The 57,671-nt window shown below is 60.8% G+C and carries 51 protein-coding genes and 1 other RNA gene (1 of these 52 running past the window's edge); 14 read left to right on the top strand and 38 right to left on the bottom strand.

Annotated elements, in window-relative coordinates; translation table 11 throughout:
* Window positions 1-1,423, top strand: partial view of a membrane-bound lytic murein transglycosylase MltF gene (gene mltF / locus G4923_RS17490; protein WP_163137815.1) — the 3' portion only. 71 nt of this gene lie to the left of the window's left edge; only the last 1,423 of its 1,494 coding nucleotides appear in the window; its start codon lies off the left edge, out of view; its stop codon occupies window positions 1,421-1,423.
* Between the two features lie 344 nt (window positions 1,424-1,767).
* Here the strand turns inward: mltF and G4923_RS17485 are convergent, their stop codons facing one another.
* The 20 genes from G4923_RS17485 to trmJ all read right to left on the bottom strand — a co-directional run bounded on the left by G4923_RS17485 (window position 1,768) and on the right by trmJ (window position 20,692).
* A complete protein-coding gene (locus tag G4923_RS17485; protein WP_163137814.1) occupies window positions 1,768-2,001 on the bottom strand; it encodes a zinc ribbon domain-containing protein in 234 nt (77 codons plus the stop codon).
* A gap of 88 nt (window positions 2,002-2,089) precedes the next feature.
* Window positions 2,090-3,589, bottom strand: coding sequence for a ribosome biogenesis GTPase Der (der, locus tag G4923_RS17480; protein WP_106886585.1), 1,500 nt, complete (start codon window positions 3,587-3,589; stop codon window positions 2,090-2,092).
* A 74-nt stretch (window positions 3,590-3,663) separates the two neighbouring features.
* Window positions 3,664-4,848, bottom strand: a complete 1,185-nt coding sequence (bamB, locus tag G4923_RS17475) for an outer membrane protein assembly factor BamB (protein WP_163137813.1) — start codon at window positions 4,846-4,848, stop codon at window positions 3,664-3,666.
* Window positions 4,841-5,491 (bottom strand): YfgM family protein, encoded by a 651-nt coding sequence (locus G4923_RS17470; protein ID WP_041205942.1) that lies wholly within the window; start codon window positions 5,489-5,491, stop codon window positions 4,841-4,843. The genes bamB and G4923_RS17470 overlap by 8 nt, the downstream gene beginning before the upstream one ends.
* Window positions 5,492-5,494: 3 nt before the next feature.
* Complete coding sequence (gene hisS / locus G4923_RS17465; RefSeq protein WP_163137812.1) at window positions 5,495-6,772, bottom strand: histidine--tRNA ligase; 1,278 nt, start codon at window positions 6,770-6,772, stop codon at window positions 5,495-5,497.
* Window positions 6,773-6,911: 139 nt separating this feature from the next.
* Window positions 6,912-8,027 (bottom strand): flavodoxin-dependent (E)-4-hydroxy-3-methylbut-2-enyl-diphosphate synthase, encoded by a 1,116-nt coding sequence (gene ispG / locus G4923_RS17460; RefSeq protein ID WP_163137811.1) that lies wholly within the window; start codon window positions 8,025-8,027, stop codon window positions 6,912-6,914.
* Window positions 8,028-8,037: 10 nt separating this feature from the next.
* The gene (locus G4923_RS17455) at window positions 8,038-8,967 is read right to left on the bottom strand and encodes a RodZ domain-containing protein (RefSeq protein WP_163137810.1); all 930 of its coding nucleotides are present in this window, start codon (window positions 8,965-8,967) and stop codon (window positions 8,038-8,040) included.
* On the bottom strand, window positions 8,957-9,748 hold the full coding sequence (tapF, locus tag G4923_RS17450) for a type IV pilus biogenesis/stability protein PilW (RefSeq protein ID WP_205597210.1): 792 nt from the start codon (window positions 9,746-9,748) through the stop codon (window positions 8,957-8,959). The genes G4923_RS17455 and tapF overlap by 11 nt, the downstream gene beginning before the upstream one ends.
* A gap of 12 nt (window positions 9,749-9,760) precedes the next feature.
* On the bottom strand, window positions 9,761-10,864 hold the full coding sequence (gene rlmN / locus G4923_RS17445; RefSeq protein WP_111912199.1) for a dual-specificity RNA methyltransferase RlmN: 1,104 nt from the start codon (window positions 10,862-10,864) through the stop codon (window positions 9,761-9,763).
* A gap of 168 nt (window positions 10,865-11,032) precedes the next feature.
* Entirely contained in the window at window positions 11,033-11,461 is a 429-nt protein-coding gene (gene ndk, locus G4923_RS17440; RefSeq protein ID WP_005324280.1) for a nucleoside-diphosphate kinase, read from the bottom strand.
* Window positions 11,462-11,731: 270 nt separating this feature from the next.
* On the bottom strand, window positions 11,732-13,024 hold the full coding sequence (gene pepB, locus G4923_RS17435) for an aminopeptidase PepB (RefSeq protein WP_139745040.1): 1,293 nt from the start codon (window positions 13,022-13,024) through the stop codon (window positions 11,732-11,734).
* Window positions 13,021-14,325, bottom strand: coding sequence for an aminopeptidase PepB (gene pepB, locus G4923_RS17430; RefSeq protein ID WP_163137808.1), 1,305 nt, complete (start codon window positions 14,323-14,325; stop codon window positions 13,021-13,023). Before pepB (G4923_RS17430) ends, pepB (G4923_RS17435) begins: the two co-directional genes overlap by 4 nt.
* Window positions 14,326-14,483: 158 nt before the next feature.
* Entirely contained in the window at window positions 14,484-14,822 is a 339-nt protein-coding gene (gene fdx / locus G4923_RS17425; protein WP_005324284.1) for an ISC system 2Fe-2S type ferredoxin, read from the bottom strand.
* A gap of 1 nt (window position 14,823) precedes the next feature.
* Window positions 14,824-16,686, bottom strand: a complete 1,863-nt coding sequence (gene hscA / locus G4923_RS17420; protein ID WP_163137807.1) for a Fe-S protein assembly chaperone HscA — start codon at window positions 16,684-16,686, stop codon at window positions 14,824-14,826.
* Between the two features lie 28 nt (window positions 16,687-16,714).
* Entirely contained in the window at window positions 16,715-17,233 is a 519-nt protein-coding gene (hscB, locus tag G4923_RS17415) for a co-chaperone HscB (RefSeq protein ID WP_025327239.1), read from the bottom strand.
* 86 nt (window positions 17,234-17,319) lie between these two features.
* Entirely contained in the window at window positions 17,320-17,643 is a 324-nt protein-coding gene (gene iscA, locus G4923_RS17410; RefSeq protein WP_163137806.1) for an iron-sulfur cluster assembly protein IscA, read from the bottom strand.
* 15 nt (window positions 17,644-17,658) lie between these two features.
* Complete coding sequence (gene iscU / locus G4923_RS17405) at window positions 17,659-18,042, bottom strand: Fe-S cluster assembly scaffold IscU (protein ID WP_005299770.1); 384 nt, start codon at window positions 18,040-18,042, stop codon at window positions 17,659-17,661.
* Window positions 18,043-18,096: 54 nt separating this feature from the next.
* Window positions 18,097-19,311, bottom strand: coding sequence for an IscS subfamily cysteine desulfurase (locus G4923_RS17400; RefSeq protein ID WP_139745037.1), 1,215 nt, complete (start codon window positions 19,309-19,311; stop codon window positions 18,097-18,099).
* 52 nt (window positions 19,312-19,363) lie between these two features.
* Window positions 19,364-19,867, bottom strand: coding sequence for a Fe-S cluster assembly transcriptional regulator IscR (iscR, locus tag G4923_RS17395; RefSeq protein ID WP_025327241.1), 504 nt, complete (start codon window positions 19,865-19,867; stop codon window positions 19,364-19,366).
* A gap of 93 nt (window positions 19,868-19,960) precedes the next feature.
* Window positions 19,961-20,692, bottom strand: coding sequence for a tRNA (cytosine(32)/uridine(32)-2'-O)-methyltransferase TrmJ (gene trmJ, locus G4923_RS17390; protein ID WP_106886575.1), 732 nt, complete (start codon window positions 20,690-20,692; stop codon window positions 19,961-19,963).
* A 184-nt stretch (window positions 20,693-20,876) separates the two neighbouring features.
* Here trmJ and G4923_RS17385 point away from each other — a divergent pair, with 184 nt between their 5' ends.
* Window positions 20,877-21,293 (top strand): hypothetical protein, encoded by a 417-nt coding sequence (locus G4923_RS17385; RefSeq protein ID WP_163137805.1) that lies wholly within the window; start codon window positions 20,877-20,879, stop codon window positions 21,291-21,293.
* Here the strand turns inward: G4923_RS17385 and ubiT are convergent.
* Window positions 21,258-21,773: a ubiquinone anaerobic biosynthesis accessory factor UbiT gene (gene ubiT, locus G4923_RS17380; RefSeq protein ID WP_111912229.1), complete on the bottom strand. Its 516-nt coding sequence runs from the start codon at window positions 21,771-21,773 to the stop codon at window positions 21,258-21,260. The two genes, G4923_RS17385 and ubiT, sit on opposite strands and share 36 nt — an antisense overlap.
* Window positions 21,774-21,963: 190 nt before the next feature.
* On the opposite strand from ubiT, the gene ubiU reads away from it, so the two are divergent.
* Both ubiU and G4923_RS17370 read left to right on the top strand, forming a co-directional pair.
* Complete coding sequence (gene ubiU / locus G4923_RS17375; protein WP_106886573.1) at window positions 21,964-22,959, top strand: ubiquinone anaerobic biosynthesis protein UbiU; 996 nt, start codon at window positions 21,964-21,966, stop codon at window positions 22,957-22,959.
* Between the two features lie 12 nt (window positions 22,960-22,971).
* Window positions 22,972-23,844, top strand: coding sequence for a U32 family peptidase (locus tag G4923_RS17370; RefSeq protein ID WP_163137804.1), 873 nt, complete (start codon window positions 22,972-22,974; stop codon window positions 23,842-23,844).
* Between the two features lie 87 nt (window positions 23,845-23,931).
* Here G4923_RS17370 and nlpI read toward each other — a convergent pair whose 3' ends face one another.
* The 7 genes from nlpI to queA form a co-directional block, all read right to left on the bottom strand.
* On the bottom strand, window positions 23,932-24,864 hold the full coding sequence (gene nlpI, locus G4923_RS17365; RefSeq protein ID WP_307764782.1) for a lipoprotein NlpI: 933 nt from the start codon (window positions 24,862-24,864) through the stop codon (window positions 23,932-23,934).
* Window positions 24,865-24,954: 90 nt separating this feature from the next.
* Window positions 24,955-25,323: a rhodanese-like domain-containing protein gene (locus tag G4923_RS17360; RefSeq protein WP_163137803.1), complete on the bottom strand. Its 369-nt coding sequence runs from the start codon at window positions 25,321-25,323 to the stop codon at window positions 24,955-24,957.
* A 106-nt stretch (window positions 25,324-25,429) separates the two neighbouring features.
* Window positions 25,430-26,377: a protein translocase subunit SecF gene (secF, locus tag G4923_RS17355; RefSeq protein ID WP_106886570.1), complete on the bottom strand. Its 948-nt coding sequence runs from the start codon at window positions 26,375-26,377 to the stop codon at window positions 25,430-25,432.
* Between the two features lie 9 nt (window positions 26,378-26,386).
* Window positions 26,387-28,240, bottom strand: a complete 1,854-nt coding sequence (gene secD, locus G4923_RS17350; protein WP_025327250.1) for a protein translocase subunit SecD — start codon at window positions 28,238-28,240, stop codon at window positions 26,387-26,389.
* 18 nt (window positions 28,241-28,258) lie between these two features.
* Entirely contained in the window at window positions 28,259-28,594 is a 336-nt protein-coding gene (yajC, locus tag G4923_RS17345) for a preprotein translocase subunit YajC (RefSeq protein WP_025327251.1), read from the bottom strand.
* A 50-nt stretch (window positions 28,595-28,644) separates the two neighbouring features.
* Complete coding sequence (gene tgt, locus G4923_RS17340; protein ID WP_025327252.1) at window positions 28,645-29,781, bottom strand: tRNA guanosine(34) transglycosylase Tgt; 1,137 nt, start codon at window positions 29,779-29,781, stop codon at window positions 28,645-28,647.
* Window positions 29,782-29,898: 117 nt separating this feature from the next.
* Window positions 29,899-30,966 carry a tRNA preQ1(34) S-adenosylmethionine ribosyltransferase-isomerase QueA gene (gene queA / locus G4923_RS17335; protein ID WP_163137802.1) on the bottom strand — a complete coding sequence of 356 codons (1,068 nt, stop codon included), beginning with the start codon at window positions 30,964-30,966 and terminating at the stop codon, window positions 29,899-29,901.
* 275 nt (window positions 30,967-31,241) lie between these two features.
* Here queA and G4923_RS17330 point away from each other — a divergent pair, with 275 nt between their 5' ends.
* From G4923_RS17330 to ahpF, 3 genes are all read left to right on the top strand, one after another.
* Complete coding sequence (locus tag G4923_RS17330; RefSeq protein ID WP_106886567.1) at window positions 31,242-31,688, top strand: CBS domain-containing protein; 447 nt, start codon at window positions 31,242-31,244, stop codon at window positions 31,686-31,688.
* 642 nt (window positions 31,689-32,330) lie between these two features.
* Entirely contained in the window at window positions 32,331-32,897 is a 567-nt protein-coding gene (gene ahpC, locus G4923_RS17325) for an alkyl hydroperoxide reductase subunit C (RefSeq protein WP_005324327.1), read from the top strand.
* Window positions 32,898-33,038: 141 nt separating this feature from the next.
* The gene (ahpF, locus tag G4923_RS17320; protein ID WP_163137801.1) at window positions 33,039-34,625 is read left to right on the top strand and encodes an alkyl hydroperoxide reductase subunit F; all 1,587 of its coding nucleotides are present in this window, start codon (window positions 33,039-33,041) and stop codon (window positions 34,623-34,625) included.
* A gap of 75 nt (window positions 34,626-34,700) precedes the next feature.
* On the opposite strand, the gene G4923_RS17315 is transcribed toward ahpF, so the two are convergent.
* Entirely contained in the window at window positions 34,701-36,011 is a 1,311-nt protein-coding gene (locus tag G4923_RS17315) for an MFS transporter (protein ID WP_163137800.1), read from the bottom strand.
* 116 nt (window positions 36,012-36,127) lie between these two features.
* On the opposite strand from G4923_RS17315, the gene G4923_RS17310 reads away from it, so the two are divergent.
* Window positions 36,128-36,373: a hypothetical protein gene (locus tag G4923_RS17310; protein ID WP_025327258.1), complete on the top strand. Its 246-nt coding sequence runs from the start codon at window positions 36,128-36,130 to the stop codon at window positions 36,371-36,373.
* Between the two features lie 128 nt (window positions 36,374-36,501).
* Here the strand turns inward: G4923_RS17310 and G4923_RS17305 are convergent, their stop codons facing one another.
* Both G4923_RS17305 and G4923_RS17300 read right to left on the bottom strand, forming a co-directional pair.
* A complete protein-coding gene (locus G4923_RS17305) occupies window positions 36,502-38,058 on the bottom strand; it encodes a sensor domain-containing diguanylate cyclase (protein WP_163137799.1) in 1,557 nt (518 codons plus the stop codon).
* 344 nt (window positions 38,059-38,402) lie between these two features.
* Window positions 38,403-39,152: a class I SAM-dependent methyltransferase gene (locus G4923_RS17300; RefSeq protein WP_163137798.1), complete on the bottom strand. Its 750-nt coding sequence runs from the start codon at window positions 39,150-39,152 to the stop codon at window positions 38,403-38,405.
* Between the two features lie 218 nt (window positions 39,153-39,370).
* On the opposite strand from G4923_RS17300, the gene G4923_RS17295 reads away from it, so the two are divergent.
* Complete coding sequence (locus G4923_RS17295; protein ID WP_163137797.1) at window positions 39,371-39,856, top strand: VOC family protein; 486 nt, start codon at window positions 39,371-39,373, stop codon at window positions 39,854-39,856.
* A 145-nt stretch (window positions 39,857-40,001) separates the two neighbouring features.
* Here the strand turns inward: G4923_RS17295 and G4923_RS17290 are convergent, their stop codons facing one another.
* The 7 genes from G4923_RS17290 to G4923_RS17260 all read right to left on the bottom strand — a co-directional run bounded on the left by G4923_RS17290 (window position 40,002) and on the right by G4923_RS17260 (window position 53,050).
* Window positions 40,002-44,354, bottom strand: coding sequence for an NACHT domain-containing protein (locus G4923_RS17290; RefSeq protein WP_163137796.1), 4,353 nt, complete (start codon window positions 44,352-44,354; stop codon window positions 40,002-40,004).
* Window positions 44,355-44,600: 246 nt separating this feature from the next.
* Window positions 44,601-47,477, bottom strand: a complete 2,877-nt coding sequence (gene gcvP / locus G4923_RS17285) for an aminomethyl-transferring glycine dehydrogenase (protein WP_163137795.1) — start codon at window positions 47,475-47,477, stop codon at window positions 44,601-44,603.
* 299 nt (window positions 47,478-47,776) lie between these two features.
* Entirely contained in the window at window positions 47,777-48,166 is a 390-nt protein-coding gene (gene gcvH / locus G4923_RS17280) for a glycine cleavage system protein GcvH (protein WP_025327266.1), read from the bottom strand.
* Between the two features lie 77 nt (window positions 48,167-48,243).
* Window positions 48,244-49,341 carry a glycine cleavage system aminomethyltransferase GcvT gene (gcvT, locus tag G4923_RS17275; RefSeq protein ID WP_163137794.1) on the bottom strand — a complete coding sequence of 366 codons (1,098 nt, stop codon included), beginning with the start codon at window positions 49,339-49,341 and terminating at the stop codon, window positions 48,244-48,246.
* A gap of 387 nt (window positions 49,342-49,728) precedes the next feature.
* Window positions 49,729-50,949: an FAD-dependent 2-octaprenylphenol hydroxylase gene (locus G4923_RS17270; protein ID WP_163137793.1), complete on the bottom strand. Its 1,221-nt coding sequence runs from the start codon at window positions 50,947-50,949 to the stop codon at window positions 49,729-49,731.
* Between the two features lie 99 nt (window positions 50,950-51,048).
* Window positions 51,049-52,272, bottom strand: coding sequence for a 2-octaprenyl-6-methoxyphenyl hydroxylase (ubiH, locus tag G4923_RS17265; RefSeq protein ID WP_163137792.1), 1,224 nt, complete (start codon window positions 52,270-52,272; stop codon window positions 51,049-51,051).
* Window positions 52,273-52,480: 208 nt separating this feature from the next.
* On the bottom strand, window positions 52,481-53,050 hold the full coding sequence (locus G4923_RS17260) for a UPF0149 family protein (RefSeq protein ID WP_106886558.1): 570 nt from the start codon (window positions 53,048-53,050) through the stop codon (window positions 52,481-52,483).
* Window positions 53,051-53,223: 173 nt separating this feature from the next.
* Here G4923_RS17260 and zapA point away from each other — a divergent pair, with 173 nt between their 5' ends.
* The 5 genes from zapA (at window position 53,224) to G4923_RS17235 (ending at window position 57,483) form a co-directional block, all read left to right on the top strand.
* Window positions 53,224-53,556 carry a cell division protein ZapA gene (zapA, locus tag G4923_RS17255; RefSeq protein ID WP_025327271.1) on the top strand — a complete coding sequence of 111 codons (333 nt, stop codon included), beginning with the start codon at window positions 53,224-53,226 and terminating at the stop codon, window positions 53,554-53,556.
* A 16-nt stretch (window positions 53,557-53,572) separates the two neighbouring features.
* Window positions 53,573-53,755, top strand: a non-coding RNA gene (gene ssrS / locus G4923_RS17250) — 6S RNA.
* A 202-nt stretch (window positions 53,756-53,957) separates the two neighbouring features.
* Complete coding sequence (locus tag G4923_RS17245; RefSeq protein WP_163137791.1) at window positions 53,958-54,974, top strand: LacI family DNA-binding transcriptional regulator; 1,017 nt, start codon at window positions 53,958-53,960, stop codon at window positions 54,972-54,974.
* A gap of 48 nt (window positions 54,975-55,022) precedes the next feature.
* Window positions 55,023-56,510: a sugar ABC transporter ATP-binding protein gene (locus G4923_RS17240; RefSeq protein ID WP_163137790.1), complete on the top strand. Its 1,488-nt coding sequence runs from the start codon at window positions 55,023-55,025 to the stop codon at window positions 56,508-56,510.
* The gene (locus G4923_RS17235; RefSeq protein WP_111913207.1) at window positions 56,491-57,483 is read left to right on the top strand and encodes an ABC transporter permease; all 993 of its coding nucleotides are present in this window, start codon (window positions 56,491-56,493) and stop codon (window positions 57,481-57,483) included. Before G4923_RS17240 ends, G4923_RS17235 begins: the two co-directional genes overlap by 20 nt.
* The last annotated feature ends 188 nt before the right edge of the window (window positions 57,484-57,671 follow it).

The raw sequence follows: 57,671 nt of genomic DNA, 5'->3' as shown, positions 1-57,671 counted from the left end.
GACACTGGCCCTGGCCGGCTGTGACTTCTATTCCCCCTCCAGCCAGCTGGAGCAGATCCGCCAACGGGGCGAGATCCGTGTTGGCACCCTCTATGGTCCCACTTCCTATTACCAGCGTGACGACACCGCCCAGGGGTTCGATTACGAGCTGGCGCAGCACTATGCCGACTGGCTGGGGGTCAAGCTGACCATAGTTCCGGCCTACTCCACCGCCGAGCTGGTCGAACAGCTGCAGAAGGGGAGCCTGGATCTCGCCGCCGCCGCCATCGTGGTGACCCCGGAGCGGCGCAAGCTGTTTCGCTTCGGCCCCGGCTTCTACCAGGTCTCCCCCAAGCTGGTCTATCGCAACGGCTCCCCCAGGCCCAAGGATCTCGGCGACATCAAGGGCACCATAGTGGTGCCTGCGGGCTCCACCGGTGAGGATCTGATGAAGGAGCTGGCCAGCCAGTACCCCAATCTGAGCTGGCGCATCAACCGGGACGCCGACGTGGAGGAGCTGCTCAAGCAGGTCGCCGACGGCGAGGTGGACTACACGGTGGTGCAGGACACTGTGCTGGCCCGCACCCAGCGCTACTACCCCGAGCTCACCGAGGGGCTGACCCTGGCCAGCAAGCAGACAGTGGCCTGGGCCATGACCAAGCTGCCCGATGACAGCCTCTACGCCAGCATCATCGACTTCTTCGGCCAGCGCTTCATGGATGGCTCCATCGCCAAGCTCGACGAGAAGTACTTCGGCCACGTGCAGAACTTCGATTTCGTCGACACCCGCACCTTCCTCAAGCGGGCCAAGAGCCTGCTGCCCAAGTATCAGGCGCTGTTCCAGACCCATGCCAAGGACATAGACTGGCGCCTGCTGGCCGCCATCAGCTATCAGGAGTCCCACTGGGACCCCCAGGCCCGCTCCTACACAGGGGTGCGCGGCATGATGATGCTGACCGAGCCCACCGCCAAGGCGATGGGGGTAAACGATCGAACCCACCCGGAAGAGAGCATCAAGGGGGGCGCCCGCTACCTGCAGGAGATGATGGAGAAGGTGCCGGACTCGGTGCCGGCGGACGAGAAGGTGTGGTTTGCCCTCACCGCCTACAACATCGGCTATGGCCACATGATGGATGCCCGCCGCCTGACCAAGCAGCTCGGCAAGAATCCCGATGCCTGGAGCGACGTGAAAGAGGTGTTGCCCCTGCTGCAGCAGTCACGCTGGCATCGCAAGGTGCGCTATGGCTATGCCCGGGGTGGCGAGGCGCGCAACTACGTCAACAACGTGCGCCAGTACTACCAGAGCCTGCTCTGGCTCGACAACGAGCAGCAGAAGGCCCATCGCCGCGAGGCCCTGGACGAAGACGACGGCAGCGAGCCAGCAGCCCCGGCACAGCGCCCCGCCATCATCGCCGAGGTGGTCAGCCAGATCATCACCCCCTGAGCCCTGCGGGGTGTGTCGCCTTGGGGAATTCTCTGTTACCATTGCCCCAGGCCCGAGCCTGTCTGAGAGAGGCTTATTGCAATATATTCATCAACTTGCGATACCGATGGCCGCCCATCTCAGGGGCCGTCAGCGTCGCCGGGATGACCAGGGAGGAAAACCAGATGCGAACACGTAGAAGAGCCACGTTGACCAGAAAGACCAGGTGCGCCTGGAGCCCCAGACGCAAGCTGAAACTGGCCGACATGAAACGCAAGATATGGCACCGAAACCGCTCCTATACCTTGCTGATTGCGGAGCACACAACAGCATAAACCCGGCCAAGGCCGGGTTTTTTTATTCCATCAGCTCGCCTCGGCCGGGATCGCCTCGAACCGCACGGCACGCTTGGAGACCAGGCTGTTGCAGTGGTTGCAGAAGTAATCCACGGCGCCGCAGGCCCGAAGCCGCTCCAGGCTCTGCTGACAGGTCGGACACAGGGCCCGGATCCGATAGCGGGCATGGCACTGGTCGCAGCTCACCTCGAGGCTGCGGTTGTCCAGCTCGGCCTGGCAGGCCGGGCATGTCAAGAGACTCATGGTCATCTCCTCTCAAGGGCAGGCGCGCTGGGCTCGCCCCTCTTCTTGCAGATAAAAAAACGGCTGCCACCAGGGCAGCCGTCAGGGCTTATTTCTTGCTCTTGTTCTTCGCCTTGAGCAGGCGATCCCGTTGCCGCTCCTGGCTCAGGGTCAGGGTGTTCTTCTTGCCCTCGAAGGGGTTGACCGACTCCTGGAACTCGACCCGGATCGGGGTACCCATGATCTTCAGGGACTTGCGGAAGTAGTTGATGAGATACCGCTTGTAGGAGTCAGGCAGATCGTTCAACTGGTTGCCGTGGATAACGATGCGCGGCGGGTTGTAGCCACCGGCGTGGGCATACTTGAGCTTGACGCGGCGACCGTTGACCATGGGCGGCTGGTGATCTTCCTGCGCCATCTGCATGATGCGGGTCAGCATCGCGGTGCTGGTACGACGGGTGGCGGACTGGTAAGCCTCGTTGATGGACTCAAACAGATGGCCGACGCCGCTGCCGTGCAGGGCGGAGATGAAGTGGACGCGGGCGAAATCGATGAAGCCCAGGCGTCTGTCCAGCTCGTTCTTGATGTCTTCCTTCACCTTCTGATCCAGACCGTCCCACTTGTTCACCACCAGCACCACGGAGCGGCCGCTGCTCAGCACGAAGCCGAGGATGCTCAAGTCCTGATCCGTGATGGTCTCGCGAGCGTCTATCACCAGCAGGCAGACGTTGGCGTCCTCAATGGCTTTCAAGGTCTTGATGACGGAGAACTTCTCCACCGTCTCGTGCACCTTGCCACGGCGACGCACGCCAGCGGTGTCGATGACCACGTACTTCTGCTCGTCACGCTCCATGGGGATGTAGACGGAGTCGCGGGTGGTGCCCGGCATGTCATAGACGATGACGCGGTCTTCACCCAGCATGCGGTTGGTCAGGGTGGACTTGCCGACGTTGGGGCGACCGACGATGGCGAACTTGATGGGCAAGTCGGCGAACGGGGTCTCCTTGGTGTCTTCCCGAGTGTCGAGATCACCGGCGGCCACCATGCGCAGCAGGGCTTCTTCGTCGAAGTCCTCCTCTTCCTGCGCCTCTTCTTCGGCGGCGGCCTCGACCAGGGTCTCAAGGTGGGGGGCCAGCGCCAGCTCCAGCAGGCTCAGCACCCCACGACCGTGGGCGGCGGCGATCTGGTAGACCTCCCCCAGCGCCAGACCGTAGAACTCGGAGACCGCGGAGTCACCGTCGATGCCGTCGGTCTTGTTGGCGACCAGGAACACCTTCTTGTGGGTCTTGCGCAGGTGCTCGGCGATGGCCTGATCCGCGGCGGTCAAACCGGCACGGGCATCCACCATGAAGAGCACCACATCCGCTTCCTCGATGGCCAGCAGGGACTGCTCGGCCATCTTCAGCTCGATCCCCTCCTCGGTGCCATCGATACCGCCGGTATCGACCACGATAAATTCCAGCTCGCCCAACTTCGCCTGGCCGTATTTGCGGTCCCGGGTCAGGCCGGGGAAATCGGCAACCAGGGCATCCCGGGTACGGGTCAGGCGGTTAAACAGGGTGGATTTCCCCACGTTGGGGCGGCCCACCAGGGCTACTACAGGAGTCATAAAAGCCTCATTCTCAAGACGACAAAGGCTCCGGGTCCGAAGACCAGGAGCCGGATATTCAGATTGACGGGCGATCAGGGACGCTTGATAGCGTACAACTTGCCGCCACGGCTCTGCACATACAGGGTGTCACCGTCCACCAGGGGCGCGGCATAGAGACCACTGCTGTCGAGCTGCTGCATGGCCTTAATGGACCCGTCGGTCCGATCCAGCCAATACAGGTAACCTTCCACATCGCCGACCACCACGTAGTCACCCAGGACGACGGGAGCGGTCACGGTGCGGTTTTCCAGCTGGGTGTTGGACCACAGCTCAAGACCATTGCGACGATCCACCGCAAACAGATGACTGCGGCTGTCGGTCAGCACTATGGCATTGCCGGTAACCGCCATGTCGCGGTAGCCGGAATACTTGCGCTTCCACACCTCGTCACCTGTCATCAGCTTGCGGGCCATCAGCTGGCCATTGTAGGCGATGGCATAGAGCTCATCACCGGCAATCAGCGGACGGGCGTCCACATCGACCATGCGATCCAGCTCGGTGGCACCGCGCGGGTCGGCCACCTTGGACTGGCGCACCGGCTGGCCGTTGCTCAGCAGGGCTATGCCCACCTTGCCATCGGCACGGCCATAGAGCACGGCGCCGTTGGTGATGACAGGGGTGCTGGCGCTGCGCAGGGTCAGGGGCGGCTGCTCTTCGGACAGGGTCCACTGCAGCTTGCCCTCATCGGTATCGAGCGCCATCAGACGGCCCGAGGTGGTCAGCACCACCACGCGACCATCCTCGACGGCGGGGCTCGCCACCACTTCACCGGGCACAGTGGTCTGCCACAGCACTTCCCCGTTCGCTTCGTTCAGGGCGTAGACCACCCCGTTCTCGGAGCCGAGGAACAGCTTGCCGTAACGGGAGACCAGACCGCCGGAGAGGCGGGCGCTGCGCTTGTCGGCGTTGATGGGCAGGTCTGCCAGATCCACGCTCCACAGGGTCTCGCCACTGTTGCGATCGAAGGCGGTCACATCCCCATCACGGGCGGCGGCATAGATGTGATCCTCTTCCACCACGGGTTGCAGCTGGGAGTAGAAATCACCTATGCCATCCCCGACGGAGGAGGACCACAGGGTATCGGCACTGAAGGCGGACTCCACCACGGGCAGAGGCGCCATCGGGGTCAGGTCTTCCTCTGAGCTGAACAGGGAGCAACCCTGCAGGGCCAGGGAGACTGCCACCCCCAGCGCCATTTTCTTGTACAGATTACGCATCCGGAGCCTCACCCGCAGTGACCGCTGGCAGCGCCAGATCGTCCATCTTCAGCTTGAGTTCGGCGCTGCTCTGCAGGCCGCCGGCATCGGCCGCCACCTGATAGGCATCGCGCGCCTCTTCGGGCTTGCCCTGCCCCAGCAGCACGTCACCACGCACTTCCGCCACCTGGGCCTTGAAGGCGTCGTTGTTGATCTTGCCAAGCTGGGCCAGGGCCTCGTCGGCCTTGCCCTGATCCTTGAGCACCCGTGCCAGGCGCAGGGCGGCGATGGGCTTGATGCTCTCGTCGCCGTTCGCGGCCACCTGGGTCAGCTGCTCGGCGGCCAGATCCAGCTTGCCCGCCTTGACCGCAGCCGCGGCAAGTTGCAGGGCAGCCAACTCCGCATAGGCGTCGCCCTGATGGGCGCTGATGAAGCTCTTGGCCTGCTCAAGGGCGGCATCGTCACCCTTGGCGAGCTGGGCTGTCATGGCGTTATAAGCCTGGGAGGCGGCTTCCTGATTGGTCTGCTGCAGCTCGTTGTAGTAACGCCAGCCAAAGAGGCCGACCAGACCGATCACAGTCCCGGCGAGTACCGAGGTGCCGTTCTCTTTCCACCAGCTCTTGATGACCTCAACCTGTTGTTCTTCAGTGGTATACACTTCCACAGCTTACTCTCCTTTAGCTGCCAGCAGGGCGATGGCGGCATCGACCGAGACGGTCTGTTGCTCGGCCTGGCCACGCAGATATTTGATGGTGATCTCCCCGCTTTGCACCTCGGTCTCGCCGAGCATCAGGGCAATGGCCGCGCCGCTCTTGTCGGCACGCTTGAGTTGTTTCTTGAAGTTGCCGCCACCGCAGTGGCTCATCAGACGCAAGTCCGGCAGGGCGTCGCGCAGCCGCTCGGCAAGCTGGAAGCCTGCCTGCTCGGTGCCCTCGCCCACCATGGCCAGATAGACATCCACCGCCGGGCGGATGTCGGCGTTGAGCTCGAGGGTTTCGAGCATCAGCACCAGACGCTCCATGCCCATGGCAAAGCCCACGGCCGGGGTCGCCTGACCGCCGAGCTGCTCCACCAGGCCGTCGTAACGGCCACCGGCCAGGACTGTGCCCTGGGCGCCCAGGCTGCTCGTCACCCACTCGAACACGGTGAGGTTGTAGTAGTCGAGGCCGCGCACCAGACGCTCGTTCACCTCGTATTGAATGCCGGCAGACTCGAGCAGGCGCTTGAGCCCCTCGAAGTGGGCCAGGCTCTCTTCACCCAGGTGATCGAACAGACGGGGGGCACCCACCAGAATGGCCTGTACCTTCTCGTCCTTGGAGTCGAGCACCCGCAGCGGGTTGCTGTACATGCGGCGCTGGCTCTCTTCGTCCAGCTCGCTCTTGTACTGCTCCAGGTAGGCCACCAGCGCATCGCGGTAAGCGGCGCGCTCGTCGCTCTGACCGAGCGTGTTGAGCTGCAGGGTGACGTGATCGCTGATGCCGAACAGACGCCACAGGCGGTGGGTCAGCATGATGAGCTCGGCGTCGATGTCAGGCCCGTTGATGCCAAACAGCTCGACCCCGAACTGGTGGAACTGGCGATAACGGCCCTTCTGGGGACGCTCGTGACGGAACATGGGGCCCATGTACCACATCCGGCGTTCCTGGTTGTAGAGCAGGCCGTGCTCGATACCGGCACGGACGCAGCTGGCGGTCCCTTCCGGACGCAGGCTCAGGCTGTCGCCGTTGCGGTCTTCAAAGGTGTACATCTCTTTTTCGACCACGTCGGTCACTTCACCGATGGCGCGCTTGAACAGATGGGTCTGTTCGACGATGGGCATGCGCACTTCGCTGTAGCCGTAGCTGGCGACGACCTGGCGCAGGATCTGTTCCACTTTCTGCCATACCGGGCTCTGCTCCGGCAGGCAATCATTCATACCGCGAATAGCTTGGATCTGTTTTGCCACGTTGATACTCGAGAAAAAGAGGTAAAATTTGGCCGCATTATAGGGATTTTCGGCCCCGAGGTAAAATCAGGGTGCCCGGATGCGGGATTTAAAATCAACAACCTAAAGCCGGGGCCACCCCAGGTGGCCCCTCAATGGTTCAACCTTTGTCCACCTGGATCTGGTTGGCCGGATCCAGCATGGCCGCCCGGGCGCGGATACGGCGCTCCAGGGTCGGGATGAGATCCTTGTTGTCGAGCCGGTCGACCCGCTGGCCCCCTTCATAGAAGGCACTCTTGTTGGCGGCGCCCGCCAGCCCCAGATCCGAGACCAGGGCCTCGCCCGGGCCGTTCACCACGCAGCCGATGATGGAGACGTCCATCGGGGTGATGATGTCCTCGAGCCGCTCTTCCAGGGCGTTCACCGTCCCTATCACATCGAACTCCTGACGGGAGCAGGAGGGACAGGCGATGAAGTTGATGCCGCGAGAGCGAATGCGCAGGGACTTGAGAATATCGAAGCCGACCTTCACCTCTTCCACCGGATCGGCGGCCAGGGAGATGCGGATGGTGTCGCCGATGCCATCGGCCAGCAGCATGCCGAGCCCGATGGCGGATTTCACCGCGCCGGCACGGAAGCCGCCCGCCTCGGTGATCCCCAGGTGCAGCGGCTGATCGATCTGCTTGGCCAGCAGCCGATAGGCACCGACCGCCAGGAAGACGTCGGAGGCCTTGACGCTCACCTTAAAGTTATCGAAGTTGAGGCGATCCAGGTAATCCACGTGGCGCATGGCCGACTCGAGCAGGGCTTCCGGGGTCGGCTCGCCATACTTTTCCTGGATGTCACGCTCCAGGGAGCCGCCGTTGACGCCGATGCGGATCGGAATGTTGTAATGACGGGCACAGTCGACCACGGCGCGCACCCGCTCTTCGTTGCCTATGTTGCCCGGGTTGATGCGCAGGCAGTCGGCACCGTATTCGGCCACTTTCAGGGCGATGCGGTAGTCGAAGTGGATGTCGGCGACGATGGGAATGCGGGTCTGCTGTTTGATGAGCTTGAAGGCTTCCGCCGCTTCCATGGTGGGTACCGAGACCCGGACTATGTCAGCACCGACCCGCTCGATCCGCTGGATCTGCTCGACGGTGGCGGCGACATCCGTGGTCTTGGTGTTGGTCATGGTTTGCACCGTGATGGGGGCATTGCCCCCAACCGGCACATTGCCGACCATGATCTGCCTGGATTGACGACGAATAATGGGGGATTCGTGAGCGGACATGGCGGACAGATTACTCCTGCGGCAGTGAGAAGCGAGCAGTCCGGCCGTTGTTGTAACGGCTCATGTCGAAGGACTTGCCCTGGTATTCGAGATTGACCGCCATGGGCGCGCCAACGATGAATCTGAGTGGCTCGGGTCCTTCCAGAACAAGCTCGTCGTTCGCCTTCTTCAGACCGCTGAACAGGGTCTTGCCGTTGGCATCCTTGACATCCAGCCAGCAGTCGGCGGTGAAGCTCATCTTGAGCTGGGGCGCCTTGCCAGGTTCGGTGGCGGCCGGCTCTGCCGGTGCCAGGGTTGCCTCAGCAGCCGAGGTCTCGGTAGACAGGGCGGCACTGGTCGCGGCAACGACGGCCGGCACTGTGGCGGCGGCGTCACTTACCACAACTTCCGTCGCCACGGCGTCGGAGGCCACGGGCAATACGGGGTCGGCGACATCCACGGCAGGCGTCACGCTGGCGACAGACATCGTCTGCTCCGTGCCCATTTCGCTCGCAGCCAGGGCTTCATCCCCGGCGGAACGACGTGCCGTGCTCTGCCACCACCATGCGATGGAGAGCGCGATCAGCACCAGGATCACCAGCCAGGTCACCACCTTGAGCCGACTATCGTTGGCTTGCTGGCGGGAGCGACGGGAGAAGCTCTGCATGTCGATGTTATCGGGCGGCGTCAGTCCCAGCTTGTCGTAGGCCGCGAGTATGGTCTCCTCGGGAATGCCGACCAGCTTGGCATAGGCGCGCAGATAGCCGCGGATAAAGGTGTGGGACGTATGCTTGTCGTAGGTATCCGCCTCGATGGCGGCGATCAGAGTCAGACGAAGGTGAATGCGGGACGCAACCTGCTCTCGTGTCCAGCCAAGCTGTTCACGGGCGTTGCGCAGCAGCTGGCCTGGGCCCACTGCCTGGGAGTCGTCTTGAAAATCGTGTGGCTGTTCAGTAGTCATTGGCTAAGTAACGCTTGGCTTGTTGCGAAGTGGGATATTGCCTTACCAGCTCAGTCCCGAATTGGTGAAGTAATGCCGGTTTGTCCATGGCCTGGGCCAGCCGCAGCCGGAGCCAGAGGCTATCCTCGTTTTCGTCTGCCACTTCGGCAAAACGCACGAGGTAAGACTGCACATCAGGCAGCTTGCCATCTTTCATGGAAAGCTCGGCCATGTCCAGCAATAACCTTGGATTGCGGGGATTATACCCCAAGGCCAGACGATAGTACTCGTTGGCCTTGTCATTTCTGTTATTTTGCACCGAGCAGAGCGCCGCATTCTCGTAGGTATCGGCGATCTTGACGTAATCTGGCTGGCTGACCGCCTGCAGGAATGCCTTCTCCGCCTCCTCGAAACGGCCACGGTTGCACAGGAAGGCACCGTAGTTGTTCATCGCGTCAGCATTGGTCGGATCCATGGCCAGTGCCTTCTTGTAGTTCTCCTCGGCCGCCTTGAAATCGGATACCTGCTGGTAGAAATAGGCGAAGCCGATATAGACCTGAGGGTTGCTGGGATCGTACTGGAGGGCTCGGTCAAGGTTGAATTTGGCCTGTTCGGCATTGCCCTGACGCAGATATTGAATACCCAGATCGAGACGGGTCTGGGCAGCCGCCTTGAAGTCGGGACCCACTTCACGCTGGGTCGAATTCTGGCCAGCGTAAGTGGTCTCGGTGACACAGCCAGGCAGCGCGCAGAGCGCTGCCACTACGATCAATGTACGGATATCCATTTCCTGTCTATACAATGGCTTAGCGAGTTAAACCATTTTGACGGAAATCCCATCCTGTTGCATCCGATTTTTCATGGTGCGCTTGGTACGATCGATCACCTCCCCCACCAGCTGGCCACAGGCGGCGTCTATGTCATCCCCCCGGGTCTTGCGCACTATGACGGTCATGCCGTACTCCATCAGCACCTTGGAGAAACGGTCGATGCGGCTGTTGCTCGGCTTGCCAAACGGATTGCCCGGGAAGGGGTTGAAGGGGATCAGGTTGATCTTGCAAGGGGTCTCTTTGAGGACCTGCGCCAGCTCATGGGCATGCTGCATGTCGTCATTGATATGATCGAGCAGCACATACTCCACCGTCACCCGGCCGCCATTGGCGTTGGATTTGGCCAGATAACGGCGCACCCCCGCCAGGAAGGCCTCGATGTTGTACTTGTCGTTGATCGGCATGATCTCGGAGCGCAGCTTGTCGTTCGGCGCATGCAGGGAGATGGCCAGGGCCACGTCGATCTGGTCCCCCAGCATGTCCAGTGCCGGCACCACACCGGAGGTGGAGAGGGTGACCCGGCGCTTGGAGATGCCAAAACCAAAGTCATCCATCATCAGGCTCATGGCCGGCACCACGTTGGCGAGGTTGAGCAACGGCTCGCCCATGCCCATCATCACCACGTTGGTGATGGGGCGCTTGCCACCGACTATCTTGGCGGCGCGCCAGACCTGGCCGATGATCTCGGAGACCTTCAGGTTGCGGTTGAAACCTTGCTGGGCGGTGGAGCAGAAGGTGCACGCCAGGGCGCAGCCGACCTGGGAGGAGACGCACAGGGTCGCACGATCCGCCTCCGGGATGTAGACGGTCTCGACTTCCTGATCCCCGACCTGCAGGGCCCACTTGATGGTGCCATCCGCAGAGCGTTGCTCGCGGCTCACCTCGGGGGCGCGGATCTCGGCAATGGCCTTGAGACGCTCACGCAACGCCTTGTTGACGTTGCTCATCTGATCGAAGTCATCACAACCGGAGTGGTAGATCCACTTCATTATCTGATCTGCCCGGAACGGCTTCTCGCCCAGCTCGACGAAGAAGGCACGCATGGCATCCCGATCGAGATCCAGCAGGTTGGTTTTTGTTTCGCTCATCAAGGGCCTCAGCTCACACACTTCATAAATTATCGGCTGACCTACGTCAGGGGGCGGCATTGTACAAATAATGGGTCTGCCTTTCCACCTGGAGAATAAGGGGATATTGACCGAATGACCAAAAAACAAAAGGGAGCCGAGGCTCCCTTGTTGATCTTCTGACGAAAATCAGCCGCGCGGGCAGATCTCTGCGTCGGAGAAGAAGTAGGCGATTTCACGGGCGGCAGAGGCCGGGGCATCGGAACCGTGCACGGCGTTGCGATCTATGCTCTCGGCGTAGCAGGAACGCAGGGTACCGGCCAGGGCCTCTTTCGGGTTGGTGGCGCCCATGATTTCGCGGTGACGGCGAATAGCGTCTTCCCCTTCCAGCACCTGTACCATGACGGGACCCGAGGTCATGAAAGCGACCAGGCCATCATAGAAAGGCTTGCCCTGGTGTTCGGCGTAGAAACCGGCGGCCTGCTCGCTGCTCAGGTGCAGCATCTTGGCGGCGACCACTTTCAGGCCGGCGCTCTCGAAGCGGCTGTAGATGGCACCGATCAGGTTCTTGCTGACCGCGTCCGGCTTGACGATAGAGAAGGTACGTTCGATAGCCATTGAGTTCTTTCCTTAACTACAGAGTTTTATTGTAGGAATCCATGTTCGGCGGCGATTATACGTAAACAAAAAACGAAATAACACACAAAAAAGCAACTTCTTATTAAACAAATAATTCCTTGAAACAACATGGTGACTCATCTTGTGCCATGGCACTAAGAAAAAATGTGCGCTTGTGCACGATAGTCACGCTAACCCGCTAAAACCTTATCTATTGCTCATTTAACCAGCACCACTGAAAAGGGCACCCCGAGGTGCCCTTTCGCCTTGTCATGCCCCTCGGCGCGTCTCCGCCAGCAGGGTGTGCGCTATGGTTCGCATCCCCAGGGTGTTGGCCCCGGGGGCCCAGAGGTTGTCGCCGTTCTCGCTGAAACAGGCGGCCAGATCCACGTGCAACCAACCCCGCCCTTCATTGCCGACGAAGCGGGAGAGGAAGCCCGCCGCGTTGGAGGCGCCGCCCGGGCCACCGCCCGGCACCGGACGGCTGTTGGCCGTATCGGCATAGTGGGACGGGCACTGCTGACGATGCCAGGGCTCGAGCGGCAGCGGCCAGGCCGGCTCCTGCTCCGCATCCGAGTAGGCCATGGCGCGGCTCACCAGCCCCTTGTCCAGACCAAACAGGGCGTTGTAGCGTCCCCCCAGCGCCATCACGGCGGCCCCCGTCAGGGTGGCGGCGTCTATGATGAGGGGCGCGCCGGATTCACCGGCGAGCTGCAGGCCGTCGGCCAGCACCAGGCGCCCCTCTGCGTCTGTGTTGACGATTTCGACCGTGGTGCCGTTCTTGTAGGTGAGGATGTCACCCAGCTTGTAGGCATGGCCGGAGACCAGGTTCTCGGCGCAGCAGAGGATGAGCTTCACCCTCTTGTCGAGGCCGCGCAGTATGGCCAGCGCCAGGGCGCCGGTGACAATGGCCGCCCCCCCCATGTCATGCTTCATGGTCAGCATGCCCTGGGAGGTTTTCATGGAGTAGCCGCCGGAGTCGAAGGTGATCCCCTTGCCCACCAGGGCCGCCACCACGGGGGCATTGCGATCCCCGGTGGGGTTGTAGTCCAGCTCCAGCATCACGGGCTCGCGATCGCTGCCGCGGCCAACCTGATAGAGACCGACCCAACCCGCCTGTTGCAGCGCCTCCCCCTTGAGGATGCGATGGCTGATCCTGTCCGGCGCCAGCTCGGTGATGAAGGCCGCCGCCTCCACCGCCAGCTCCAGCGGGCCCAGCTGCTCCGGGGTCGCATTGGTCATCTCGCGCACCCAGCGCCCGCACAGCCAGCGCGCCTCCAGCTCCTCCCTGTCCTCTTCGGACGAGGTCGCCCACTGCAGCTCCACCTCTGCCTTGGGGGTCTGCAACCCCTGGGCGAAGGCCCACTGCTGCTCGCGCTCCCAGTGACCGCACAGGGCGACCTTCTGGATCCCCTGACCACAGAGGCGGCGGGCCGCCTGCTGGATGTCCAGCAAGGGCGACGCCGTCACCAGGTGGATCACCATGCCATCGGGGCGATGGGAAAGCAGTGCCCCCTCTCCCCACTCGGGGGCGGCAAATTCACGGCTCAGCCAGATGTTCATTGAGTCACCTCCTGCAGCCAACGGGCGATAGTGCGCAGACCGTGGCCTTTGGCGCCGGTCGCCCACAGCTCGTTGCCGGATTTTTGATAGGAGGCCGCGAGATCCAGGTGCACCCAGCCCTTGCCCTCGTCACGCACGAAGCGCGACAAAAACGCGGCCGCCGTGGTGGCACCGGCTGTGCCTTCGGCGGAGGCGACGTTGCCCAGCTCGGCGAAGGCCGAGGTGAGCTGACCCACATGCCAGGGTTCCAGCGGCAGGGGCCAGGCCTTCTCGTTCTCGGCTTTAGCGGCGGCCAGGGCGCGCGCCTGCTCGGCTTCATCCAGCGCAAACACGGCGTTGTAGTCGCGGCCCAGCGCCGTCTTGGCGGCGCCGGTCAGGGTGGCGGCATCGAGAATGTGGGCCGCGCCGCTGTCGGAGGCCGCCAGCAGGCCGTCGGCCAGCACCAGACGCCCTTCGGCGTCAGTGTTCTGGATCTCCACCGAGATGCCGTTCTTGTAGGTGAGGATGTCGCCGAGCTTGAAGGCGTGGCCGGAGACCAGGTTCTCGGCGCAGCAGAGAATGAGCTTCACCCGCTTGTCGAGGCCACGGCTGATGGCGAGCGCCAGGGCGCCGGTCACCATGGCGGCACCGCCCATGTCGGACTTCATCGGCAGCATGTTGTCAGAGGACTTCATGGAGTAGCCGCCGGAGTCGAAGGTGATGCCCTTGCCCACCAGGGCCGCCACCACGGGGGCGTTGCGATCCCCGGTCGGGTTGTAGTCCAGCTCCAGCAGCACGGGCTCGCGCTCGCTGCCGCGGCCCACCGACCAGATCCCGATATGACCGGCCTCCCGCAGGGCTTCTCCTGCGGTGATGCGGGCGGTGACCTGATCGCCACCCAGGCCGCGGATCAGCAGCAGGGCGGACTCCGCCAGGCTCATGGGGTAGATCTCTTCCGGGCAACCGTTGGTCACCTCGCGCACCCAGCGGGTCGCCTTGACGAGCGCCTCCAGCTCGCGGGCCTGCGCCGCGCTCTGCTCGCCGAAGTCCAGTTCACGCTGCCCCTTGGCGGCATAGAAGCCCTGGGCGAAGGCGTAACGACGCTCCAGATCCCAACCCTCACCGGCCAGGCTCACCCGCTTGATGCCACTCGATTCGAGTCGGCGGGCTGCCCGCTGAATGGTTCGCAAGGCATCCTGCTGCTGGGCGGTGGCGCCCAGGTGGATCAGGGTCTCCTCACCGCTGAAACTGAGCAGGGCGCCTTCACCCCAGACGGCGGCAGCGGCCTGGGCGGATAACAGTACCTTCATCATGTCAGCCATCTTCTCTTGCTTCCTTTTTTCTTGGCACGATTCATTAACAACGCGGGGTAACGGAGACAAAAAAGGCCGTTCCCCCGAGGGGTACGGCCTTCACCATATCATCACTGCACCATGGGATGCTGCACGCGCAATTCACTCATGTGTAATTAGCGGGCCAATCAATGACGCTCGGAGGCGAGGTTGATGGTGTACTTGGGCAGTTCCACCACTAGATCCTCGTCCGCCAGACGGGCCTGGCAGCTCAGGCGGGATTCCGGCTCCAGCCCCCATGCCTTGTCCAGCATGTCATCTTCCAGCTCATCGCTCGGCTCGAGGGAGTCAAAGCCCTCCCGCACCACGCAGTGGCAGGTGGTACAGGCACAGGACTTCTCGCAGGCATGCTCGATCTCGATGCCGTTGCGCAGGGCGATGTCCAGTATGGTCTCACCGGTCGCGCCCTCGAGGGCTGCGCCATCCGGACAGAGTTCGGGGTGAGGCAGAATGATCAGTTTTGGCATATTACACCTTGTTGACGTTTTGGCCGGTCAGCACCTTGCGAATGGAGGCATCCATGCGACGGGCCGCAAACTCGCCACTGACGGCATCCGCCGCCTCGATGGCATCTTTGATTTGGTTGGTTGTGCCTGTGGCACGCATGGCCAGCAGATGATGGATCGCGGCATCGATCTCGGCACGTTCGGCGGCACTCAGCAGCGCCTCGCCATCGGCGGCCAGCGCCGCATTGAGGCTCTCCACCACCCGATCGGCTTCGACCTGCTGCTCCGCCAGCATGCGGGCATCCATGTCCTGCTGGGCATTGGCGATGGAGGCGCTCAGCATGCTGAGGATGTCCTCTTCCGCCAAGCCATAGGAGGGCTTGACCTGGATCTCCGCCTGCACGCCGGAGGATTTCTCCATGGCGCTGACCGACAGCAGCCCGTCCGCATCCACCTGGAAGGTGACGCGAATGTGGGCGGCGCCGGCCGCCATGGGCGGAATGCCGGTCAGGGTGAAGCGGGCCAGGGAGCGGCAATCCGCCACCAGCTCGCGCTCTCCCTGCACCACGTGAATGGCCATGGCAGTCTGGCCATCCTTGAAGGTGGTGAACTCCTGGGCGCGGGCCACCGGTATGGTGGTGTTGCGCGGGATCACCTTCTCGGCAAGCCCCCCCATGGTTTCGAGACCGAGAGAGAGCGGGATGACGTCCAGCAGCAGCATCTCGGCATCGGGCTTGTTGCCCACCAGGATGTCCGCCTGGATGGCGGCACCGATGGCGACCACCTTGTCCGGATCTATGCTGGTCAGGGGCGTACGCTGGAAGAAGTCTCCCACCTGCTCGCGCACCAGCGGAACCCGGGTGGAGCCCCCTACCATCACCACTTCCAGCACTTCCACCTGCTCGAGCCCCGCATCGCGCAGTGCGCGGCGGCAGGCCAGCAGGGTGCGCTTGACCAGCGGCATGATGAGCTCGTCGAACTGGCTGCGGCTCACCTCCCCCTGCCAACCGGCAAAGGTGCAGGAAACGCGGTCGGCATCGGTCAGGCCGTGCTTGACCGCCGCCGCCACGTCCAGCAGCTCGCGCTGGGTACGGGCATCGAGCTGGCCGCTCAGGCCGGCTTGTGCCTTGATCCAGTCCGCCAGCAGGTGATCGAAGTCATCGCCCCCCAGCGCCGAGTCGCCGCCGGTGGCCATCACCTCGAACACACCGCGATGCAGGCGCAGGATGGAGATGTCGAAGGTGCCGCCACCGAGGTCATAGACGGCAATCACCCCTTCCTGACCGGAGTCGAGGCCGTAGGCGATGGCGGCGGCAGTGGGCTCGTTGAGCAGCCGCAGCACGTGCAGGCCGGCCAGACGAGCCGCATCCTTGGTGCCCTGGCGCTGGGCGTCGTCGAAATAGGCGGGCACAGTGATGACCACGCCGTCGAGGTCGCCGCCGAGGGAGGCGACGCCGCGCTCGGCCAGTTTTTTCAGGATCTCTGCCGAGACCTGCACCGGATTGACCAGCCCCTGGCGGGTCTGGATCTGGGGCATGCCGTTGTCGGCGGCCACGAACTCGTAAGGCTGCTGACGGGTATCCATGTCGGCCAGCGCCTTGCCCATCATCCGTTTGACCGAGACTATGGTGTTGTGGGGATCGAGGGCGGCTTCACGCTTGGCGTCAAAGCCCACCCGGATGGCGTCGGCCTGGCTCCCGGCAGCTTGATAGTGCACCACAGAGGGCAGCAGATCGCGCCCTTGCTCGTCACACAGGGTATCGGCCTGGCCGCTGCGCACTGCCGCGACCAGGGAGTTGGTGGTGCCGAGATCGATGCCAACGGCACGTTTGTGCTGATGAGGCGCGGCGCTCTGGCCGGGCTCGGCGATTTGCAGTAATGCCATGGGTAATCACAATTCCAGCGTTAGAGGGTCAAGACTCGAACAGCGAGTCTTCGAATCGTTCCAGCTCCTCGAGGAGCTTGTCGACAAACTTGAGTTTGCGCACGCAATCGGCCGCCGTCAGATCTTCACCCGCGGTGAGGGCGTCGGTCAGCCGTTGCATCAGAGACTGGTGATCATGCCTGATCTCGCGACGAAAATCTTCGATGGCACGCTCAGGACTCGCATTCCCTTTCAGGTCAGCCAGACGCTCGCGCCACTCCAGCTGTTGCATCAGGAAAGAGGTGTCTTGCAGAGTCTGTTGCTCGCCTCGAATGTCGGTGCCGCGCAGGGAGAGCAGGTATTCGGCTCGGCGCAGGGGGGACTTGAGGGTAGTGAAGGCATCGTTGATCTGGGCGGCACGCTGCACCGCGGCCAACTGCTCCCGCTCGGGGGCGGTGGCAAAACGATCGGGGTGGAACCGGGTTTGCAACTGGCGGTAGGTGTCTGCCAGTTGGCGGGTATCGAGCTCGAAGCCCTCTGCCAGCCCGAACAGCTCGAAATGATTCATTCTGTGTCCTCAGACTCGAAGGCTAGTGCCTTGTTCACCATCCATCTTGAACGGCAAAGCCGGCAGCAGGCTGCCGGCTTCATCGATTAGACGCTGAAGCTCTCGCCACAACCGCACTCGCCCTTGGCGTTCGGGTTGTTGAACTGGAAGCCCTCGTTGAGGCCCTCCTTGACGAAGTCCAGCTCTGTGCCATCCAGATGGAGCAGGCTCTTGGCATCGACGATGATCTTGACACCATTCTGCTCGAACACCTGATCCTCAGCGGCCAGCTCATCCACAAACTCGAGCACATAGGCAAGGCCAGAACAGCCGGTGGTCTTAACGCCGAGGCGCAGGCCTATGCCCTTGCCCCGGTTGGTTATGAAAGAGGAAACCCGTGCCGCTGCGGCATCTGTCATGGTAATGGCCATACTGCTCTCCGGACCTTAGAGACCTTTCTTCTGCTTGTAATCGGCGATGGCGGCCTTGATGGCATCCTCCGCCAGAATGGAGCAGTGGATCTTCACCGGTGGCAGGGCCAGCTCTTCGGCGATGTCGGTATTCTTGATGCCGGCGGCTTCGTCCAGGGTCTTGCCCTTGACCCACTCGGTCACCAGGGAGCTGGAGGCGATGGCGGAACCACAGCCGTAGGTCTTGAACTTGGCGTCTTCGATGATGCCGTCGTCGCTGATCTTCAGTTGCAGCTTCATCACGTCGCCACAGGCCGGGGCGCCGACCATGCCGGTCGCGATGCTGGGATCGTTCTTGTCAAAACCACCGACGTTGCGGGGATTCTCGTAGTGGTCGATTACTTTTTCACTGTAAGCCATATCTAACTCCTGCTAATTCCGTTGTTCACCAAACACTTGCCACGCTGGCAAGGATCAGTGATGTGCCCATTCGACCGTGTTCAGATCGACGCCGTCCTTGAACATCTCCCACAGGGGAGACATCTCGCGCAGACGACCGATGGAGTCGCAGATGAGCTTGATTGCGTAGTCGATCTCTTCCTCTGTGGTGAAGCGACCGATGCTGAAACGGATGGAGCTGTGTGCCAGCTCGTCGTTCAGGCCCAGGGCGCGCAACACGTAGGAAGGCTCGAGACTGGCCGAGGTACAGGCCGAACCGGAAGAGACAGCCAGATCCTTCAGCGCCATGATGAGGGATTCCCCTTCCACATAGGCGAAGCTGACGTTCAGGTTACCCGGGACACGATGGTCCAGGGAGCCGTTGATATAGACTTCTTCGATGTTCTTGATGCCGTTCCACAGACGCTGACGCAGGGCCATGATGTGCTGGCTCTCGCTCGCCATCTCTTCCTTGGCGATGCGGAAGGCCTCGCCCATGCCGACGATCTGGTGGGTCGCCAGGGTGCCGGAGCGCATGCCACGCTCATGACCACCACCGTGCATCTGGGCTTCCAGGCGGACCCGCGGCTTGCGGCGCACGTACAGGGCACCTATGCCCTTAGGACCGTATACCTTGTGCGCGGACATGGAGAGCAGATCCACTTTCAGCGCTTCCACGTCGACCGGGATCTTGCCCACGCTCTGGACCGCGTCCACGTGCAGCAGGATCTTGCGGGAGCGGCACAGCTCGCCGATGGCGGCGATATCTTGCACCACACCGATCTCGTTGTTGACGTGCATGATGCTGACCAGAATGGTGTCATCGCGCAGGGCGCCTTCAATCTGCTCCAGGGTGAACAGGCCGTTGGGCATCGGCTCGAGGTAGGTCACCTCGTAACCTTCACGCTCCAGCTGACGGCAGGTATCGAGCACCGCCTTGTGTTCAGTCTTGGAGGTGATGATGTGCTTGCCCTTGCCAGCATAGAAGTGAGCTATGCCCTTGATGGCCAGGTTGTTGGATTCGGTCGCGCCGGAGGTGAAGACGATCTCGCGAGGATCTGCACCAATCAGCTCTGCCACTTGATTACGGGCCAGGTCCACCGCCTCTTCGGCCTGCCAGCCGAAACGGTGAGAGCGGGAGGCAGGATTGCCAAACAGGCCGTCCATGGTGAGGCACTGCATCATTTTTTCTGCGACACGCGGGTCCACCGGACAGGTTGCCGAATAATCAAGGTAAATAGGCAGTTTCATGTTTTTCTCCGTTACGACGGAGTCACACAGCGACTCGTCGTGGAAAGCACGTTTATAGTTGGACTTTCAAGCTCACATCACCGCGTTCTGCCCGGTCAACCAGGGACAACACGGTCTTCATTTGTTCATCTTGCTTGCCGGCGATGCGGCGCACATCGGCCTGGCCGACCAGCTCCGCCAGGGTGATGTCCCCCAGGAAACTGGAAATGCGCTCACTCAAGTCACGCCACAGGGAGTGGGTCAGACACTGGGTACCGCCATGGCAGCCACCCTTGCCGAGACACTTGGTCGCATCGACAGACTCATCGACCGCGGTGATCACCTGACCTACCGAGATCTCGCCAGGGGCCAGGCCGAGGCGATAACCGCCGCCCGGGCCGCGCACGCTGCTCACCAGTCCATGCTTGCGCAGACGGGCAAACAGTTGTTCCAGATAGGACAAGGAGATGCCCTGGCGCTCTGAAATATCAGCCAGGGGAACAGGCCCCTGCTCTGCATGCAACGCCACGTCTAGCATGGCTGTCACAGCGTAACGTCCTTTTGAGGTCAGTCTCATATGCCTTACCGTCTTGCGAACAAATCAATATGGGCATATGGTCACATACCCGACTAAAACAGTCAAGTATATGGTTGAGTAAATCAGTCGGGATTAATCCTGCGGCCGGGCTTTCTGCACCGAGGTGAGAATGCCCCGCAATATATTCAATTCAACCACTTCCGGCCGGGCGCGATTGAACAGACGACGCAGCTTGCTCATCACATGACCTGGGTGATCATCGGCGATGAAACCTGTCTTCTGCAGAGTCTGCTCCAGGTGTTGATAGAAGCCTTCCAACTGCTGCGCGCTGGGGTAATCGACCCGTTCCGCCTCTGCCGCTGTGTCAGTCTCCTGAGTCGCCAGCCAGTGCATGCGCACCTCGTAGCAGAGGGTCTGCACCGCCATGGCCAGATTGAGGGAGCTATATTCGGGATTGGCCGGGATGGCCACGTGATAGTGGCATTTTTGCAGCTCATCGTTGGTGAGGCCGGTGCGTTCACGGCCAAACACCAGAGCGACCGGGTGCTTCACCCCTTCCGCTACCAGCTTCTCGCCCGCTTCGCGGGGATCCAGCATGGGCCAGCTCAGGGTGCGGGATCGGGCACTGGTGCCGATGACCAGGCCGCAATCGGCGATGGCGTCATCCAGCGTCGGGACTATGCGGGCATTGGCCAGCACATCGCTGGCACCTGCCGCCAGGGCGATGGCATCGTCATCTGGCAAGGCTTGCGGATCAACCAACACCAGCTGCGTCAGCCCCATGGTCTTCATGGCTCTCGCCGCAGACCCCATGTTGCCGGTGTGAGAGGTGTTTACCAACACGATACGAATCTGATCCAACATGCCCAGTCAATCTTCAGTCAAAAATGGCGCGCAATTGTAACATAACCAATCGCTATTTTGGCACCGCTTCTAACCCTGCATTTCAGAACAAAAGTGATGGTTCGTATAACCAACCGGCCTGAAGACGGGAAAAGGGAGGGCTAACCTTAGAGGGTCGAGCTGCATTACCCGGAGTCACCCTCTCATGCTGCCCCCCTGGATCTATGAACAACTGCCGCTGCTTTACCTGCTGCTCTCCGCCGTGCTGTGGTCCTTTGCCCACTCCCCGCTGCTCTGGCTCGCGGCGACCCTGCTGTTTGCCGTGGGCGCCCTCATCTGGATGATGCGCTCCAACTACAGGCGCACCGATCTGGTCATCTATCCCGCCAAGCGCTGGCTGCAACCGGAGTGGTACTACGAGGCTCTTCCGTTCCTGTGGCTGGCGCTCGGGCTGGTGCTGCTGCGCCTGCCTGACACCACGGCCCTGCTCGCCCTGCTCCCCTGTCTCTGGGGTGGCCGCTGCCTGTGGGCCCGGCGGCGTCACCGCCACCATACCCGGGGGCTGGCCCTGCAGCTGAGACGCGGCTCAGGCCATAGACGCGGGCAGCGGATCCTGCGCTGAGCGTACCCGCTCTATCAGGGTGGCCAGATCCATCAGGGGATATTTCATCAGCCCTGGCAGCCCATCGAGGTCCAGGCTGTCCATCAGGTTCTTCACCTCAAGGCCCAGCTCGGTATCCCCTTCTATCTTCAGCCTGCGCTGGAAGAAGAGGGAATCCGGATCCTCCTTGCGACCGGCAATCAGGATGAGATCCTGGCTGCTGCCGCTGAAGCAGACATCGGCTCGCTCGCATTCACGGGCCACCACCAGTTTTCCCGCTCGCTCGCTGACAAACCAGCACAGCTCGAGATCCGACACCTCGACCTTGAGCCACTTGCCCGCCAGGAAGGCGAAGTCCCCATCCTGGATGGCCTCCTTGAACGCCTGCGCCAGCAAGGCCTCCATCAGGTTTTGCTGCAGGGTGAAGGGCACCAGCTTGAGGGGATGGCGCAAGAGACGAGGGGCCTGTTCGACCAGGCGGCGTTGCAGTTGATGAAACACGATAAACTCCCAGTTTTTTGCCCATTCAAACACAGTGCAATTATCAGGATCCTGTTGAAAATCAAACTTGTGCCGACTTACCTCAAGAAGGGTAAAGCCACCTAAAGCTGCCTCAGGTCAAAAAGCGGGGGCCCAAGCCTGCATACAATCGGGCCACTTTTTGCATTTTTGCCCTCTCGGAGCGTACCCGATGGAATTACTCTGCCCGGCAGGCAGCCTGCCGGCACTGAAGACAGCCGTGGATAACGGGGCCGATGCCGTCTATATCGGCTTCAAGGACGACACCAATGCCCGCCACTTCGCCGGCCTCAACTTCACGGACAGCAAGCTGGAAAGAGCGGTGGACTATGTGCACCAGCACGGTCGCAAGCTGCACATCGCCATCAACACCTTCGCCCACCCGGGCTCGGATGCCAGATGGAAGCAGGCGGTGGACAGAGGGGTGGCGCTCGGTGCCGATGCTCTGATCATCGCCGATCTCGCCGTGCTGGATTACGCCAGCCGCCATCATCCCGACATGGAGCTCCATGTTTCTGTGCAGGCCAGCGCCACCAACGCCGCCGCCATCCGCTTCTACCAGCAGCACTTCAACGTCGGCCGGGTGGTATTGCCACGGGTGCTCTCCATGCACCAGGTCAGGCAGCTGGCCCGCGAGACCGACGTCGGCCTCGAGGTGTTCGCCTTCGGCAGCCTCTGCATCATGGCGGAGGGGCGCTGCTATCTCTCCTCCTACATGACCGGCGAGAGCCCCAATACCGTGGGTGCCTGCTCCCCCGCCAAGTTCGTGCGCTGGGAGGAGACCCCGAACGGCCTCGAGTCGCGGCTCAACGAGGTGCTGATCGACCGCTACGGCCCCGGGGAAAACGCCGGTTACCCGACACTGTGCAAGGGGCGTTTCGAGGTGGATGGCCAGACCTATCACGCCCTGGAGGAGCCCACCAGTCTCAACACGCTTGGCTTGTTACCTGAGCTGTTCCAGACCGGGATCCAGTCGGTCAAGATCGAGGGTCGCCAGCGCAGCCCCGCCTATGTTGAGCAGGTAACCCGGGTCTGGCGCGCCGCCATCGACGCCTATCAGGCCAACCCCGACGCCTACAGCGTCAAGAGCGAGTGGGATGCCCAGCTTGCCCGCGTCTCCGAGGGAAGCCAGACCACCCTCGGCGCCTATCATCGCCAGTGGCAATAAAAGGAGCACATCATGCAATTCTCTCTCGGACCCCTGCTCTTCTACTGGCCCAAGGCCGATACCCAGGCCTTCTATGAGGCGGCGGCGCAGAGCCAGGCCGACATCATCTATCTGGGCGAGACGGTGTGCAGCAAGCGCCGTGAACTGAAAGGGGATGACTGGATTGCCCTGGCCCGCCAGGTGGCGAGCTCGGGCAAGCAGGCCGTGCTCTCCACCCTGGCGCTGATCTCGGCGCCGTCGGAGCTCAAGGAGGTCAAGCGGCTGGTCGACAACGGCGATCTTATGGTCGAGGCCAACGACCTCGGCACAGTCCAGCTCGCCTGGGAGGCGGGGCTGCCCTTCGTGTGCGGCCCGGCCATCAATGCCTACAACGCCGAGGTGCTGCGCATGCTGCTCAAACAGGGGATGCGGCGCTGGGTGATGCCGGTGGAGCTCTCCCGCGACTGGCTGGTGCAGCTCAATGAGGATCTGGGCAGCGCCCGCCAGCAGTTCGAGGTGGAGGTGTTCGCCTACGGCCACCTGCCGCTCGCCTATTCGGCGCGCTGCTTCACCGCCCGCTCCCTCGACAAGCCCAAGGACAACTGCGAGCTCGCCTGCATCCACTACCCCACAGGGCGCCTCGCCAGCAGCCGTGAGGGGCAGAAGGTGTTCAATCTCAACGGCATCCAGACCCAGTCCGGCTACTGCTACAACCTCGGCAACGAGCTCGAAGGCATGGCGGGACTGGTGGACGTGGTGCGCCTCTCCCCAGAAAGGATGGAGACACTCGACATACTGGCCTGTTTCAAGGCCAACCAGCAGGGTCAGGCACCGCTGCCCCTGCAGCAGGAGCGGGACTGCAACGGTTACTGGCGGCAGATCCCCGGCATGAGCCTGGTGGAATGACAGTGGAGTGACACCCCGCATCCCCCAGCAACAGACAGCAAAAAGGCCTCATCAAGAGGCCTTTTTCACTGAGGGCTGATGCCCTTCTCACGCTTTGCTGTTTTTGCCCTGGGCACCCGGTGGCAAGGGCTTGCGCGCCATCAGCTCCAGCTCCAGCAGGGCATAGCGATGCTCGATGAAGTCATAGACGTTGTTGGCCAGCGCCAGCTTGAAGTAGCTGATGGCTTCCTTGCGGTTGCCCTTGGCCAGCTCGAACTTGCCGAGGTAGAAGTAGGTTTCACACAGGCGCTCGGCAAGCTCCCGGTTGTCCTTCACCCCTTTCACCACGTTGCCCATCAGCTGGGTGGCGTTGATCTCGCCGGTATAGAGGCGGACCAGATCCCAGTTCCAGGCGTCGTCGTCATACTTGTTCAGCCGCTCGCGCATCCGGCTCATGGCCGCCGGCCCATTGAGCTTCTGCTCGGCAAGATAGAGCCAGATCACCCGGTAGGGATCTTCCGGCTGCGCCTCGTAGAAACGCTTCATGTCGGCGGTGGCAAGCTCGGGCCTGTTGCCGTAATAGAGCGCTATGCCACGGTTGAGGTAGGCGTAATCGTAATCCGGGGCGAGCTCGAGAGCCGAATCGAATGCCTCATAGGCCTCGTCATAGTTCTGTTGCTGAACCAGATAGACACCGATGAAGTTGTAAGCCTCGGCAAAGTCGGGCTTCTCCCGCAGGGCGCGGTTGAAGTCGAGCCGAGCGAGGGAACGAAGGCCAACCCGGTCAAACACCACGGCACGCTCATAGAACAGCTCGGCGCGCTGTTCGGTCGTCAATTCCATTTCACTGAGCATCTGCCCGAGTCGCGCCAAGGCCAACTCGCTCTGGTAGGAGACCTGCAAGGGGGTCGCCAATACCAATGAAGCGGGTTGCGGCTTGGGAACTTGAGGCGCTGTAACCTGACTGCTACTGCTGCATCCCCACATGGGGAGCAACAACAGGATACCGGTGAGGTATCCAATCCCTATCCTGACGTTCAATGAACACTCCGACGCTTACGCTTGACCCCGCATATGGTAAAGGTCAACCGGCCTTTTGTCATGTGGCGCAACCCCTATCCCTCAAATAAATCAGGATTCGACAGGGTATCCGGCGTCACGCCAACCACGAAAGCCTCCATCGACGCTGACCACCCGGGAATACCCCATCTTTTGCAGGTTGTCCGCCGCCAGGATGGAGCGAAATCCCCCACCACAATAGAGGTAGAGCTCGGTGTCGGGATCGGGAAAACGGGTCTCGATGTCCCGCTCCATCACGCCGCGGCCAAGGTGTTCGGCCCCCGGCAGGTGCCCTTTCGCCCACTCGTTATCTTCCCTTACATCGATCAGGTGAAAAACACGGCCTTCTTCCTGCCAGCGCCTGATCTGGTGCACGTCGGTTTCCCGTATCTGCGGGCGAATGGCCTCTACCAGGGCCAGAAAACGGGGATTGTGTTGCATGGCTTGCTCCTTGCATTCTTGCAATGGGTCATGAGGATGGGTACTGGGGAGCATAATGACTCAGCCGCCCCCCAAGAGAAAGGGCGCCTTGTGGCGCCCTTGTCTGTTACGGCAGGATCTCTTGCTGATCCGCCCCTTCTTTTTCCACCTGGGTCGGCAGCATGTGCTCCCGCTTGACCCCGAAGAACATGGCAGAGGCACTCGCCACATAGATGGAGGAGTAGGTCCCGAAGGCCACCCCTATCACCATGGCGATGGCAAAACCGTGGATCAGCGGGCCGCCCTTGAGCAGCAGCGCCACCACCACCACGAAGGTCAACCCCGAGGTGATGATGGTCCGGCTCAGGGTCTCGGTCATGGAGAGATCCATGATGAAGGCGGTATCCCCCTTGCGCACCTTGCGGAAGTTCTCCCGCAGGCGGTCGAACACCACTATGGTGTCGTTCAGGGAGTAGCCCACCAGCGTCATCAGCGCCGCCAGCACGGTCAGGTCGAACTCGTACTGGAAGTAGGCGAAGATGCCGAGGGTGATGATGACGTCGTGCGCCAGGGAGAGGATGCCCCCCATCGCCAGACGCCATTCGAAGCGCACCGCCACGTAGGCCAGGATACAGAGGATGGAGGCCAGCATGGCCAGGGCACCGTCTGTCGCCAGCTCGTCACCCACCGAAGGACCGACGAACTCGACCCGCTTGAGCACGGCGCCCTCGTCGATCAGCTTGGCGGCCGCCAGCACCTCGTTGCCCTGCTGCTCGACCTTGACCCCCTCCTGGGGGGCCATGCGCACCAGCACGTCGCGGCTGGAGCCGAAGAATTGCAGGGTCGCCCCTTCAATCTTCTGCTGATCCAGCGCTTCGTGCATCTTGTCCAGGCTCACCGATTGCTGGAACCCCACCTCTATGGTGGTGCCCCCGGTAAAGTCCAGCCCCCAGTTCAGGCCGCGATCGAACAGGCAGAACAGGGCAAGCATCGTCAGCAAGGCAGAGAACACCATTCCCGACTTGGCGAAACGCATGAAGGGGATGGGCTTTTCAAAATGTAGAATCTGAAACATGTCTCTTCCTTAGATCGGCAGCTTGTCGATGCGCCGTCCGCCCCAGGCCAGGTTGATGATGGCGCGGGATACAGTAATGGCCGTAAACATGGAGGCGGTCAGACCTATGCCCAGGGTCAGGGCGAAGCCCTTGATGGCGCCGGTGCCGATACCAAACAGGATCACACAGGTGATGAGCGAGGTGACGTTCGAGTCGGCGATGGTCGAGAAGGCGCGGTCGAAGCCCATGTGGATGGCTTGCTGCACCCCGCGGCCGTTGCGGATCTCTTCACGAATACGCTCGTAGATCAGCACGTTGGCATCCACCGCCATGCCCAGCGTCAGCACGATACCGGCGATACCCGGCAGTGTCATGGTGGCCCCGGGTATCATCGACATGATGCCGACGATCAGCACCAGGTTCATGGAGAGGGCCAGGTTGGCCACCCAGCCGAACGCACGGTAGTAGATCCCCATGAACAGCACTATCACCAGCATGGCCCAGCCGATGGCTTCCATACCGCTGTCGATGTTCTGCTGACCCAGGCTCGGGCCTATGGTGCGCTCTTCGACTATCTGGATAGGGGCTATCAGGGCACCGGCACGCAGCAGCAGCGCCAGGTTGTGGGCTTCGTTGGCGTTGTCGATACCTGTGATGCGGAACTGGCTGCCAAGGCGCGACTGGATGGTGGCGACGTTGATCACCTCCTCCTGCTTGCGGAACTTGCGCTTGCCGTCCGGACCGGGTTGACCCACCGGCTTGTACTCGATGAAGACGGTGGCCATGCCCTTACCAACGTTGTCCTTGGTAAAGTTGGCCATCTTGTTGCCACCCTGGCCATCGAGCTTGATGTTGACCTGGGGACGGCTGTATTCATCGAAACCGGACTGGGCACCCACTATGTGGTCACCGGTCAGGATCACCCGCTTTTGCAGCACCACGGGACGACCGTTGCGATCGTTGTAGACCTTGGAGCTCGGCGGCACCCGGCCCGCGGCAGCGGCCTGGATGTCGGCGGCCTCATCGACCATGTGGAACTCCAGGGTGGCGGTGGCCCCCAGGATCTCCTTGGCACGGGCGGTGTCCTGGATACCGGGCAGCTCCACCACGATGCGCTCGGCACCCTGTTGTTGTACCAGCGGCTCGGCCACACCCAGCTCGTTCACCCGGTTGCGGATGATGGTGATGTTCTGCTCGAGGGCGTACTTCTTCACTTCCTTGATCTTGGCTTCACTCAGGCCAGCCAGCAGGATGAAGTCATCCCCCTTCTGCTCTGTGGTGAAGGTGAGATCCGGATTCTGCCGACGCAGGAAAGAGGCCGCCTTGGCCTGATCGGCCTCCTCGCGGAACACCACCTGCACCTGATCACCGACCCGGCGCACGCCGGAGTAACGGATCTTCTGGGTGCGCAGCTCGGAGCGGAAATCCTGTACCATCTGCTCTTGCTGCTTGGTCAGCGCCTCGGCCATGTCCACTTCCATCAGGAAGTGCACACCACCGCGCAGGTCCAGACCCAGCTTGAGGGGAGCGGCGCCTATGGCTTCGAGCCAGGCAGGCGTGGAAGGTGCCAGGTTGAGGGCAGTGATGAAGTTGTCGCCCAGCTTGTTGGCGACAATGTCACGTGCCTTGAGCTGGTCTTCGGTATTGGTGAACCGGATCAGGATGAAACCGTGTTCGAACGCAGCATGTTTGACCGGGATCTGAGCCGCCTCGAGCGTCTCCTTCACCTGATCGAGCGTCTCTAGTTTGACTTCGGCACCACGGCTGGCAGATACCTGCAAGGCCGGGTCTTCGCCGTAAAGATTGGGGGCTGCATATAGAAAACCGATGGCGATCACGACGATCACCATCAGGTATTTCCACAGCGGATAGCGATTTAACACGCTGTGCTCCTCGGGAGATTAAAGGGACTGGATAGAACCCTTGGGCAGAACGGCAGAGACGAAATCACGCTTGATGGTGACTTGGGTCTGATCGTTCAGGGCCAGCACTATGTAGTCGCTATCGGTGGAGACCTTGGCGATCTTGCCGACCAGGCCACCGGAGGTGAGCACTTCGTCACCCTTGGCCAGGGAGCTCATCAGATCGCGATGAGTCTTGGCGCGCTTGGCCTGGGGACGATAGATCATGAAATAGAAGATGAGGCCAAACACGGCCAGCATGATGATCATTTCCATGCCACCACCCTGTGCACCCGGAGCTGCGCCTTCTGCATACGCCTTGGAGATAATGCTCATTTAACAACCTCTTATTGATGTAGATTTGAAAACTAACTTATATGTCGTTGTTATTTCACGTCATTTTCAGTTAACGGAGGCACGGGCTTCCCTTGCCGACGGTAAAACTCAGTTACAAAGTCGTCTAATTTACCCTGCTCGATCGCGTCCCGCAAACCCTGCATCACACGCTGGTAATAACGCAGGTTATGAATGGTATTCAGACGGGCACCGAGGATCTCGTTGCACTTGTCCAGATGGTACAGATAGCTGCGGGTGTAGTTCTTGCAGGTGTAGCAGTCGCAGTCCGCATCCAGGGTGCTGGTGTCCTCGCGATACTTGGCATTGCGGATCTTGACCACACCATCGGTGGTGAACAGATGACCGTTGCGAGCGTTGCGGGTCGGCATCACGCAATCGAACATGTCGATGCCGCGGCGCACCCCTTCCACCAGATCTTCGGGCTTGCCCACCCCCATCAGGTAGCGCGGCTTGTCGGCCGGGATTTTCGGGCAGACGTGATCCAGGATGCGGTGCATGTCTTCCTTGGGCTCACCCACCGCCAGACCGCCGACCGCATAGCCGTCGAAGCCTATCTCCAGCAGGCCGTCCAGGGAGACATCCCGCAGCGGCTCGTAGACGGAGCCCTGGATGATGCCGAACAGGGCGTTCTTGTTGCCCAGGGCATCAAACTTGTCGCGGGAGCGCTTGGCCCAGCGCAGGGACATCTCCATGGACTTGCGGGCCTCTTCGTAGGTCGCCGGATAGGGCGTGCACTCGTCGAAGATCATCACGATGTCGGAGCCCAGATCGTACTGGATCTCCATGGATTTCTCGGGGTCGAGGAAGATCTTCTCGCCGTTGATGGGATGACGGAAGTGCACCCCCTCTTCGGTTATCTTGCGAATGTGACCCAGGCTGAACACCTGGAAACCGCCGGAGTCGGTGAGGATGGGGCCTTGCCAGTTCATGAAGTCGTGCAGGTCGCCGTGGGCACGCATCACCGCCTGACCCGGCCGCAGCCAGAGGTGGAAGGTGTTGCCAAGCAGGATCTGGGCGCCGGTCTCGCGCACCTCTTCCGGGGTCATCCCCTTGACGGTGCCGTAGGTACCGACCGGCATGAAGGCCGGGGTCTGGACCACACCGCGCTCGAATACCAGCTGACCGCGACGGGCGCGACCATCTGTGGTTTTCAGTTCAAATTTCATTGCTACCTCGATTCAGTCAGAGAAACAGTCTGACAACGGAGGGCCCCATGGGCCCGATACAAGAAACCGGCCAGAATCCTGACAAGGAGTCCCTGAACGGCTTCTGAAGGCTGAGGCTTATGCCTCAACCTGGCGACGGGTGACGAACATGGCGTCCCCGTAGCTGAAGAAACGGTACTGCTCTTCCACCGCCGCCTGATAGGCCGCCATCACCTGATCGTACCCGGCGAAGGCGCTGACCAGCATGATCAGGGTCGATTCGGGCAGGTGGAAGTTGGTGACCATGGCATCGACAATCTGGAACTCGTAGCCCGGGAAGATGAAGATGTCGGTGTCGCTGAAGAAGGGCGCCAGCGGCTTGCCCTGGGCCAGGGTCACCTTGGCCGCGCTCTCCAGGGAGCGCACCGAGGTGGTGCCCACCGCAATCACCCGGCCACCCCGGGCGCGGGTCGCGGCTATGGCGTCCACCACCTCCTGGGGCACTTCGGCATACTCGGAGTGCATGTGGTGATCTTCAATCTTCTCCACCCGCACCGGCTGGAAGGTGCCCGCCCCCACGTGCAGGGTGACGAAGGCCAGCTCCACCCCCTTGGCCCGGATCTGCTCGAGCAGCGGCTCGTCGAAGTGCAGACCGGCGGTCGGCGCCGCCACGGCGCCCGGCTTCTGGTTGTAGACGGTCTGGTAGCGCTCCTTGTCGGCATCCTCGTCGGGCCTGTCGATATAGGGCGGCAGCGGCATGTGGCCTATGGCCTCCAGGATCTCAAGCACGGGGCGCGGGTCCAGGAAGTGGATCTCGAACAGGGCGTCGTGGCGGGCGCGCATCTCGGCCTCGACCTTATCCCCATCGGGGCCACCCTCCAGAATGAGGCGGGTGCCGGGCTTGGGGGACTTGGAGGAGCGGACATGGGCCAGCACGCTGTGCTCGTCCAGGATGCGCTCCACCAGCACCTCCAGCTTGCCGCCGCTGGCCTTCTGGCCAAACATGCGCGCCGGAATGACGCGAGTGTTGTTGAACACCAGCAGATCGCCGGGATTGAGCCGCTCCAGCACATCCACAAATTGACCGTGGCGCAGTGCGCCGCTTTGACCATCGAGCTGCAACAGGCGGCTGGCGGTACGCTCTGCCATCGGATAGCGGGCAATCAGCTCGTCTGGCAGATCAAAATGAAAATCGGATACTTGCATCTTTCACCTCGGGGGAATCGGCGGCTAGTCTAGTTATCCCCCTCTTCCAAGGCAACCCAAAAGACCAAAAACCCAAGGCCGGCAAGGGATAGCGCTCTTTTTGTGAGCCTTGTGGGCCCTTGACGCGCCGACACGGGCGCTTGGGCGCCAATTTGTGCCCCGCAGCGCTCACAGCCCCTGAGTTAATGATTCTTTAATGATCTGTATTGACCCTGATCAGGTTCCACGGCCAGGAGCTGAGCTAGGGTGAGATCAGAGACACAAGGAGGCCCACCATGATGACCCTGACTGAAATCATGACCGAACACCCCTTCACCCTGGGGCCGCAGAACAGCGTCAAGCAGGCGATGGAGCTGATGCAGCAGGAGCAGATCCGCCACATCCCCATCGTCGACGAGCACCAGCATCTGCTGGGACTGGTCACCCTCTCCGACATCCTGGCCACCCGCGAGTCCAAGCTGCTGCTGATCAATCCGGAGCGGGAGGCAGAATTCACCGACAGCGTCCAGCTCGACGAGATCATGACCCGCCAGGTGGCGAGCGTGGATCCCCACGCCGGCATCAAGGAGGCGGCCCTCTACCTGCAGCGCCACAAATATGGCTGCCTGCCGGTGGTACGGGGACGCAAGCTGGTGGGCATAGTCACTGAGTCGGATTTCATCACTGTGGCCATCAATCTGCTGGAATTGATGGAAGAGCAGGAGCCGCCCTCGGATTTCTGATCACAAAGAACTGTAATAAAATTACAATAAAAGCGTTTTCAGCCTAAATAACCGGCTAAATAACTGAAACACTTTCAGTTTGATTGAAAAATTACACCACAAACTTGCTTTGTGATCTTCATCACACTATGATGCCGTCCATGCAATAGTTGCCGAAGAGGAGATGAGGATTGTGCACCCGATGTCTTCTCTTCATATGTCTGCAAGTTTGCACACCCCGTAGTTAGTCTTTGCTGTAAAGCATTTTTATATCGCCATTCCTTGTTTGATGACCCGGCCCTGTCTGTGCGACGGCGCCGGGATTTTTTTTGCCCGTCTCTCATGCTCTCCCCCCTGTCCCGACGCGCCTTCAATACTCCTCTCGCCCCTCTGGCATAAAACAAGTTCCCATCCGGGACTTGAAAATGTGACATGGAGGACAGAAATTGAACTTCGACAATGAGTTATCTCTGAAGGCCTGAGATATTCATGTTAGGTACAGTTGCGATGGGCTATCTAATAAATAGATTTAAGTGATTCAAAATTGTGGCTTTGACCGATTAGAGAAAAGCCCTATGATGCCTCCATCGAAAGTTAAGCGCCTCGCCTGGCCAAGCACTTCACGACCAGACGGGCATATGTACATCACCAAGGAGCAAATACATGTCTACCTATATCAACACTGAAATCAAGCCGTTCAACGCTACCGCCTACCACAATGGCAAATTCGTTCAGGTGTCTGACGCTGACCTGAAAGGCAAGTGGTCCGTGGTCTTCTTCTACCCGGCTGACTTCACCTTCGTTTGCCCGACCGAGCTGGGCGATCTGGCTGACAACTACGCTGCCTTCAAGAAGCTGGGCGTCGAGATCTACGCCGTCTCCACCGACACCCACTTCACTCACAAGGCCTGGCACGACACTTCTGACACCATCAAGAAGATCCAGTACCCGATGATCGGCGACCCGACCGGCACCATCACCCGCAACTTCGGCGTGATGATCGAAGAAGCTGGCCTGGCTGACCGCGGTACCTTCGTCATCGACCCGCAAGGCGTCATCCAGATCGTTGAAATCAACGCCGGCGGTATCGGCCGTGACGCTCTGGAACTGCTGCGCAAGGTCAAGGCTGCCCAGTACGTTGCCGCTCACCCGGGTGAAGTGTGCCCGGCCAAATGGCAAGAAGGCGATGCCACCCTGGCCCCGTCCCTGGATCTGGTAGGCAAAATCTAAGCCTCCTGCTCTCCAAGACCGGCCCACTCAAGGGCCGGTCTGCTTTCTGGCCCAGCGCTTCCTGCATTCACTGTTTTTTGCATCCAGTGCTTTCTGTATTCATGAATAGTGCCGACCGCCATAACAAGAAGGAATTCGACCATGTTAGATACCAACCTCAAACAACAACTCAACGGTTACTTGCAGTACATCGTCAATCCCATCGAGATCAGCGTGTCCGGCAATGACAGCGACAAATCCGCAGAGCTCCTGGCATTGGCCAACGAGATAGCAGAGATGTCCCCCAAGATTTCCATGACCGATGGCACTGCCGCTCGCAAGCCTTCCATGAGCGTGGCGCCACAAGGCCAGGCACCGCGCGTGCATTTTGCCGGCATCCCCATGGGTCATGAATTTACCTCCCTGGTGCTCGCCCTGCTGCAAAGCGGCGGTCACCCCTCCAAGGCCGATCCGGCCGTGCTGGAGCAGGTGAAAAACCTCAAGGGCGAGTTCCACTTCGAGACCTATATCTCCCTCTCCTGCCACAACTGCCCGGACGTGGTGCAGGCCCTGAACCTGATGGCCACCCTGAACCCCGGCATCACCCACACCATGATCGACGGTGCCCTGTTCCAGGATGAGGTGAACGAGCGCCAGATCATGGCGGTGCCGAACGTCTACCTGAACGGCCAGCCGTTCAGCCAGGGTCGCACTTCTCTGGAAGAGATAGTCGCCAAGCTCGATACCGGCGCGGCCGAGCGCAAGGCCGCAGAGCTGAGCGAAAAAGCCCCCTATGACGTGCTGGTGGTGGGTGGTGGCCCGGCTGGCGCTGCTGCCGCCATCTATGCCGCCCGCAAGGGGATCCGCACCGCCATCGTCGCCGAGCGCTTCGGCGGTCAGGTGATGGACACCGTCGGCATAGAGAACTTCATCTCCGTGCCCTACACCGAGGGCCCCAAGCTGGCCGCGAGCCTGGAGCAACACGTCAAGCAGTACGGCGTGGAAGTGATCACCGAGCAGCGTGCCGCCGCCATCAGCAAGGATGGCTATGTGAACGTGGAGCTGGCCTCCGGCGCCACCTTGAAGAGCCGCGCCGTGATCCTGGCGACCGGTGCCCGCTGGCGCGATCTGAACGTACCTGGCGAGCTCGAGTACCGCACCAAGGGCGTGGCCTACTGCCCCCACTGCGACGGTCCCTTCTTCAAGGGCAAGCGGGTGGCGGTGATAGGTGGCGGTAACTCCGGCATCGAAGCGGCCATCGACTTGGCCGGCATCGTCGAGCACGTTACCGTGGTGGAGTTCGCCGATTCCCTGCGCGCCGACGAAGTGCTGCAGAAGAAGGCCCGCTCCATGGGCAACATCGACATCATCATGAGTGCCCGCACCACCGAAGTGATCGGTGACGGCAGCAAGGTGGTGGGCATGGACTACGAGGATCGCACCACGGGCGAGATCAAGCACCTGGCGGTAGCGGGCATCTTCGTGCAGATAGGTCTGGTACCGAACACCGAGTTCCTCAAGGGGAGCGAGGTGGCCCTGACCCGCTTTGGCGAGATCGAGATCGACACCAAGGGCGCGACCTCCCTGCCCGGTGTCTATGCCGCAGGGGACGCCACCACGGTGCCGTTCAAGCAGATCATCATCTCCATGGGCGCCGGTGCCACCGCAGCCCTGGGTGCCTTCGATTACCTCATCCGCAATGCGGCCCCTGAGGCTCATGCCGTCAAGGCAGACGCTGTGACCGCCTGATAACGGCCTTAGCACCAACAAGAAGCCGACTCCCTGGAGTCGGCTTTTTTATGCGCGTCTTCGGGCAGGCGGCTCTCAGCGAGCCTGCGGCTCCTCCATCCCCTCCACATCCTCCACATCCTCCACCTCGGGCGTGGCATAGGTCGCGGGCACCGCCTCCCCTTCCAGATCCGTTCTCGGCTCCAGCTCGGCGGTCATGGGGGTATTGGGCGGCACCGGCATGAACACCTGGTGCTCGGCCAGGGGGATGGGTGCCCGCTGCCGCCTGCGCCAGCCCAGATAGCCCGCCAGCAGGGCGCCGCACAGGGCGAAGTAGACGAACAGCCCCTCTGACCCGAACTGCAGCATGACGAAGGGGGCCAGCAGCGGCCCTATCATGGCCCCCAGGCTGTAGGCGAGCAGCAGCCCCTGATTGGCCCCCAGCACCTGATCCGGGCGCAACTCGTCGCAGGCGTGACTGAGGCTCAAGGGATAGATGGAAAACGCCATCCCCCCCAGCAGGAACACCAGGGCCCCCGCGATCGGCTCGCGCCAGCCCTCGGGCAACAACACCATCAGCAGGGCGAGCAGAGTCAGCGCTGCGCACAGCAGCAGGATCACCAGCCGCCTGTCATAGCGGTCAGACATCCGCCCTATGGGGTATTGCAGGCACATGCCCCCCAGGATCACCAGCGCCATCATGTCCGCCACCCGCGAGAGCGAGGCGCCGCTGTCGGTAAAGTAGAGCGGCAACAAGCCGTAGATGGCCCCGAGGATGAGGCCCGAGGTGAAGCTGCTGCCCATCCCCGCCGGAGTGAGCCGGACAAGCTCCAGCACCCCGACCGGTTGGGGCGCCACCATGGCAGGGGTGGCCACCCGGGAGAGGGCGAGCGGCACCACCGACAGGGTGGCGGCCATGGCGCACAGGGCAAAGGGGGTCAACACCATGGGATCCACCCACTTGAGCAGCAACTGGCCCATGGCCAGGGATCCGTAGAGCAATATCATGTAGAGGGACATCAGCCGTCCCCGGTTGGCCGGGGTGCTGGAGACCAGCATCCAGGACTCCAGCACCACGAACAGGCCGCCGGTGGCAAAGCCCCCCACCAGCCGCAGCGCCGCCCAAGCGATGGGCTCCACCACCATGCCGTGCAGCAGGAACAGGAAACAGAGCAGGGAGGCGTAGGCCGCATAGGCCCGGATATGGCCCACCCGTATGATGAGGCGGGCGTTGATGAAGGCCCCCAGCACCAGGCCCCCGAAATAGGCCGCCGACACCAGGCCGATGGCCTGCACCGAGACCTGTTCTGCCGAGAGGCGCACCGTCAGCAGGGTATTGAACATGCCGTGGCCCAGAATGAAGATCACCAGACTGGTCAGGGGTGACAGCAACCTTGTGAGTGTCATGACGCCTCCTCGTGTCGAAAAGATCATGGTAGCGTCTGTTTCTTGCCCGGTTCAACCCAATAGTCCCGGCCCTCTGGGGCTATTCTTAACGGGATCCCATCAAGGAGGTCGTCAAAATGAGACTCATGCTGTTGTTGGCTGCCCTGCTCTTCGCCGGGAGCGCCATCGCCTTTCACTGCCCCATGGACATGAAGAAGATTGATGATGCCCTGGCCACGAACCCCGCCCTCAGTGCCGAGAAACTGGCCGAAGTGAAGCAACTAAGGGCCGAAGGAGAGACCCTGCATAACGCGGGCAAGCATCAGGAATCCGTCGATACCCTGGCCAAAGCCATGGCCATCCTGGGCATAGACCAGGGCTAAGGTCACAAGGCCCCCTCGCGACTGTCTGCTTCGCAGCACAGCCAAACGAGGTACCCGGGAAATAACAAAGGCCCTCGCCGTGAACGACGAGGGCCTTGTCATGAGAGAGACGCCAGCAGCCAGGGCGCTCACTCCTCGCTGCGATGAATGCGGTTCTTGCCGGCCCGTTTGGCCTGATACATGGCCTTGTCGACCAGGGTCATCAGCGCCTCGGGGGGGCGGCCCCGGCTTTCGCCTATGCCGGCACTAAAGGTGACCCGCATCCCCTTCTCCCGCCATTTCAGCTCACTGAGCCGGCAGCGCCACAGCTCCATCAACCCCTCGGCCTGTGCCAGCGAGTGCTGCTCGAAGAGGGCGACCAGCTCCTCGCCACCGTAACGACACAGGGAAACCCCCTCCCCCAGCAACTCCCGTCCCAGCTCGACACTGCGGCACAGCGCCGCATCACCGCCGGCATGACCATAGACGTCGTTGAGCTGCTTGAAATTGTCCAGATCGACCAGGGCCAGGACGACACTGCGCCCCTCCTGGTGCAACTGGCGCAGCCGCTGATCCAGGAAGCGCCGATTATAGCTGCCGGTGAGCGCGTCCCTGTGGGCCAGGTCAAAGGACTCTTGCAGGTGATCAGACACCTGATCCAGCTCCTGATCCAGCAAGGCCATCTCAGGGAAGGAGGGCAAGGCACTCACCGGCCGGGGTTCGCGCGCACCGGCGCCGAGTCGGCGGATGCGGCTCGCCAGACTGTCGATGAGTACCAGCAAACGCAGGCGAAAGAAGGCCGACATTGTGATGAAGAGGGCGCAGGCAACGGCCAGCAGCCCCAGCGCCAGGCTGCCCCCGATGACGGCAACCGAATCCCGCCTTGGCTGCACAGTGATGGCCATCCAGTGCTCCCTGTCTGGCAGGGTACCGTAAGCCACATATTCGTTGCTCATCTCCTCGTAGAAAGAACCTGATTGCGCCGTCAGGCGCGCCAGCCAGGGTGCCTGCAAGATCTGGCCGTTGTAGGCCGACTGCGAACTCACCAGGATCTGGTTGGTGCGGCGGTCAATCACCATGTGGCTCACGGCGTTGTCCCCATAGAGCATGTCCCTAAGCATCTGGGACCACTGTGCGACGTTCACATCGATGCCGATGACCCGCTCACCCTGCTGCTGGTCATCGGGCAGGCGATGGGCCAGGGTCAGAATATGATCGCCCGTCAAAATGTCCTGATAGGCCGGTGTCCAGTAGAAGGCGCGCGACGCCAGCGCTCCCTTGAACCAGGCGCGGGAGTCCACATTGACCTTGGCATTCACCCAGGCCAGATCCGCCTCTTCGCTGCCGGAGAAGAAATAGCCATTCGAATCGGCATGAAAAATCAGCATCACCAGGGGATCCAGGGCCGTCATCTTCCCCCAGCGCTCGCGATAGGCCTCCCGGGTTCTGGAGGAGGAGAGCACTGGGGTCAGTGCATCCGCAGTGACTTCGACAGACATCAGCTGCTCGAGGTGATCGAGCATCCTGGCTTCGGTCACCACCGCCATGCCGTTGAGGCTGACCAGCTTCTGCTCCACCACCACCCCGTGGTTGTAGACGGAGAGGGAGAACATGCCGCCGATCCCGAGCAACATCGGCAAGGCCAGCAGCCAGAGATAGCCTGTAATGAAGGTGAAATTTTTCTGCGTGCGTCTGAAGGTCAACATACCCTGGGTCCTGCTCAATACCCCGCTGTTTGCCCTGCAAGACAGGCATGGCCACATCGGAAGGCGCGCAGTATGCCGCCAGCCCTTCAGGGAGGGCGACTCTTTTCACGGCCTTGTTCAAGCACGATTCAGGCAGATTTTCGGCGAAATTAGGTTTTATCAGGGGAAACAGATAGATGCGGTCTATTTTCTGAGCAAAAAAAACAGTCGGCAACGCCAGGGTGTCGTTTTCTGCGATTAGAGAACGGGAGCCAAGGGAGCGTGCCTTTTGCGCCGACTGTCACCAGTCCACGCGATTGGGCATGCCCCCTGCCCCGTCGCCTTCATTTTCTGCATGGGCCCCGTTACACCCGGCCGCTGTAGACCAGGGTGCAATAGTTGAAAGAGACCCTGCCGCCCACCGCATTTCGGCCAAATTCGCGGCGGATGAGCGCCGTCATCTGCTCATGGGCCGGGGTGCCGACGGCGGGGGCATAGGAGGAGGAGTTGAGCCGCCCCAGCACGCCGTCCAGATCGAACAGTTGGCGGTTTTCGAAGCGATCGAGCCGATACTCCCCCTCGAAGAAGGCACGAAAGTCGTGCTCGCCGAGGTTGCGATGATTGACCTCCTCGTAATCCCCGGAATAGGCGTGCAACCCCTCCTCATAGGCCCTGAGAAAGGGGGTGTCGGTCAGCCTGTCATTCCAGATGAGGGCGACCCGGCCACCGGGTCTGAGCAGGCGCTGGCACTCCTGCCGAAAGGCCGCGCGATCGAACCAGTGAAACGCCTGGGCGACAGTGACCAGATCCACCGAGCCCGTCGGCAGGCCCGTGGCCTCCGCACTGCCGTGAGACCAGCCGATGTTGCCCACATCCGCCAGCAGTCGCCTCGCGGCGGCCCGCATCTCGTCATTGGGCTCCACCGCCCAGACCCGCGCCACCCGGGGTGCGAGCAGGGCGGTCAGGATGCCGGTGCCCGCCCCTATGTCGGCCACCTGGGCCTCTGGCCCCATGGCAAGCTCGCCAGCCAGAAAGTCCAGCATGGCCGCCGGATAACCGGGGCGGTACTTCACATAGGCCTCGACCCGGGTCGAGAATCGCTGGGTACTGTCCATCGCGCACACCTCTCTTGTCATTGGCGGGGCATAGGGTCGCCCTGCCTGTCGCTCTGCACGCCAAACCGGGCGGCCCGGATCCCTATGCCACTACACTTGACGACATCATGCAACTCCCCGGCTGGCAACAGAGGGCGCCAGGCGGCAACGCCCGGGCGAGATGAAGAGAGAGCAGGATGACAGACACCAAGATGAGAGCAACCGGCAGGAGCCACGAGATGATGACAGCCGCAAAGAACAGGATTTGCCTCTGGTATGACGGGGATGCCGAAGAGGCGGCACGGTTTTACGCAAGCACCTTCCCCGACTCCGCCGTCGACGCCGTGCACCGCGCCCCGGCCGACTACCCCGCCGGCAAGCGAGGGGATGTGCTGACGGTCGAGTTCAGGGTGATGGGGATCCCCTGCCTCGGGCTCAATGGCGGCCCCGGGGTCAAGCACAGCTGGGCCTTCTCGTTCCAGGTCGCAACGGAGACCCAGGCCGAGACGGATCGCTACTGGCACGCCATCATAGATAACGGTGGTCAGGCGAGCGAGTGCGGCTGGTGTCAGGACAAGTGGGGCATCTCCTGGCAGATCACCCCCCTGGCCCTCACCGAGGCGATCACGGATCCCGACCCCGAGGCCGCCAGGCGCGCCTTCGAGGCCATGATGCAGATGGGCAAGATAGATATCGCCGCCATAGAGGCGGCGCGGCGTGGTTGAAGCGACCATAACCCTCGACATCTCGCTAATTGATCAAAAGCTAACACCGTGGGAGATTGTGCTGAAAAGCCCCTACCAAAGGTACTGGTTGGAAGCTATTTCTCACTGCAGCCTGAGATAAATCCTGTTCGAAAGACTGGCAACTTTACGCAGGATTAACCCTTTTCTTCATCACCCCAGACCGAGACTGCTTTTCTGTCAGCAGCCTCGGTCTAAGATCCAGCACATGTATGGTCAATGAAACTGCACCTCCCATTTCCCGCTCTACACGTCTGGCTTCATCATCCAACAGCTCCTTGAGCTCTTCTAAGCCGATTCTTTCCCCGCTATCAGGATGCTGCCAATACCGGTTCTTGGATATAGTTATAACTAAGGCACCTGAGCAGCGGGTCTCCAGAGAAAGGTATTTAATTGCCAACTGCTCACCAATAGTTTCTCGTAAGACGTTGGCTGACCACCTGTTACCATCCTCAATTTTTAACTCGATTACAGCTTCATAATTGGATGCAAGTGAGCAAAGACGAATATCGGTCTCTTTTTCATCTGCAGTTACTGCTTCTTGAACAACCTTATAAAGCCCATTGGCAGCATGCTGTAATTCTTGTGCGATTGCACGCCGCATTAACTTTTCTTGATGGATTTCAGCCCACAGTTCACGTGGCGACTCATCGCTATTTAATAATTCATCAAGATCAGCCAAGCGATCACGCAGCAAGGTGAACATAGCCGCATTAGTAGTCAGTGGAAGTTCACCTTTATGTTCGAGTTCACGACATTGCTGTTCATCCAAGAGTACTGAATCAATTTCTTTGGCCCATGCTTCCTGAGCTAATGCCAGAATCCGATCTTTAAAATGAGAAAATAGGGGGTCAATGGCCATATCATGTTTAACTTGCCATCCTTCTTCTCCTTGTGACTCCAACAATGCAGTCAGAATTGCATTGCGTGCATATTCGGCATTATCACGCATATCGGGTGTATAACAGCCTTCATGTTCAGCATCATCCTGACGTCTTATATGCTGGTACGCCAGACGGGCAAGCCTGAGCAATAATTCAGGTGTGAAATCATTATTTCTTACATTAATGCCATCATGGCGTTCATTAAACAATTTTGTAAACCATTCCACGGCCTTGCTTAATGGCTCAGGTTCAATCTCTCGTAATTTTTCTTCAAGTACATCAACACCCAGCTCAGGGTTTAAACGAATCAAGGTTGATAACCAGAGTAGCATAGCTGGTTCCAACAGTTTTTTGCTTATATATTCCTGAGCCATAGAACATAGCTGAGCTTTCTGATCAATATCGCCATACTTTAAAATCAACTCAATCACTCTGGAATAGCGAGATGTCAGTGATGATAATTGAAATTCATCAGCGACTATGGGCTTAATTTCACTCAACCATGCAATCATACGAGGGATAAAAAGTATGGTCACTGGATCAGGGGCATTATGGAGGCGTTGCAACAACATGGAATGATGAATTTCATTGGCAGAGGTAGAGAGTACCCAATCAAGCTCTTTACCAAAAACCTCACTGATAGCAGATGGATGTTGCTTAACCAAGTCATAAATCCAACTTGGTAATTCATTCAGCTCAAGTAATGAATAGCGAGCGGCACGCATTGCCTCTTCATAGGTCAGCTGGCTTGCCCAATTGGGCCCCTCAGCTTCAGCATAGAGCCCAGCCAAACCGAATCGCCATAAGTCGAAATATGTACTTCGTTGATCTTCTGGTCTCTCACAAATGAGAGTTGGGAGATGCTCTCGCCAGCACTCCATAAAAATCGTACGCAGCCAGTCTGTAACTGTTTCTCCAAAATGAGATTCGAGAAAAGAGCGATTCCAACCGGATAAATTACTATCATCCGAGCCACTTATCATCACTCTGAATAAATCCCAAGCCAAATTTTTACAACGTTCATCCGAAAAGTTCTTGTCAGGACATTCTGATATTTCACGATGTAGCATCACCCAACTGGCACGGTTCTTTGCTGCTTTTCGCTCTCTTCTTTTATCTCGAATGGCTTCTTCACGCCGGGCTCTTTCATGCTTTATATCAAAGGTAGAGGGCTTCATTATCTCATCGAGATATAAAATAAAATCCGGACAATCTATCACCAAGGGGCGTAAGTCTATTGGCGAGATACGCAATAGATAAAGAGCAACATGCATAAGCATCTGACGCTCAAAAAATGGCTTATCTTTACCTTGAAGGTCACTGACCACCCAGGCCCGATCCAGCTGTACCGTAAAGTTAATAAGCGAATCATAAGGGATAATTTCAACCACCCGTTTCCATGTATCATCGATCGGACATAGGGATTGCACCAAAGCATCAATTGCCCAAAAAACCTGCTTTCTATTTTTGCTATCAAGTTCATTTATTCGCTGTGACAATTCCTTATGAATTTTGTCATCATCGTATTCATGTTGACGCAGACGCAATGCAAGTACGCAAGCATGAATCCATTGTTCGGAACACTGGTGATCGAGTCCGCGAATGCAAACAGCAGCTAATGTACTGCTCAGATACTGGCGAGGAGACACCATATGTGGCCATTGCTCTTGCCGCCATTGCAACCTATCCGAGATGAGGTTTACTAATTTTTCCCGCAGATCCTCCAGTTGTGACATGACAAGTGGTGCATTTTTGATTAGCGATGGCAGTCGCCAACTTAGGTTGCTAACTGACCGCTTTTTCCATTGCAGCCAGCCTAATGACTGACAGAGCTGCGCTACAGAAAGATAACTTGGAAACAGTGCAAGAATTGCTTCACGCACTATTTCGTCAGGCCAGTCAGGATGTTGAGAAACCATCAGTGCAGCTATTTCACCCAATCTTGGGTCGTTCAGCGCTTGCAGTGCATGAATTGCATAAATACGCTCCACCTCAACAAGCATTGAATCCGTGGCAACTGAATATACAAGATCAGAAGAGCCAAAAATCACTCCTCGCTCAATGAGCTCCAGCAAAACACATCGCACCTCATGATTCTCGATACCTTGCTGCCACTGCAGATTAATCTCATCAGTCAACTCAGGAGTCGCAAAGCGTTTAATTTGGATAGATGGAGTGTGTAAACCACGCCTCCCTCCTCTTCCATAACGCTGAACATATGCACCAAGAGCTTGTTTACGCTGAGCAAGAGTCAATGATGCAGGGTCGCCTTCATCCAGCAGCAGCGTCGGCTCATAGTCACGAATTGCTTGAAAAATATCGTCATTCAATGATGCCAGCCAACCTGCAAGCGCACGCTTGGAAGGAAGTACAATGGTATTACCCTTCGTTTCAATAAAGAGCAGCCGCTTGAGCGCCCGAAGCGACATCCCATTATTCCTCATCTCATGCAATCTTTTTGCGGCAAGAAATTCTGACACTGAACGATGGTGAAAACGCACCCGGCCATAAGATGCGAACCCAAACAAAGGGCGCTCCAACAACGTTTTCCGTTCATCTTGTGTCCAATCTGACAAGATTATCGCCGGGTCAAGGGCAGCCTCACCCTGCTGAACATTATCAGCTTTAGCACTGTGTCTGATCGTCAGGCGACGGGTCAGCCACATGGCCAGAGCCAGCCTGCTCGCCCCCTCGATTGCCTTATCTATTGAGAGTTCGGTAAGCTCACCTCTATCTTCCCTATCCCGAGGTTTGAGTTTGATACGAATACTGGCTTCAACTTGCTGGCGATGGGTTCGAAGCTGAAATCCCGCACGCCAATCAGCGCATAGCTCAATGAGATCTTGAGGACGTCTGGCAAACTCAAAGGCGTTTTGCCTCTCAATGTCACTGAGCAATTCGGCTGTATTTTTGACACCCTGTAATTCGGCAAACTCAGCGATCTGAGGATTAGACAGCGGCATCAGAGCAACGGTGCGCCACTCAGGAATGGACTCTTCATTCGATTGGCCAGAGGAGATGGGCATATGCTCGCCCAACGCCATGCTGGCAAATTCTCTTTCCTTTTCTTCAGTCGACTGGAGCTTAATCTGTGGTGGTACCGGCAGTTTGCTGCGAACGAGTTGCCCATCAAAAGGGATCGGGCGGGTCGTCACTACAACTCGCACCCTTCCCAAGTTAATCTGACCATTAATATCTTTTACAAAACGATTTAGCGCTTGTTCGAAAGAACCTCTGGTCAACTGCAGTTCGTCATAGGAATCCAGAAAAAAGGTGGCAACCTCAAATTTGGAGGCCAGCCATAGATCAAAACACTCTTCATCCTCATAACTCAGCAGATCCCGCAGATTGCTTGAAGCCAAGCTGGCCAACTCAACAAAGAATGCAGCTTCACCCGCAGCTGCTAGGTGACGGGCTTGCTCTTTGCACTCATGGGTCTTGCCTGCACCCGCTTCGGAAATCAGAAGAATACGTTTTGAGCGCAATAACTCTTCCCACGTTACACCGTCTGACCAACCTAGCTGAATGAGGAAATTCTGCTTATCCGCATCAACAACTTGTTCTTCATCAATGTCATGGAAAGTACGTTCAATCATGACTGCTCGCTGCGTGGTGTTGGATGGATGACAGTAGTAACCAGAGAAGAAAGCTTCAAGGTACTGCTGGCGGTATCAAGCGTATCTTACGAAAGATGGGGGCAATAAATCTCAATTAACCGGTAGCTAAATCAATAACCAATTGATTTAAAGCAACAAGTTAAGCAATGAGTTCTTTGTATTGATAAAAAGGGCCACCCGTTTGGGTGGCCCTGTGGTTTATTACGATGATCCGCTGCGCGCCAGTTACTTGGCGTAATCCTCGGTCGGGACGCAAGAGCAGAACAGGTTGCGATCGCCGTAGACGTCGTCGATGCGGTTGACCGAGGGCCACAGCTTGCTGGCGCGCACGGCCTCGGACGGGAAGACAGCTTCGGCGCGGGTGTAGCCGCGACTCCACTGCTCGTCCATGACGTCATCCTGGGTGTGGGGCGCATTGACCAGGGGGTTGTCGGTCAGGCTCCAGTGGCCGTCCTGCACCCGGGCTATCTCGGCGCGAATCGCCGTCATGGCTTCCACGAAGCGATCCAGCTCGCGCTTGGATTCCGACTCGGTCGGCTCGACCATCAGGGTCCCCGCCACCGGGAAGCTCATGGTCGGCGCGTGGAAGCCGTAGTCCATCAGGCGCTTGGCCACGTCCATCTCGCTGATGCCGGAGGCCTCCTTGAGCGGGCGTATGTCCAGGATGCACTCGTGGGCCACCCGGCCGTTGCGCCCGGTGTAGAGCACGGGGAAGGATTCCCCCAGCTTCTTGGCCAGGTAGTTGGCGTTGAGGATGGCGACCTGGGTGGATTTCTTCAGCCCCTCATCCCCCAGCATGGCGATGTACATCCAGCTGATGGGCAAAATGCTGGCCGAACCGAAGGGTGCCGCCGAGACGGCGCCGTTGTCACGGCTCTCCTTGTCGGTCTTGACCACCGCGTGGCCGGCCACGAAGGGGGCCAGGTGCTGCTTCACGCCTATGGGGCCCATGCCCGGGCCGCCACCGCCATGGGGAATGGCGAAAGTCTTGTGCAGGTTGAGGTGCGACACGTCAGCACCGATAAAGCCTGGCGCCGTCAAGCCGACTTGCGCGTTCATATTGGCGCCGTCAAGGTACACCTGACCGCCATATTGGTGAACGATGTCGCACACCTCCTTGATGGTCTCCTCGTACACCCCGTGGGTGGAGGGGTAGGTCACCATCAGGCAGCTAAGCTTCTCCCCCACCTCGGCGGCCTTGGCACGCAGATCGTCGAGATCGACGTTACCGAACTTGTCGCAGGCGGTGACGATGACCTTGAGGCCCGCCATCTGGGCTGAGGCCGGGTTGGTGCCGTGGGCCGAAGCCGGAATGAGGCAGACATCGCGATGCCCTTCGCCGCGGGACTCGTGGTACTTCTTGATGGCAAGCAGACCGGCGTATTCGCCCTGAGCGCCGGAGTTTGGCTGCATGCAGACGGCGTCATAACCTGTCACCTTCACCAGCCAGTCTTCGAGGTCTGCCAGCAGCAGCTGGTAACCCTGGGTCTGGGCCAGCGGGGCGAAGGGGTGCAGCTTGCCAAACTCGGGCCAGGTCACCGGGATCATCTCGGCGGTGGCGTTGAGCTTCATGGTGCAGGAGCCGAGCGAGATCATGGCGTAGTTCAGGGCCAGATCCTTGGCTTCGAGACGGTGGATGTAGCGCAGCATCTCGGTCTCGGAGTGGTACTTGTTGAACACCTCGTGGGTCAGCACGGCGTCGGTGCGCAGCAGATCCTGCGGGATGCCGTGGTGAGCCTGGGCCTTGGCATCCAGAGCCGCGACATCCAGGCCGTGGCCTTGACCGAGGAACAGATCAAACAGCTCGGCCACGTCATCGCGGGTGGTGGTCTCGGAGAGGGACACGCCAACCGCACCGTCCAGATCGGCGCGCAGGTTGATGCCCAGCCCTTCGGCCTTGGCAATCAGCTCGGATTTGCCCGTGGTCAGCACTGTGAGGGTGTCAAACCAGCTGTCGTGCTTGAGGGTCAGCCCCTTGGCGGTGAGCCCCAGCGCCAGGATGCTGGTCAGACGATGCACCCGGGAAGCGATGGTTTTCAGTCCCACAGGGCCGTGGTAGACGGCGTAGAAGCTCGCCATGTTGGCCAGCAGCACCTGGGCGGTACAGATGTTGGAGTTCGCCTTCTCGCGGCGGATATGCTGCTCGCGGGTCTGCATCGCCATGCGCAGGGCACTCTTGCCACGGGCATCCTTGGAGACGCCTATGATGCGGCCCGGCATGGAGCGCTTGTAGGCATCGCGGGTGGCGAAGAAGGCCGCGTGCGGGCCACCGTAGCCCATGGGCACGCCGAAGCGCTGGGCGGAGCCGAACACCACATCGGCCCCCAGTTCACCCGGGGATTTGAGCAGCAGCAGGGAGAGCATGTCGGTACCGACGCAGGCCAGCCCTTTCTGGGCCTGGACAGCGGCGATCAGGGAGCGCAGATCGGTCACATTCCCGGTGGTGGACGGGTACTGGAACATGGCACCGAACACCTCCTCGCTCACAGCGTCACAGGCGGGGCCCACGGTCACGTCGAAACCGAAGTGCACGGCGCGCTCCTTGACCACGTCGATCACCTGGGGGTGTACGTCGTCGGCCACGAAGAAGAGATTGGACTTGGACTTGGCCATGCGCTTGGCGAGCGCCATGGCTTCGGCGGCGGCGGTGGCTTCATCGAGCAGGGAGGCGCTCGCCAGATCCATGCCGGTCAAGTCCAGGGTGAGCTGCTGGAAGTTCAGCAGCGCCTCGAGACGGCCCTGGGCCAGCTCCGGCTGATAAGGGGTGTAGGCGGTATACCAGCCCGGGTTTTCCAAGACGTTGCGCAAGATGACGTGGGGCACGTGAGTGTCGTGGTAGCCCATGCCGATGTAGCTCTTGGCGATCTGGTTCTTGGCCGCATAGCCCTTGAGCTTGGCCAGGGCTTCCACTTCGGTCATGGGGGCGCCGATACCGAGCGGGCCCAGGCGGCGGATGGCGGCAGGGACCGTCTGCTCAATCAGATCGTCCAGGCTCTCGGCGCCCACGGTGGCGAGCAGGGCCCGCACTTCTTCCTCACCCGGGCCTATGTGGCGACGGATGAAATCGGTTTTTTGCTCGAGTTCAAACAGTGACTGGGTCATTTCCCTATTTCCTGGTAATAAGTCCTGGCATGAAATCCTGATAACCAAGACCTGATGTTCCTGATCGTCGGTGGATACCGACTCCACTCATGTTCTGGGCCCCGCAGACAGGGTGCGGCGCCGGATGCTGCGACAGCATCGACAGGGGATCGCCTTGTGGCGGAGCTGCCTGCTTGCCCCCTGGCGAGGCCAGGTGGGCAAAGGGCAGACGCGGGCGACTTCACCCTTCCGCCGGCCGGCGTGTGCCCGGCTGGCGGTCATACAAAGGGGCCCTGCTGTGTTGGCAGGGCCCGGGGGCATTACTCTTCGTCCACCACGTTCTGGTAGCCTTCGGCATCCAGCAGGTTGGCGAGCTCGCCCGCGTCATCCAGCTTGATGCGGAACAGCCAGCCGGCACCGTAGGGGTCGGAGTTGACCAGCTCGGGGCTGCCTTCCAGCTCTTCGTTGATGGCCAGGATCTCGCCACTCACCGGGCTGTAGATGTCGGAGGCGGCTTTCACCGACTCGGCCACGGCGCAATCTTCGCCGGCACTCACTTGCTTGCCCACTTCCGGCAGATCGACGAACACCATGTCACCCAGCAGATCCTGGGCGTGCTCGGTGATACCGATCACGGCCTCGCCGTTGGCTTCAACACGGACCCACTCGTGGGAGGTGGCATATTTCAGTTCGCTCGGGATATGGCTCATTTGTGCTTCCTTTATGCTCTTGGATCGCTTCAACAAAATGGGGTCGGCGAAGGGACACCCTTCGCCGCAATCAATGATTACACCAGGGGCTGGCCGTTGCGCACGAAGGCCGGCTTGGTGACTTTGACGGTGACCAGCTTCTTGCGGATCTCCACCTGGGCTTCAGCGCCGATGTCGCGGGGCACCCGCGCCAGGGCGATGCTGTAGCCCAGGGTGGGGGAGAAGGAGCCGGAGGTGATCACCCCCTCCCGAGTCTCGCCGCTTGCTGTGGTGAAGGTGACCGGCATGCCGGCACGCAGCACCCCTTTATCTTCCATCACCAGACCCACCAGCTTAGGGCTAGTGCCGGCGGCCTTCTGGTCTTCCAGGGCGGCGCGACCGATAAACTGGCGGGAGGCAGGCTCCCAGGCCAGGGTCCAGGCCATGTTGGCGGCCAGGGGGGAGATTGACTCGTCCATGTCCTGGCCGTAGAGGTTCATGCCCGCTTCCAGGCGCAGGGTGTCACGGGCGCCGAGGCCGCAGGGGGCCACGCCGTTGTCCAGCAGGGCCTGCCACAGATCGCACGCCTTCTCCTGGGGGACCACGATTTCGTAGCCATCTTCGCCTGTGTAGCCTGTGGTGGCGATGAAGAGATCACCGGCCTGCACGCCGAAGAAGGGCTTCATGCCTTCGACAGCCGCATTTTGCTCGGGGGTGAACACCTTGGCCGCCTTGGCCTTGGCGTTGGGGCCCTGCACCGCGATCATGGCAAGCTCCGGGCGCTCGGTCACGCTCACCCCAAAGTCGATGGCGTGGTGACGGATCCAGGCCAGATCCTTCTCGCGGGTGGCGGAGTTCACCACCAGGCGGTAGAAGGTATCGGTCAGGAAATAGGTGATGAGGTCATCGATGACGCCGCCTTCCGGGTTGAGCATGCCGCTGTAGAGGGCCTTGCCGGGGACGGTGAGCTTGGCCACGTCGTTGGCCAGCAGGTGTTGCAGGAAGGCTTTGACCCGCTCGCCGGTCAAATCGACTATGGTCATGTGGGAGACATCGAACATGCCCGCATCGCTGCGCACCGCGTGGTGCTCTTCCAGCTGGGAGCCGTAGTTGATGGGCATTTCCCAACCGTGGAAGTCCACCATCTTGGCGCCAGCTTCCAGGTGTTTGGGATGCAGTACAGTAGTCTGGATCATCGCTGTGTTTCCTTAAGCGTTCGCGACAACGCTCGCAATCCGCTCCGGCTCCCCAGCACAGCGGGAGGGCGGACTACAAGGTCTGTGCTCGTTCCCACCCGTGGGGCAGGAGTGATTCCTTGAACGGTGCGGATTATATGACAAGAGCGCCTGGGTGCCGCTCAAAAAAAACTAATACCGCCCCGACAAACTGACACCAGACACTAAGACAAAAACAGTGATAAAAACAGTACAAACCCGGCATGCGCGAGATTTAATGTTGATTTTTACCGTTACGTCACAATTTACAGAAAAACGTTTCGCTTCCCGCCAACATTAAAGGCTGACACCCCAGAGGGGCATTCAGCCTTGTCAGATTAGTTTTATTGTCAAAACCCGGGAGTAAAATTAGATTTTTTCACCCTTGGCCAGAGCGGGCAGCTCACCCTCTAACCCCATGGCGGCCCGAATAACCCCTTGTTTGAGCGGCGCCAGGCCATCGACGGCCCGCAGTCCCACCCCGCGCACCAGCTTCTTGAGAGGGTGGCTGCCACCAAATAGCCGCTTGAGCCCTTCCATCGCCGCCAACATGCGGGCAGCCTCGCTCTTGCGCCAGCGCTCATAGCCGCGCAGGTTGGCCAGCAGGCCGATATCCGCCCCCGCGCTCTGGCTCTTGAGGAGCTGCTCGGCCAGGGCCGCCGCATCCAGCAGGCCCAGGTTGACCCCCTGCCCCGCCAGCGGGTGTATGGTGTGGGCCGCATCCCCCACCAGCACCAGCCGCTCGCGGGCAAAATCCCGGGCGTAGCGGGCGGTGAGCGGGATGGCGCTGCGGGGCCCCTCCACCTTGCACAGTCCCAGCCGCCCATCAAAGGCGACGGTCAGCTGGCGATTGAACCCTTCGTCATCCAGGGCGCACAGCGCCTCGGCCCGCACGGCGGGCACCGACCAGACGATGGAGCAGAGGTCGGATTGCCACAGGGGCAGGAAGGCGAGCGGGCCGTCGGGGGTGAAGATCTGGCGGGCCACCGCCTCGTGGGGCTCGGCACTGCGCACCGTCGCCACCAGGGCGTGGTGGCCGTAGTCCCAGCTGGTGAGCGGTATGTCCGCCTGACGGCGCACCCAGGAGTGGGCTCCGTCGGCGGCCACCACCACTTTAGCCGAGAGGGCGCGGCCATCTTCCAGCAGCAACAGGGCCCCCGCATCGCTCACCTGCAGGCTCTGGGCCCGGGCCGGGGTGAGCAGGCTGATGTTGCTCGCCCCCGCAATGGCATCGAGCAGCGCCAGCTGGATGACCCGGTTTTCGACGATGTGGCCGAGTGCCGGTTGGCGCAAGCTGGCGGCATCGAAGCCAATATGGCCGAAGCTGTCCTGCTCCCACACCTCCATGCTGTCGTAGGGTTGCAGGCGCCGCGCCACTATCCCGTCCCAGGCCCCGACGCCCTGCAAGATGCGCTGGCTGGCGAGGCTAAGGGCGCTGACTCTGTTGTCCGGTGCCTCCCCGAGCCGGGTGTCGGGCAACTGCCCCTCGACGATGGCGACCTTGAGCGCACTGTTCTTGAGGGCTGCGGCGAGCCCAAGGCCCACCATGCCGCCCCCCACAATCACCACATCCACATTTTGCATCTGCATCATCTCTATCCTTTGGTGGCTGATCGCCGGGATCAGCAGGGGGACACCCGCTGGCATCCCCTCATCAAGTTGTCCGCTGCGGCCTCTTCTCGGCACACCTCATTTTCGACACAGGTCGGCGACGAACCCCAGGGTGCGGGAGGCGAGCGGCGCCTGCAGCCAGGGCAGTCGCCCCATCAGGGAGAGCGCCAGATTGCGGCCGGCCACCAGGGGCGCATGACCGTTGGAGAAGAGCTGGGCCAGGGAGGAGGTGAGCCAGATGGTCTGCTCCTGATCTCCCTTGCGCCGCTGCCAGTAAGCGCTCAGCACCTCGAAACTGCCGATATCCTCCCCGGCCGCGAGCGCCCGGGCCACCGCCTGGGTGAGCAAGTCCAGATCGCGCATGCCGAGATTGAAGCCCTGGCCGGCGATGGGGTGCAGCAGATGGGCGGCATTGCCCACCAGCACGGTGCGCTGGGCCAGGGGATAGTCGGCCACTGTCAGCACCAGGGGGTAGAGGTGACGCGCCCCGGTGCGCACGAAGCGCCCGAGCCGCCAGCCGAAGGCCTGCTGCAGGCGGGCCAGAAAGGCGGCGTCATCCAGCGCCATCAGGGCCTGCGCCTCGCCCCGTTCGACGCTCCACACCAGGGAGGAGAGCCCCTCCTGCATGGGCAGCAGCGCCAGCGGGCCCCCTTCGGTGAAACGCTCGAAGGCCCGGCCGGCGGGATCCTCGGCGGTCTTGACCGTGGCGATGATGGCGCTCTGCTCATAGTCATGGCGACTGACCGGTAGCTTGAAGTGCTGACGCACGAAGGAGTTGCCCCCATCGGCCGCCACCAGCAGCCGGGTCTGATAGCCCTCGCCGCTGGCGAGGGTCAGGGTCACCCCCTCCTCCTGCGGCGCTATGGTCGAAAGCTGGGCCGGACAGCACAGCCTGATGTTCACGGTGGCGTCCATTGCCTGCTGCAGCTCTATGCCGGCGGCAGAGAGTTCGATCACCTGGCCGAGGGCGGGCAGACCAAACTGCGCCGCCGTGAGCCGGGTCTGGCCGCAGTGGCCCCGATCAGAGACATGGATATGGGTGATGGGGGCACAGTGAGGGTCAAAACGGGACCAGAGACCGTGACGGGCCAGCGCCTCGCAGGTGCCGGCGGAGAGTGCGATGGCGCGGGCATCGAAGCCGGGATGGCGATGAAGTTCGGGGGCGCTCGCCTCCAGCAGCAGGATCTGCAGGGGGGCACCGCTCGGCCCTTTCAGGGCGGCGAGGGAGAGGGCCAGCACGGCGCCGCTCATACCACCGCCGACGATAGCCACGTCGACGTGAACCGGATCAGAATGAGACATGAGAAGAGGGCATAGGCTAAAAACGTGGGCCAATGCTATCACAAAGCCGGGAGACGGGATGCGAGGCCACGGGCAAAAAACCGATTTGGCACCGTCAGTTGGCATGCAAGACGGCGCCGAGCGCCCCCTCCCCCCTGGCAGAGCCGTCACGTAAAAAGAGCGCCATCAGGCGCTCTTTTCTATGTCAGTGTGGGGACTCTTGCGGGATTCAGTGCAGGGTCGGTGGGGCGCTCGGGGTATCCGGGCGCTTGCCAAACTCCTCGAACGCCATCATGACCCCGAGGCGCACGTGTTCGTAAAGCACCAGGAAGGAGGCTTCGTTCTCGTCATCCTCCTGATCGAACTCCGCGGAGACCTGGGTGATGCTGGCAATGTCCTGGATCATCTCCTGCAGCTCCTCGGAGGCCTTGGAGAGCTCCTGCTGCACCACGCCGAAACCGGCCAGGAAGGCCTGGGACCAGTCCACCAGGGCATCGATGCGCTCGTCGAGGGGCGCCTCGTCGCTTGGCAGCAGCAGCTCGACCCCTTTTTGCGCCATCAGGCTCTCGATGACACCCTGATAGAGATCTGTCATCACCTGGCGCACCGGCGCCGGCAGGCCGAAACCATCGTTGATCAGATCGTTGAAAGGGGGCAGCCAGCTCTTGTCATCCAGTACCACGCCACCGCACACCAGGCCGCAGATCACGCCATGGGCCTCGACAGCCGTCGCCATCAGCTCGTGCTGCTCCATCAGGTCGGCCACGGCCGCGTATTTCAGGGGGTTCGTTTTGCTCATCGAAGATCCGCTCAAAGTTCAGGCAAATATGCAAAAATTATGGCCGAGATCCTAGCATTCTCCCCCTCCCAGAGCCAGCAAGGCCTTGAAACTTCTGCATCTGCGCTATATAGTCCCGCCCAGTTGTCCACGTGGATAAAGGCGGGAATCAGCCCCGCCGTATTGAGGAAGGCATGAGCATAGAGGCCGTAGAAATCGTCATTTTGGGACGTCCCTACAAGGTATCCTGTCCCTTGGGACAACAGGATGCCCTGCGCCAGGCCGCCGACCAGCTGAGTGACAAGCTTATCGAGCTGCGTCAACGCTCCAAGGTCTCCAGCAATGAACAGCTTGCCATCATGGCGGCGCTCAATTTCTGTCATGAGCTCTGCCTTGAAAAAGACAAGAACCACCAATACTCTGAGACCATGGACAAGCGGATCAAGATGCTGCAGCGCACCATAGAAGCGGCCTTGATCGAGCACGGACAATATGGTGATTCCAGCGATGAGGGCCTTAAGCCCTAAGCGCGACCCGTTTTAAAATTCCCTGGGGTGTGCGTCAGCCGGTTCAAGTCCCCGAGCCGATAATCATACCCAACAGGAGTTCTATCTTCTGACTATTGCGCATGCTCGGCCCGACCGAGAAGCCTGCGGCCAGTTTAGGACTCCGCCTTGAACTCACGGTTCAAGGGCCCAAACCGGCAACGGCATCTCCGGGGTACCTAGTGCAAAAGCCCGTCATTGATATGACGGGCTTTTTTTATTCGTTCCCCCACTCAGCCCCTATCGCAGCAAAATCGCCATTAAAAATACGCACAATATCAACGCGATATCTGATTGTTATTTTTTTGTTACTTCTTCCTTGCGAACTCTCCCGGTCTCACCTAAAAATGTAATCGATTACATTTCAACCACAGGAAGCTGGAATGAGCCGCTCCCCCGCCCCCGTCAATCCCGTCTCCATGGCCGCCGTCGCGGCGCGGGCCGGGGTGTCGGTCGCCACCGTCTCCAGGGTGCTGAACCATCAGGAGGGCGTCACCGGCAAGACCCAGGCCAAGGTCAACCGCGCCGTCGAGGAGCTCGGCTATCGCGTCAATCAGCTGGCCAACAGCCTGCGCACCGCCAGAAGCTGGCTGCTGCTCATCATGGTGCCCGACCTCGGCAACCCCTTCTACATCGAGATAGTGCGCGGCATCGACAGAGTGGCCCGCCAGCACGGCTACTTCGTGCTGCTGTGCGACACCGGCGCCGATCCGGGCCGGGAGCGCTCGGCCTTCGAGCTGCTGCGCACCCACAGAGCCGACGGCGCCATCTGCCTGGATCCCGACTCCATCCAGCAGGGACTGAGCCAGGAGATCAACGCGCTGCCCTGGGTCGCCTGTTGCGAGTTTGACCCCGCCATGCCGGTTCCCTACGTGGGTATTGATAACCAGGGGGCGGCGGCGGAGGCGATCCGCTATCTGCTGAGCCGGGGCCACAGCCGCATCGCGCTCATAAGCGCGGATCCCGCCTACCTCTATGCCCGCCAGCGGGAGGCCGGGGTCCGCCAGGCCCTGGCAGAAGCCGGTCTCGCGCTGGCGGATGAGTGGAATATCCGGGTCACCAGCCTCAGCTTCCTGGCCGGGGCCGAGGCGGCGCAGCAACTGCTCGACTGCCCGCAGCGCCCGACCGCCATCTTCGCCGTCGCCGATGCGCTGGCCATAGGCCTGATGCACCGCTTACAGGAGGCGGGGCTGCGCATCCCGGACGACATCGCCATCATGGGCTTCGATGACATACCCATGGCCGCCCAGCTCAATCCACCGCTCACCACAATGGCGCAACCCATGGAGGAGCTAGGTGCCGAGGCCGCCCAGCTGCTGCTGCAGCGCCTGAACGCCCCAGACACTCCGCTGATCGGGCGCCTGCTCCCCCATCGGCTCGTCAGCAGAGCCAGCGCCTGATGCACGCCACCAGCAGACCGAACGGGATCAACATCAAAGGAGAAGCTGATGACTCTCAGTGTCGAATTTAGCGGCGTCTGCAAGGACTTCGGCCCCATCCGGGTGCTGTACGGGGTCGACTTCAGCCTGGCACCGGGACGGGTCTACGGCCTGCTGGGGGAGAATGGCGCGGGCAAGTCCACCCTGATGAAGATCCTCGCCGGTTACGAGCCCATCAGCGCCGGTGTGATCCGCATCGATGGCGAGGCGCGCAGCTGGAGCTCCTCCCGCGAGGCGGAGCAGGCGGGCATAGTGCTCATTCATCAAGAGCTCAACCTGGCCGAGCACCTGACCCTGACCCAGAACCTCTTCCTCGGCCATGAGCTGACCAGGAGCGGTCTGCTGGACGAGCGCACCATGGCGACCCGGGCCCAGCACTATCTGGAGCAGGTCGGGCTGCAACGCGCCCCTGCCTCCAAGGTGCGGCAGCTTATCGTCGCGGAGAAGCAGCTGGTGGAGATCGCCAAGGCGCTGTCACGCCAGGCCCGCCTGCTGATCATGGATGAGCCGACCGCTACCCTGACCCCGGGGGAGACGGCGCGGCTGTTCGCCCTCATCGCCAGGCTCAAGGCCCAGGGCACCACCATCATCTACATCTCCCACAAGCTGGACGAGGTCAAGCAGATCACCGACGAGGTGGTGGTCATGCGCGATGGTCGCTTCGTCAGCCGGGGGGAGACGGCGGCCTTCAGCCGCCAGCAGATGGCCAACCTCATGGTAGGGCGCGAGATGTCGGACATGTTCCCCCCCAGACTGCCGCCGCCGGAGGGCACAGAGATAGCCCTCGCGGTGAGCGGGCTCTGCGTCCCCGGCTGGGTGGAGAATCTCGATTTCGAGGTTCGCAGCGGCGAGATCTATGGCTTCGCGGGACTGGTGGGGGCCGGTCGCACCGAGGCCTTCGAGGCCATCCTGGGCTTGCGCGAGCGCCAGGGGGGCCTCATCCAATTGGCAGGCAAGGCCGTGCGCATCGACAGTCCGCTCGCCGCCATGCGCCAAGGGCTCACCTATCTGCCGGAGGATCGCAAGGGCAAGGGGCTGCACATCGACCTCGGGCTGGCCGAGAACCTCACCCTGATGACGCTGGCGCGCTATGCCCACCCCTGGCTGGACAAGGGGGCCGAGCAGGCGGCCCTCACCCGGGCCATCAATGATTTCGGCATCAAGGCCAGCTCCCACTCGGCCCGGGCCCGCTTGATGTCGGGGGGCAATCAGCAAAAGCTGGCTCTCGCCAAGTTCCTGCACCCGGACCCCAGGGTCATCGTCCTTGACGAGCCCACCCGGGGGGTGGATGTGGGCGCCAAACGTGACATCTATTTCCTGATCCAGCGACTGGCCGCCGAGGGGCGCGCCGTCATCGTCATCTCGAGCGAGCTGATCGAGCTGATCGGCCTGTGCCACAGAGTCGCCGTGCTGCGGGCCGGCCGCCTCCAGGCGGTGCTGCCCGCCCATCATCTGACCGAAGAGGAGTTGATCGCCTATGCAACCGGTACCCACTGACACCCGCAAAGAGCGGTTGCTCTCCCTGCTATCGGCGACTGGCCCGCTGCTCGGGCTGATCCTGCTGTGCCTGCTCGGCGCCCTGCTCAACCCCGACTTCGCCACCCTGGACAACCTGCTCAACGTGCTGACCCGCACCGCCTTCATCGGCATCATAGCGGTGGGCATGACCTTCGTTATCATGTCCGGCGGCATCGATCTCTCGGTCGGTGCCATGGCCGCCCTGATCGCCGGGGCCATGATCCTCATCATGAACCGGCTCGGCGCCGGTGTGCTGGCGGATGCCCCCCTGCTGGTGGTTGTTCTCGGCATAGGGCTGGCCCTGCTGCTCGGCCTGCTGTTTGGCGCCGGTCACGGCCTGCTCATCACCAAAGGCAGGATTGAGCCCTTTATCGTCACCCTGGGCACCCTCGGCATCTTTCGGGCCGTCCTGACCTATCTGGCCGATGGCGGCGCCCTGACCCTGGACGATGCCCTCGGCGATAGCTACAGCCCCGTCTATTACGGCAGCCTGCTGGGGGTGCCCATCCCGGTCTGGGTCCTGCTGCTGGTGGCGCTGGCGGGAGGGCTGCTGCTCAACCGCACCGCCTTCGGCCGCCATGTGCAGGCCATCGGCTCCAACGAACAGGTGGCGCGCTATGCCGCCATCCGGGTCGATAGGGTCAAGCTGCTCACCTATGCGCTGCTCGGGCTCTGCGTCGGCATCGCCACCCTGCTCTATGTGCCGCGTCTGGGATCCGCCACCCCCACCACAGGGCTCTTGTGGGAGCTGGAGGCCATCGCCGCCGTTGTGGTGGGGGGCACCTCTCTCAAGGGGGGAGAGGGGCGCATCTTCGGCACCCTGGTGGGCGCCATACTGCTGTCGGTCATCAGCAATATCCTCAATCTGACCAGCATCATCAGTGTTTACCTCAATGCCGCCGTGCAGGGCATAGTGATCATCATGGTTGCCTTCATGCAACACAGGCGTTGAGGCTGTTGTGGACAGGAAGACGAAAGCGAAGAAACGGCAATGACACCAGTGGCGGGGTCTCCCCTCGCCTGCGACAAGGAACGGGCAGCAGCCCAACAGTCAAGAGGCTATCAAGATGAACAAGATGCTACACAACTTAACGCTACACACCCTGGGCGCCTGCGCCCTGATGATCGCTGCCGGCAGCG

This window comes from Aeromonas rivipollensis (assembly GCF_010974825.1).
Lineage (GTDB): Bacteria > Pseudomonadota > Gammaproteobacteria > Enterobacterales > Aeromonadaceae > Aeromonas > Aeromonas rivipollensis.
This window is presented reverse-complemented; position numbering and strand designations above follow the sequence as displayed.

Bases quoted from the DNA above. Each gene is read 5' to 3' on its own strand.
- G4923_RS17485 (WP_163137814.1), bottom strand. From the start codon at position 2,001: ATGAGTCTCTTGACATGCCCGGCCTGCCAGGCCGAGCTGGACAACCGC.
- der (WP_106886585.1), bottom strand. From the start codon at position 3,589: ATGACTCCTGTAGTAGCCCTGGTGGGCCGCCCCAACGTGGGGAAATCC.
- bamB (WP_163137813.1), bottom strand. From the start codon at position 4,848: ATGCGTAATCTGTACAAGAAAATGGCGCTGGGGGTGGCAGTCTCCCTG.
- ispG (WP_163137811.1), bottom strand. From the start codon at position 8,027: ATGTCCGCTCACGAATCCCCCATTATTCGTCGTCAATCCAGGCAGATC.
- G4923_RS17455 (WP_163137810.1), bottom strand. From the start codon at position 8,967: ATGACTACTGAACAGCCACACGATTTTCAAGACGACTCCCAGGCAGTG.
- rlmN (WP_111912199.1), bottom strand. From the start codon at position 10,864: ATGAGCGAAACAAAAACCAACCTGCTGGATCTCGATCGGGATGCCATG.
- ndk (WP_005324280.1), bottom strand. From the start codon at position 11,461: ATGGCTATCGAACGTACCTTCTCTATCGTCAAGCCGGACGCGGTCAGC.
- pepB (WP_139745040.1), bottom strand. From the start codon at position 13,024: ATGAACATCTGGCTGAGCCGTGAATTTGCCGCCCCCGAGTGGGGAGAG.
- pepB (WP_163137808.1), bottom strand. From the start codon at position 14,325: ATGGCTGACATGATGAAGGTACTGTTATCCGCCCAGGCCGCTGCCGCC.
- fdx (WP_005324284.1), bottom strand. From the start codon at position 14,822: ATGCCAAAACTGATCATTCTGCCTCACCCCGAACTCTGTCCGGATGGC.
- hscA (WP_163137807.1), bottom strand. From the start codon at position 16,686: ATGGCATTACTGCAAATCGCCGAGCCCGGCCAGAGCGCCGCGCCTCAT.
- hscB (WP_025327239.1), bottom strand. From the start codon at position 17,233: ATGAATCATTTCGAGCTGTTCGGGCTGGCAGAGGGCTTCGAGCTCGAT.
- iscA (WP_163137806.1), bottom strand. From the start codon at position 17,643: ATGGCCATTACCATGACAGATGCCGCAGCGGCACGGGTTTCCTCTTTC.
- iscU (WP_005299770.1), bottom strand. From the start codon at position 18,042: ATGGCTTACAGTGAAAAAGTAATCGACCACTACGAGAATCCCCGCAAC.
- G4923_RS17400 (WP_139745037.1), bottom strand. From the start codon at position 19,311: ATGAAACTGCCTATTTACCTTGATTATTCGGCAACCTGTCCGGTGGAC.
- iscR (WP_025327241.1), bottom strand. From the start codon at position 19,867: ATGAGACTGACCTCAAAAGGACGTTACGCTGTGACAGCCATGCTAGAC.
- trmJ (WP_106886575.1), bottom strand. From the start codon at position 20,692: ATGTTGGATCAGATTCGTATCGTGTTGGTAAACACCTCTCACACCGGC.
- G4923_RS17385 (WP_163137805.1), top strand. From the start codon at position 20,877: ATGCTGCCCCCCTGGATCTATGAACAACTGCCGCTGCTTTACCTGCTG.
- ubiU (WP_106886573.1), top strand. From the start codon at position 21,964: ATGGAATTACTCTGCCCGGCAGGCAGCCTGCCGGCACTGAAGACAGCC.
- G4923_RS17370 (WP_163137804.1), top strand. From the start codon at position 22,972: ATGCAATTCTCTCTCGGACCCCTGCTCTTCTACTGGCCCAAGGCCGAT.
- G4923_RS17360 (WP_163137803.1), bottom strand. From the start codon at position 25,323: ATGCAACACAATCCCCGTTTTCTGGCCCTGGTAGAGGCCATTCGCCCG.
- secF (WP_106886570.1), bottom strand. From the start codon at position 26,377: ATGTTTCAGATTCTACATTTTGAAAAGCCCATCCCCTTCATGCGTTTC.
- yajC (WP_025327251.1), bottom strand. From the start codon at position 28,594: ATGAGCATTATCTCCAAGGCGTATGCAGAAGGCGCAGCTCCGGGTGCA.
- tgt (WP_025327252.1), bottom strand. From the start codon at position 29,781: ATGAAATTTGAACTGAAAACCACAGATGGTCGCGCCCGTCGCGGTCAG.
- queA (WP_163137802.1), bottom strand. From the start codon at position 30,966: ATGCAAGTATCCGATTTTCATTTTGATCTGCCAGACGAGCTGATTGCC.
- G4923_RS17330 (WP_106886567.1), top strand. From the start codon at position 31,242: ATGATGACCCTGACTGAAATCATGACCGAACACCCCTTCACCCTGGGG.
- ahpC (WP_005324327.1), top strand. From the start codon at position 32,331: ATGTCTACCTATATCAACACTGAAATCAAGCCGTTCAACGCTACCGCC.
- ahpF (WP_163137801.1), top strand. From the start codon at position 33,039: ATGTTAGATACCAACCTCAAACAACAACTCAACGGTTACTTGCAGTAC.
- G4923_RS17315 (WP_163137800.1), bottom strand. From the start codon at position 36,011: ATGACACTCACAAGGTTGCTGTCACCCCTGACCAGTCTGGTGATCTTC.
- G4923_RS17310 (WP_025327258.1), top strand. From the start codon at position 36,128: ATGAGACTCATGCTGTTGTTGGCTGCCCTGCTCTTCGCCGGGAGCGCC.
- G4923_RS17305 (WP_163137799.1), bottom strand. From the start codon at position 38,058: ATGTTGACCTTCAGACGCACGCAGAAAAATTTCACCTTCATTACAGGC.
- G4923_RS17300 (WP_163137798.1), bottom strand. From the start codon at position 39,152: ATGGACAGTACCCAGCGATTCTCGACCCGGGTCGAGGCCTATGTGAAG.
- G4923_RS17295 (WP_163137797.1), top strand. From the start codon at position 39,371: ATGATGACAGCCGCAAAGAACAGGATTTGCCTCTGGTATGACGGGGAT.
- G4923_RS17290 (WP_163137796.1), bottom strand. From the start codon at position 44,354: ATGATTGAACGTACTTTCCATGACATTGATGAAGAACAAGTTGTTGAT.
- gcvP (WP_163137795.1), bottom strand. From the start codon at position 47,477: ATGACCCAGTCACTGTTTGAACTCGAGCAAAAAACCGATTTCATCCGT.
- gcvH (WP_025327266.1), bottom strand. From the start codon at position 48,166: ATGAGCCATATCCCGAGCGAACTGAAATATGCCACCTCCCACGAGTGG.
- gcvT (WP_163137794.1), bottom strand. From the start codon at position 49,341: ATGATCCAGACTACTGTACTGCATCCCAAACACCTGGAAGCTGGCGCC.
- G4923_RS17270 (WP_163137793.1), bottom strand. From the start codon at position 50,949: ATGCAGATGCAAAATGTGGATGTGGTGATTGTGGGGGGCGGCATGGTG.
- ubiH (WP_163137792.1), bottom strand. From the start codon at position 52,272: ATGTCTCATTCTGATCCGGTTCACGTCGACGTGGCTATCGTCGGCGGT.
- G4923_RS17260 (WP_106886558.1), bottom strand. From the start codon at position 53,050: ATGAGCAAAACGAACCCCCTGAAATACGCGGCCGTGGCCGACCTGATG.
- zapA (WP_025327271.1), top strand. From the start codon at position 53,224: ATGAGCATAGAGGCCGTAGAAATCGTCATTTTGGGACGTCCCTACAAG.
- G4923_RS17245 (WP_163137791.1), top strand. From the start codon at position 53,958: ATGAGCCGCTCCCCCGCCCCCGTCAATCCCGTCTCCATGGCCGCCGTC.
- G4923_RS17240 (WP_163137790.1), top strand. From the start codon at position 55,023: ATGACTCTCAGTGTCGAATTTAGCGGCGTCTGCAAGGACTTCGGCCCC.
- G4923_RS17235 (WP_111913207.1), top strand. From the start codon at position 56,491: ATGCAACCGGTACCCACTGACACCCGCAAAGAGCGGTTGCTCTCCCTG.